This window comes from Mesorhizobium waimense (assembly GCF_003601975.1).
Lineage (GTDB): Bacteria > Pseudomonadota > Alphaproteobacteria > Rhizobiales > Rhizobiaceae > Mesorhizobium > Mesorhizobium waimense.
The window spans coordinates 166,337-223,694 of the sequence record NZ_QZWZ01000006.1; the positions used below are offsets into that span (position 1 = coordinate 166,337).

Consider the following 57,358-nt stretch of genomic DNA (forward strand, 5'->3'; position numbering starts at 1 on the left):
ACCGATGGTGGCACCCGACCGTCGGCGCTATTGGCGCCATCTGCTGACAGTCCGGTCGTCCTGGAAGGTGATCCATGCTGCCGTGGCCCTTGCTCTGTGCAAGCGATTTGTTAGGCGCAGGACAACTCAACCGAGGCAAATTCCATGGCCAGTGCAAAAGCAGCCGGCGTACCTGTCATCGAAACGGCGCGCACCATTCTCAGGGCGCACCGGCTGGATGATTTCGACGCTTACGTCGCCATGTGGGCCGATCCCGGCGTCACCCGTTTCATCGGCGGCAAGCCGCGCACGCGCGAGGAAAGCTGGATGCGCTTCCTTCGCCATGCTGGCCTGTGGTCGTTGCTGGGCTACGGCTTCTGGGCGATCGAGGACAAAGCCACCGGCCGCTTCATCGGCGAGGCCGGCTTCCACGACCTGAAGCGCGATATCGAGCCGTCGATCGAGGGCGTGCCGGAGGCCGGCTGGGCGCTGGCGCCGCAGGCGCACGGCCAAGGGCTGGCCAGCGAAGTCGTGAGACAGGTTCTCGCCTGGGGCGACTATACGTTCCAGGGTGCAAGAACGGTCTGCATCATCGATCCGGAAAACACCGCTTCGCTGAATGTCGCGGCAAAGTGCGGCTACAAGGAAGTGCTCAGGACCACCTATCACGATGGTGCGACAATCCTCCTGGAGCGGCAGGTTTAGGGGAGAGCGGCCGCATCATCCGGCCTTGCGCAGCTTGCGCGCAACGGCGCTCCACGGGTCGTCGTCGGTGCCTGGTGCCGCGCCAGGTCTCAGCAGGGGCGTCGAAGCGTCGAAAGGTTGCGGCCGGGCGATCGCATAGCCTTGCGCGTAGTCGACGCCGATCGCCTTCAAAGCCTCGACGATGCTGTCGTTTTCGACGAACTCGGCGATGGTTCGCTTGCCCATCACCTTGCCGATATGGTGGATCATCTCGACCATGGCACGGTCGATCCGATCCTCCAGCATGTCCTTGACGAAGCTGCCGTCGATTTTGAGATAATCGACGGGCAAGTGCTTGAGATAGGCGAAGGACGACATGCCGGAGCCAAAGTCGTCGAGGGCGAAGCGGCAACCCAGTTCGCGCAAGTCGGCAATGAAACGCATGGCGTTGGTGAGGTCGGCAATCGCGCTAGTCTCGGTGATCTCCAGGCAGATCATGCCGGGCGGAATGCCATGGACATCGAATTGTTCACGCAGGAAGTCGAGGAACGTGTCGTCGCCGAAACTTGCTCCGGATAGATTGATCGCACAGGTGGCGATGGGAGCGGCCTGAGGGTTGGCAAGGCGGACGGCCAGGACGCTGAAAGCGTTGCGCACGACCCAGCGGTCGATCGACGGCATAAGGCCGTAGCGCTCGGCTGCCGGAATGAAACTGGCCGGCGAAACGATGAGGCCATCCTCATCGGTCAGCCGCAGCAATATTTCGACATGAGCGCCGGCCTCGGCCGCGGCGGCGTTGAGCGGCCAGATCTCCTGGGCATGAAGCTTGAAGCGGTCTTCTTCCAGCGCAGCGTGCAGGCGCTGGACCCAGGCCATTTCGCTGAAACGTTCGCGCAAGGCCGTGTCGCTGTCGCTGTGCAGCTGGACGCGGTTGCGGCCTTTCTCCTTGGCGATATAGCAGGCGACGTCGGCTGCCTGCAGGGTATCCTTGAGCGTGATTTCAGCATCGGTGATCTCGACCATGCCGATGCTGACGCTCATGTTGAAAGGCCTGCCGCTCCAGGCAAAATGCAGGTCCTGAACGGCCGCGCGCAGCCGTTCGGCGATCTCGGACGCGAGATCCGGACCGCAATCGAAGAGCAGGAGGCCAAATTCGTCGCCGCCCAGGCGAGCCAGTATGTCGTCGGGCCGCAGCTCATTGCCGAGCAGCATGGAAACCTGGCGCAACAACTGATCGCCCGCCGCATGACCACAGGTGTCGTTGACGAGCTTGAACTGGTCGAGGTCCAGATACATCAACGCGTGTTGGCGTGGCCGGTGGTGCAGGTCCGCGATCGCCTTTTGCAGGCTGCTCTCGAAGGTGCGTCGGTTGGTGAGCCCGGTCAGCCCGTCATGCGATGCCTGCCATGACAGCCGCTCGATGTAATCCTGTTCGCGCGTCATGTCGTGGAAGGCCAGCACGGCGCCGACGATCTGGCCGGAAACCAGCAGCGGCGCGCCTGTCAGCGCGACGGGAACGACGGAGCCATCGGCGCGTCGCAACAATTGCGGTCGTTCATTGGAGTGCAGTGGCACGCCTGCCAGCAGGCGTTCCATCAGCCGGTGCTCCTCGATGCCGCTGTCCCTGTCGACCAGCTTGAACAGCGATGCGATCGGTTGGCCTCTTGCTTCGCTGAACGGCCGCTCCAGCAGACGTTCCGCGACCGCGTTCATGTAATCCAGCCGTCCGTCCGCACCCGTGCTGATGACAGCCTGGCCAATCGAGGCCAACGTGATCTGGGCGCGCTCTCGTTCGGCGTTGAGGGCGACCTGGAAAGCCTGACGCTGCGCCAGGAGTTTGCGGGTGCGCCACACGGCAAGCAGGATGAGCAAGGCCGCGGTGGCCAGGTTCGCCAGCATCAGAGCCATCTTGATGAAGCGGGAGCCCTCGCCGAGGCTGTCGGAGAAGGACTTTGACAGCGGTCCGATCTGATGGTTGAGGCGGTGAATCTCCGCCTTCCAGACGACTATCTGCGCCGTCGTTGGCGGACCTTCCTCATATTTTTGATGTATCTCTGTGCCGAGGCGGTCGAGCGCCAGGATCATGCCGTCGGCCGCGGTCCAGTGCTGGATGGCGATGTCGAGGTAGCTCACCTCGCGAAAGTTCTGGAATAGCCAGATCATCCCCGGCACGTCGTCGGGGTGATTTCTGCCTTGCAGGAAGCCGGCGCGCGCAGCGCCGATGTCGGGTTCGGGCTGCTCGAGGGCAAGCCGTGCCGAATGATCGGCGAGCGGAACCGCGATGGCTGTGCGGTATTCATCGAAGAACTCTTGCCTGCCGGTGTCGGCATAGAGGCTGAGAAAATAGATGGCCTGCTTCTGTCCCTTCGACCAGTGGCTCTCGCCGCCGACATAGGCGCGAACCGCCGACAGAGTGTAGAGGCTGCCGCTGGCCAGCAGGGCCTGGACGAGAACCACCAGGACGAAGGGCCAGACCAGCCCGAGCGGATGGGGGCTGGTATCTGCCGGTGACAGCCTCATCAAGCTTCCATGGGAATAGCCATGGCCCCCCGTTTATTTGCCCTGCCGGCTGATCCAGATGCCGGCCAGGTGTCGCGTTCTCCCCGACGTCGCACTGCAGTCGGCGACAGAAATTCGACTAACACATTGGCCTTAACAGCCAATAAACTCTTCGTATATTTCGTTTCGAGATTTGCATACTGCAGCAGAGACAGATTACGCAGCGTTATACCTATGATTTTCTGCAAAATTTCATTGCATTCGATTGGTTTTGAATGCTCTTCACTGTCTGGCATTTGCAATGCAGGAGAGCAGGCACAGACCAGAAACCGTGGACACGCCGGCGCTTTACGCGTGGGGATCGGCTTTCGATCGGGCATGTTCGAGCATCGATGCATCTTCCCCGAAAGCGCGCGTGGCGCGGGCTGCCGCCTCCAGCAGGGATGGCGTCATGCGCCGCAGGAAGGCCGCATCGACCCGCGTGCTCGGGCCGGCCAGCGTCAGCACGCCGAGCAGGGTGCACCCCGGGCCGAACACCGGCGCGGACACGCCCGCCGTCTCGGGGTCGCGGTCGCCCACCGACAGATAATGATAGGTCGCGCGGATGGTTTCGTAGGGCTCGCCCGGCTCGCCGGAGAACGCCGCAAGCACGCGGCCTCCCGAGCCCAGCAGCAGCGGCAGCACGTCGCCTTCCCTGATGGTGTAGCGGATCGGATGCTTGGATTCGACGCGGTAGAGACAGGTGCGGACATCGCCCGAACGGACGTAGAAGGCGACACTTTCCCAGCTCTGCTCGGCCAGGTCGCGCATGATCGGCAGCAGGATGTCGACCGCCGCCACCGAACGCTGGTAGATGGCGCCGAGCCGGAAGGTGGCAGGGCCGACACGGTAGCGGCCATCGTCGAGACGCTCGAGCAATTGGCCGCGCAGCAGCGAGCCCGCCAGCCTCAGGATCGTGCTCTTGTAGAGACCGGTGCGTGCAGCGATTTCGGCCAGGCTGAGCGACTTGTCAACCGAGGCGAAGGCGTCGAGAATGGCAATGGCGCGATCGAGCGCTGCAACGCCGTCCGCTGGTGCGGATCTGGACCGTATGTCATTCATCTGCTTGACGATTTCGTTTCGGTTCCCGGTTCGGACGAAGACCCAACCGGGCAAACTATGCCGGATGCTATGCATTCTGTCTAGTAGAATACTGTTCCTGTTGACAGAACGCGGTAACATCTGCTTGAACTTGATGGCGGTCTGAATTCAGGCCACGTTTCTGGCAGGCACCGGAGGAGGTGTCGCGATTTGGAGGAATCCCATGCTGAACAGACGCAAATTCCTGACGAGCACCGCCGCGGCAGGCGCCGCCGGTTTCGCCGCACTGCACTTCACACCCGCGTTCGCACAGGACGCACCGCAGATCCAGATCTTCGTGCCGGCGGCGCCCGGCGGCGGCTGGGACCAGACGGCGCGCACCATCGACCAGGTGCTGCGTTCTGAAAAGCTGATCTCCGGCTCGCAGATCACCAATGTCGGTGGCGCCGGCGGCACCGTCGGCCTGCCGCAGTTCGTCAACCAATGGAACGGCAAGGGCAATTCGCTGATGGTGGCCGGCATGGTCATGGTCGGTGCCATCATCGCCAACAAGTCGGCCAACAACCTCACCGAGGTGACGCCGATCGCACGCCTCACCGGTGAATTCGAAGCGCTGGTGGTGCCGGCCGCCTCGCCGTTCAAGACGGCCGCCGATTTCGTCGCCGCGCTGAAGGCGGATCCGACCAAGGTGCCGGTGGCCGGCGGTTCCGCCGGCGGCTCGGACCATATCCTGTTCGGCCTGATCGCCAAGACGGTCGGCGTGCCCGCGACCAACCTTTCCTACGTGCCGTTCGCCGGTGGCGGCGAGGCACTTTCGGCGCTGCTCGGCAACCAGGTCGCGGCTGGTATTTCCGGCTATGGCGAATTCGCCGAACAGGTCAAGGCGGGCGCGCTCCGGCTGCTCGCGGTCTCCGCCGACAAGCGCCAGGAAGGCATCGACGCGCCGACATTGAAGGAGGCCGGCATCGATGTCGAACTGTTCAACTGGCGCGGCGTCTTTGCACCGCCCGGCGTTTCGGATGCCGACAAGGCGGCGATGGTCAAGTTGGTCGAGACAATGGCCAAGAGCGAGGCCTGGGCAACGGAGTGCAAGAACCGCAACTGGACGCAGATCCTGCTCACCGGTGACGACTATGCCAAGTTCCTCACCGAGGACACTGCCCGTATCACTGCGATCCTCAAGGATCTCGGCCTCGCCTGATGCCTTCCAAGGGGGCGGCCCGCGCCGCCCCTTTTTGGAGGCTCCGCAACCGCATGGACATGCGATCCATCGCGGGTAAGACTGCGGTCAGGGCCGGCCGCGGGAGGCTGGCCATCTTGGGAGGACATTCATGAGCACCAGCGACCAGCAGGCGCCGCCGCGACGCCTTGCAATGCCCGAATTGTTAATCGGCATTGGGCTTCTCGCCTGCGCCGCGGCCGTGGCCTGGCAGACGCTGGCGATCCCGGTATCGCCGCTCTATTCCAAGGTCGGCCCGACCGTCTTCCCCTACCTCACCATGACAGGCATGCTGGTGCTTTCCCTGCTCCTCATCGTCGCCGCACTGAGGGGCGGCTGGCAGCCGGAGGAGGAAAAGGAAACGCCGACCGACTGGAAGGCGATGGGCTTCGTGGCTGCCGGACTGGTCGCTAACCTCTTGCTGATCCATCCGCTGGGCTTCACCGCCGCCTCGGTGATCATGTTCGTTCTCATCTGCTACGGGTTCGGCAGCAAGCATCCGTTGCGCGATGCGCTGCTTGGATTGATCCTGGCGCTTGCGGCCTATTTCGGTTTCGCCAGGGCGCTCGGCGTCAACATCGGCGCCGGCTTCATCGAGAACCAGCTGAACTCGGTCATCAACGCGATCATCGGCATGGCGAGGGGCTGAAGCGATGGAAACTCTCAATCAGCTCGCGCATGGATTTTCGATCGCCTTCACGCCAGTCAACCTCATGTGGTGCCTGCTCGGCACGACATTGGGAACGGCAATCGGCGTGCTGCCCGGCCTCGGGCCGGCGCTGACCATCGCTTTGCTTCTGCCGATCACCTACCAGGTGGCGCCGGAAGCGTCCTTCATCCTGTTCGCCGGTATCTACTATGGCGCCATGTATGGCGGCTCGACGACGTCGATCCTGCTCAACACGCCGGGCGAAAGCGCCACCATCGTCACGGCGCTGGAAGGCAACAGGATGGCCCGCTCCGGCCGCGGCGGCGCAGCATTGGCGACGTCGGCGATCGGCTCGTTCGTTGCCGGCACCATCGGCACGCTCGGCGTCGCCTTCCTGGCGCCGATCGTGGTCAAGTTCGCGCTGGCCTTCGGCCCGGCCGAGTATTTCTCGCTGATGGTGCTGGCCTTCATAACCGTGTCGGCGGTGCTCGGCTCGTCGTCGGTGCGGGGGCTCACCAGCCTGTTCGCCGGCTTCGTCATCGGCATGATCGGCGTCGACCTGCAGACGGGCCAGCCGCGCTTCACCTTCGGCATGGGCGAACTGCTCGACGGTGTCGACGTCATCATCGTCGCGGTCGGTCTGTTCGCGGTCGGCGAGACGCTCTACATGGCGTCGCGCCGCTACGCCGGCAAGGACGAGATCGTGCCGCTGAAAGGCTCGCTCTACATGACCGCGGCCGAATGGGGACGCTCGTGGAAGGCGTGGCTGCGCGGTGCCGCGATCGGCTTCCCGATCGGCGCCATGCCGGCCGGCGGTGCCGAAATCCCGACCTTCCTGTCCTATGCCATCGAGAAGAAGCTGTCGAAACACAAGGAGGAGTTCGGCACGGTCGGCGCCATCGAAGGCGTTGCCGGTCCGGAAGCGGCCAACAATGCCTCGGCCGCCGGCGTGCTGGTGCCGATGCTGACGCTCGGTCTGCCGACCTCGGCGACCGCGGCGATCATGCTGTCGGCCTTCCAGAGCTACGGCATCAATCCAGGGCCGCTGCTCTTGACGACGCAGGCCAATCTGGTTTGGGGCCTGATCGCCAGTCTGTTCATCGCCAACGTCATCCTGGTCATTCTCAACCTGCCGCTGATCGGGCTCTGGGTGCGGCTGTTGAAAATCCCGGCGCCGCAGCTCTATGCCGGCATCCTGGTCTTTGCCACCGTCGGCACCTACGGCATCTCGCAATCGCCGATCGATCTGGTGATCCTGTATCTGCTGGGGGCGGCCGGCTTCCTGATGCGGCGCTTCGATTTCCCGACCGCGCCGGTGATCATCGGCATGATCCTCGGGCCACTCGCGGAGACGCAGTTCCGTCGGGCGATGACCATCTCGAACGGCGACTGGTCGGTGTTCTACACGCACAAGCTGTCGCTGACGCTGCTGACGCTGGCCTTCATCGGCCTGGCGGGGCCGCATATCTGGGCCTTCATCGAGCATCGCCGGCGGCGCGGGCCGGAGAATGTGCCCGGCGATGCCTGACCTGTCTGGAGCGTCATGACCGATCTGCTTTCCGGCATCCGTGTCCTCGATCTGACCAATGTGCTGGCCGGCCCTTACTGCGCCTATCAGCTGGCGCTGCTCGGCGCCGATGTGATCAAGGTCGAGGCGCCGCAAGGCGGCGATCTGGCGCGCCAGCTTGGTGCTTCGCCCGCGCTCAACCAGGCTGGCATGGGCGCTTCGTTCCTGGCGCAGAACGCCGGCAAACGATCGGTGGTGCTCGACCTGAAGAAGGAAGCCGATCGCGAGCGCTTCCTCGATCTGGTCGCCTCCGCCGACGCGCTGGTGGAGAATTTCCGGCCGGGGGTCATGGACCGGCTGGACCTCGGCTATGAGAGGCTGAAAGAGGTCCGCCCCTGCCTCGTCTATTGCGCGATATCGGGGTTCGGCCAGACCGGGCCGATGCGCGACAATCCGGCCTATGACCAGATCATCCAGGGTCTCTCCGGTATCATGAGCATTACCGGCACGCCGGAGACGGCGCCGTTGCGCGTCGGCTACCCGGTCGCCGACACGCTGGGCGGGCTGGTCGGAGCCTTTGCCGTGGCGTCGGCGCTGGTCAGGCAGAAAATGACCGGCGAGGGCGCCTTCCTCGACGTGTCGATGCTCGAATGCACGCTCTCGGCATTGGGTTGGCCGGTGTCCAACTATCTGACGGCAGGCGTCGAGCCGCAGCCTATGGGCAATGAGAACATGACGGCGGCTCCTTCCGGCGCGTTTCGCACCGGCGACGGCCTGCTCAACATCGCCGCCAACAAGCAGGAGCAGTTCGTCACGCTTTGCCAGTTGATCGGGCGGTCGGAGTTGGCGTCGGATCAGCGCTTTGCCGAGCGCGAGACGCGCAAGCGAAACCGCGCCGCGCTGAAAGGGCTGATCGAGGAAGCCCTGGCGGGCGTCTCGGCCGCCGTCTGGGAAGAGAAGCTGAACCGCGCCGGCGTGCCGGCGGGGCGGGTGCTGACGATCCCGCAAGTGCTCGACGAAGCACAAGTGATAGAGCGCGATATGACCACGCGCTTCGACGGCCTGCCCGGCATGGACAAGCCGCTGACCGTCGTGCGCGGCGGTTTCATGGTCGATGGCGCGGCCCCCTTGCCGACCAGGGCGCCACCGGTGCTGGGCGAGCACATGGATGAAATTTTCGCCGACCTGCCGCCGCGAGCCATGACAAGGGCGCGGGCATGAGCGGTTCGGAGAAAAAGACCGGCCGCGAGCGCGGTGAAGAGTGGTGGCAGACCGATATCATCGAAATGCGGCCGGGCGTGATCCGGCTGCGCGGCTATGAAATCCAGGACCTGATCGGCCGCGTCAGCTTTCCGGCGATGATCTGGCTGATGCTGCGCGGCGAACTGCCTGGCGAGGAGCAGGCGGCGCTGCTCGGCATTGCGCTCGGTGCCGCCGTCGACCATGGGCCGCAGGCACCATCGATCGCCATTGCCCGCATGGCGGCGACCTGCGGCGTCGGCATCAACAGCGCCATGGCTTCGGCCATCAACGTGTTGGGCGACGTACATGGCGGCGCCGGCGAACAGGCGCTTTCCTTCTACGGCGATATTGCCGCGGCGATGGATCAAGGCACGGCGCTTGCCGATGCCGTGACGGCGCGGCTCGATCGGTTCCTCGCCGAGGAAAAGGGCTATGTGCCGGGTTTCGGCCACCGCTTCCATCCCGTCGATCCACGCGCCCCGCGCCTCATCGAAGTGACCCGCGATTTTGCCGCGCGCGGCGTCGTCGGCGGGCGCTTCGCCGATATCGCCGAAGCGATCGAGGCCGAGCTTGCACGGCGCAAGGGCAAAACCATCCCGCTCAACATCGATGGCGCTACCGCCGTGATCTATGGCGAACTTGGCTTTCCGCCGGCGCTGACGCGCGGCCTGTTCGTGCTGTCGCGCTCGGTCGGCATCTTGGCGCATGCTTGGGAACAGTCGCAGCAAAGCGACCGCAACAAGGGCCCGCTGCCGCGCGAATGGCTGTGGGCCTATACCGGCACGCCATTAAGGCCCTTTCCCGCACGCGAGGACTAACGGCGCCATAGCGTCCTCTGTGGCGTTCTGGAATGGGTGAGGCCTTGCCTCAGGGTGGATTGGACATTTCAGACTGAGGAACCTTCAGGTCCCTCAGCAGCGTGGAAAGATCCGGCTCGTCGATGAGCAGCGCCGCGTCTTCCGGCGCCAGCCATGCCCGCTGTCGGCTCTCGGCCTCCTGCCAGCTGGCCAGTTCCTCGGTCACTTCCAGCAGGTAAACAATGACGTCGACGCGGATGAAGCCGTTCTCCAGCCTTTTCCAGTAGGAATAGGTGCCGGCCGGGTCTTTCAATGTCTTGCCTAGAACGCCGGCTTCTTCCTGTGCCTCGATCATGGCTGCCTTGCGCCCGCTCTTGCCCTTCATCGGCCAGCCCTTGGGCACGATGAAGCGCCGGGTCGTGCGCGACGTCACCAGCATCACCTCGATTTCGCCATCCGCGCCGACCCGAAAGGGAATGGCCGCGACCTGGCGGATGCGTTCGCCTCGCTTTGCCTTGCGTACCACTTTCTTGTTAGTCGTTGCCATGTGCGAAAACCCGGTCGAGACAGCACCTCCCTCGCGGGAGTGCAAACCCAAATCAGCCCTCGATGCAACGTGACATTTCCGGCAGATAAGTCGGCTAAATAAATTGAAAACGATGGCTTGTCAGCGGCAACCCGCCAGAATTGCGTTGCCCAGCACCTGGCAAGGCGGCCTGACCACCGGCACTTGCGGTCGCGGCTGCGGCACGATTTGGCGGTCCTGGGCGCGATACTGCTGCTGCTGCTGCTGGAATTGCCGCCGCTGCAGCCTGTTTTGCAAGGCCTGCAAGTCGTTCTGCTGGATCAGAATATTACGGTTTGTTGGAACAACGGCTTGCGCCAAGGCATACGGGGCTGCAACCGGCAGCATGACTGTTGCCAGCATGGCCGACATGAAGACCGTCGATAGACGAAGCTGCGGCATCGATCCGCTCCCGCGTGAAACACCTCCCGTTCATATAGGGCATTTGACGGGCGGTGCCATGGTCGATGGGCAGCCACGCCAAATTGATGGGATCGGCGGCTGAGCCCTACAACACGGCGCATTGGCGTTCAGCACTTGCCAGGCCGTCGGCTGCCTGGTGCCGGTGGCATTCAACGCCGACATCATGCCACTGCTGCAGAACGGCACCACCTTGAAGATCAATGCGGTCGCGGTGGATTCGGGACAACCGATCAGCTTTGCCATCTCGCTCAACGGCTTCGGCGGCGCGCTGGCCAGGACTGCCGAACTCTCGGCCGACTAGAGCAGCCGCCCGCGCGAACGCTCACAAGGCGTGTTTGATCGCGCTCAGTCGACCTCGCGCAGGCGATATCCAACGCCGGTCTCGGTGGTGATATAGCGCGGCTGGTCGGGCGTCTTCTCGATCTTCTGCCTGAGCTGGCGGACATAGACCCTGAGATATTGCACGTCGGTGGAATCGCCCCAGACCTGCTTCAGCAGGAAATGGTGGGTGAGCACCTTGCCGGCATGCTGCACCAGGATCCGCAATATGTCGTATTCCTTCGGCGAGAGTTTTACCTCCTTGCCTTCGACCTTGACGATGCGCTTGACCAGGTCGACCATGAGGTCGCCGGTGTGGAACACCGGTTTCTCGCCCTGCTGCTGGAACTTGTGTCGCAGCGCCACGCGGATGCGCGCGACGAGCTCGTTCATGCCGAACGGCTTGGTGACATAATCATCGGCGCCGAGTTCGAGCGCCTGGACGATCCCGGTCTCGTCGGTGCGGCTGGACAGGATGACCACCGGAATGTCGAGGCCATCGTCGCGCCACCTGCCGAGCAGCTCGTGGCCGGTCATGCCGGGCAAGCCGAGGTCGAGCAGGATCAGGTCCGGCTTCTCCGTCTCCACGAGCTCTATCGCCACCTTCGCGTTCGGCGCCTCCGAGACCGCATAGCCCTGGCTGCCGAGGCCGACGCGAAGCAGTTTGCGGATCGGCGGTTCGTCATCGACGACCAAGATGGTGACGTTCTGATGTGTCATGCCAAATCACCAACGGTCTGGTCGTCCGCTTTGGGCTCGTTCAGCTCAGGCAGCTCCGTCGGCACCGGCATGCGGATGGTGAAGATCGCGCCCGGGCGATCGGTCCGGTTTGCCGCCGATATGGTGCCGCCCATCGCTTCGATGAAACCACGGCAGATCGACAGGCCAAGGCCAGTGCCGGCGCGCACCTGGTCGCCTTTGCGCACCCGGTAGAAGGTGTCGAAAATCCGCTCCAGATCGTTGGGCGGAATGCCCGGTCCCTCGTCCATGATCTGCAGGATGACGAAGCCATTGTCGACCCAGCCCTGCAGCCGGATCGTCGAGCCGGGCGGCGCATATTTGGCGGCGTTGTCGAGGAGATTGAACAGCGCCTGTTCGAACAGCACAGGGTCGAGCCGCAGCATCGGCAGATCGGACGGGATGTCGACCTCGGTCTTGTGCTCCTCGGTGATCTTGCGCGCCCGCCGCAAGGCCGAACCGACGATGTCGCCGACAAAGTGGAAGGCGTAGTTCGGCTCCATGGCGCCGGATTCTATCTTGGTCATGTCGAGCAGATTGGCGATGAAGCGGTTCAGCCGCTCCGCTTCGTCGAGCACGGTCGACAACAGCTCGGCCCGGTCTTTCTCGGGCAGCGCCGGGGCGAATTCACGGAGCGTGCCGGCCGCACCCATGATGGCGGCGAGCGGGGTCTTCAGATCATGAGAGATGGAGGTCAGCAGCGCCGAGCGCAAGCGGTCGGCCTCGGCCGCGAGCTTGGCGCGGTCGACGTCGGCGACAAGCTGGATGCGCTCGATGGCGACGGCTGCCTGGTCGGCGAGCGCGTCGAGGAGACGCTGCTGCTCCGGCGTCAGCAGCGGCCCCTGCTTGTCGTTGTCGAGGCCGACGACACCGACAGCCGTGCGTCCGGTGCGCAAGGGGAGGTAGAGGCGCTTTGCGCCGGGCAGCGTGTCGGCGCCGCGACCGGCGGCGCGGTCATGCTCCCAGGCCCAACGCGCGGCCGCGATGTCGGCCTCGGCCAGCGTGTCGTCGGGCGGATAGCCGGCCTTGACGGTGATCGTGCCGTTCTCGGGCAGAAGCAGCACCACACGCAGCTTCAGCATCGAAGCGATCTGGAAGGCGGTGGCCCACAGAACGTCGTCGAGCGTGCCGGCGCCGGCGAGCTTCTTGGAAAAGAGATAGATATCTTCCGTGGCCCGTGCGCGTGAGCGGGCGGCGACCGCCTGGCGCTGCACGCGCGCCGTCAGATTGCTGGCGATGACGGCGACAACCAGGAAGACGGCAAGCGCGACGATGCTCTCCGGATCCCTGATCGTCAGTGTGTAGCGCGGCTCGAGGAAAAAGTAGTTGAAGGCAAGGGCACTGACGAGACAGGCATACAGCGCCGGCCAGAGCCCGCCGGTCACCGCCGATGTCAGCACCCCGATGAGAAAGATGATCGCCAGGTTGCGAACGTCGAGAAACTGGTCGAGCAGGACTGCGAAGGCGAGCGAGCCCGCGACATAGGCCGTGGCAAACAGATAGGGCCAGACCTGGAATGGCCTCTGCTCGGTCGCCGCCCTTACATTCCTCGACGTCGCTTCGCTGCCTCGATCGGTTCCCGAAATCACATGGACACTGATGTCGCCGGCGTTGCGGATGAGGTCATAGGTGAGCGAGCCTTCGATCAGCTCGCGCCAGCGCGACCGGGTCGGCCTGCCGATGACGATATGGGTGAAATTGTTCGCCGTTGCGTGGCGCACGATGTCCTGCGCGACGTTCTGACCCGGAATGGTCGTCGCTTCGGCGCCGAGCTGCTCTGCAAGGCGCAGCAGTGTCGCCAGCCTATCCTTGTCCTCCTCGGACATGGCGGCCGAACGAGGGGTGTCGACATGGAGCGCCGCCCAGGGTGCGCGAAGCCGGTCGGCCAGCCTGCGCGCATAGCGGACGCGGGCCGCCCCGCCCGGACGCGCGTCGACGCAGACGAGCACCCTTTCGCCCGCCGCCCACGGCCCCGGAATGGCGTGCGCCTGCATGTGGTTTAGCAACTGCTCGTCGACGCGCTGTGCCGTGCGCCGCAGCGCCAGCTCCCGAAGCGCGGTCAGATTGCCCGGCGAGAAATAGTTCTCGATGGCGCGCTGGGCGGTCTTGGGGAAATAGACCTTACCTTCCTTCAGCCGCTGGATCAGGTCGTCGGGGGTGAGGTCGATGATCTCGATGTCGTCGGCCTGGTCGATGATGGAGTCGGGAACCGTCTCGCGCACCCTGACATGGGTGATCTGCGCCACGACATCGTTCAGGCTTTCGACATGCTGGATGTTGAGCGTCGTGTAGACGTCGATGCCGTTTGCCAGGATTTCCTGGACGTCGAGATAGCGCTTGGGGTGGCGGCTGCCCGGTGCATTGGTGTGGGCGAGCTCGTCGACGAGAGCCAGCTTGGGGCGGCGGGCAAGGATGGCATCGATGTCCATCTCGTCCAGCATGCGGCCCTTGTAGTCGACCTTCTGGCGCGGGATGACTTCGTAGCCTTCCACCAGCGCCAGGGTTTCCTTGCGGCCGTGCGTCTCGACGACGCCGATCACCACGTCCATGCCATCGGTCAGCCTGGCGCGACCCGCCATCAGCATCTCGTAGGTCTTGCCGACGCCGGGTGCGGCGCCGAGGAATATCCTCAGGCGACCGCGCTCCTCGCGCTCCGCATGCTCGAGCAGCGCGTCCGGAGAGGGTCTGTAATCGTTGCTTCTGTCCTCTGGCATTTGACCCTAGAGCGTTCAACGTTTCACGGAAACGCTGAACCGCTCCATTTCTTTGTTTTCACGCAATTCCGGACGGAAAATGGCTGCGCACTTTTCCTGGAATTGCTCTAGATATGGACGGCGCCGGGGAGGCTGTCGACCCCGGCCGCTGCCATTCACTGCTTCGTTGACGCGTCCAGCACCAGGTTGAGGGCCAGCACGTTGACCACGGGCTCGCCCATGAAGCCGAGCTCGCGGGCCTCGACATGGCTGTCGACAAGCGCCTTGATCTTCGCTGCATCGACACCCCTGGCCTTGGCCACCCTGGCAATTTGGAAATAGGCCGCTTCCGGGCTGATATGCGGGTCGAGGCCGCTGCCAGAGGTCGTCACCAGGTCCATGGGAACCGGCTGGTTCGGGTTCTCGGCCCTCAGCTTTTCGGCGTCGCCCTTGATGCGGTCGATCAGCTTCTGGTTGGTCGGGCCGAGATTCGAGCCGCCGGAGGCGGTGGCGTTGTAGCCGTCGCCGGCGGCCGACGGGCGGCCGTGGAAATAATGGTCGCTGGCGAAGGCCTGGCCGATCAACTCGGAACCGACGACCTTGCCGTCCTTCTCGATCAGGCTGCCATTGGCCTGGCGCGGAAACAAGGCCTGGGCGATGCCGGTCATGCCGATCGGATAGATGAGGCCGGTCAGCACAGTGAAGAAGACGATCATGATGATCGCGGGTCTGATTTGCGTGAGCATGGACGTCGTTCCTTAGGCGAGGCCAATGGCGGTGATGATCATGTCGATCGCCTTGATGCCGACGAACGGAACGATGATGCCGCCGAGGCCGTAGACGAGCAGGTTGCGGCTGAGCAGGGCGCCGGCGCCGATGGCGCGGTATCTGACGCCCCTCAGCGACAGCGGGATCAGTGCGATGATGATCAGCGCGTTGAAGATGATGGCCGACAGGATGGCGCTTTGCGGTGTCGCCAGATGCATGATGTTTAGCGCCTGCAGCGGCCCGGTGGTCTGCCCCGGCGCGATGTAGAAGACGGCGAACATCGCCGGGATGATGGCAAAGTATTTGGCAACGTCGTTGGCGATCGAAAAGGTCGTCAGCGAACCACGCGTCATCAGCAGCGCCTTGCCGATCTCGACGATCTCGATCAGCTTGGTCGGGTCGCTGTCGAGGTCGACCATGTTGCCGGCCTCGCGCGCGGCGACCGTGCCGGTGTTCATGGCGACGCCGACATCGGCCTGGGCCAGGGCGGGTGCGTCGTTGGTGCCGTCGCCGCACATGGCGACCAGCTTGCCCTTGGCCTGTTCGTCGCGAATCAGCTTCAGCTTGTCCTCGGGCGTTGCCTGGGCAAGGAAGTCGTCGACGCCGGCTTCCGCCGCGATCGCCGCCGCCGTCATCGGATTGTCGCCGGTGATCATCACGGTGCGGATGCCCATCTTGCGCAGTTCGGCAAAGCGCTCCCTGATGCCGCCCTTGACGATGTCCTTGAGGTGGACGACGCCGAGCAGGCGGCCGTCACGCTCGACCGCCAGCGGCGTGCCGCCGGACTTGGCGATCTCGTCGGCGATCGCCTGCAGGTCGCGCACGGCGTCGCTGCCGGGCCGCGTGCCGCTGCTGGCGAGCGTCGACTGACTGACATGGGCGAGCACCGAATCGACCGCGCCCTTGCGGATCGACGAGCCGTCTATATCGACGCCGCTCATGCGGGTCTGCGCGGTGAAGGGCACGAAGGTGGCGTGCAATGTCGCCATGTCGCGGGCGCGGATGGCGTATTTCTCCTTGGCCAGGACGACGATCGAACGGCCTTCCGGCGTTTCGTCGGCAAGCGAGGCGAGCTGTGCTGCGTCGGCCAGATCCTGCTCGGTGACGCCCTTGATCGGGCGGAACTCGGTCGCCTGGCGGTTGCCGAGCGTGATGGTGCCGGTCTTGTCGAGCAGCAGCGTGTCGACGTCGCCCGCGGCTTCCACGGCGCGGCCCGACATGGCCAGCACATTGAAGCGCACCAGGCGGTCCATGCCGGCGATGCCGATGGCCGACAGCAGCGCGCCGATGGTGGTCGGGATCAGGGTGACGAACAGGGCGACGAGAACGGTCACCGAGATATAGCCGCCCGAATAGGAGGCGAAGCTCGGGATCGTCGCGGTGGCCAGCACAAAGATCAGCGTCATGCCGACGAGCAGGATGTTGAGCGCGATCTCGTTGGGCGTCTTCTGGCGCGCGGCACCCTCGACCAGCGAGATCATGCGATCGAGGAAGGTGTGGCCCGATGCAGCGGTGATGCGCACGCGGATCCAGTCGGACAGCACCTGCGTGCCGCCGGTCACCGCCGAACGGTCGCCGCCGGATTCGCGGATGACCGGCGCCGATTCACCAGTGATCGCCGCCTCGTTGACGGAGGCCACGCCCTCGATCACCTCGCCGTCGGACGGGATGATGTCGCCGGCCTCGACGAGAACGATGTCACCGACCTTCAGGCTGGTGCCGGGCACCAGCTTGAACTTGCTGCGATCCTCGCCGTTCAAAAGCTTGGCCTGAGCCTCGGTGCGCGCCTTGCGCAGCGAGTCGGCCTGCGCCTTGCCGCGGCCTTCAGCGACGGCTTCGGCGAAGTTGGCGAACAGCACGGTGAACCAGAGCCAGATGATGATCTGCAGCGTGAAGCCGAAATCGCCGCCGCCGGTCACAAGATCCCTGAGGAAGAGGACCGACGTCAGCAGCGACACGATGGCGACAACGAACATCACCGGGTTCTTGATCAGGGTACGCGGGTTCAGTTTCCTGAAGGCTCCGCCGATGGCGGGCCACATGATGCCGGCATCCATGATGCTGGCGGATTTGGACTGGCTCATTTGGTGGCTCCAGTGTCGATGTTGTTGGCAGGCACCGATCGATCGGATGCCGAAGGAAGATGCGGCGGCCCGTAGACCAGCACCCAGACGACGATCATGACTGCCGCAATGCCGAAGAAGGTGGACAAGGTCGGGAAGGGAGGGGGAGTTGCCTCCCCCTCATTGTCGGCCCGGGGCCGAGCCTTGCGACGCTTGATGTTGAACCAGGACATGCCGTTTATCCAAGGTGGAGCCGTTTTCAGAATGTCTGCCCATGGATCATCGCCAGATGCTCGACGATCGGTCCGATCGCCAGGGCCGGGAAGAAGGTGAGACCGACAACGATCAGGATGACGCCGACCAGCAGGCCGACGAACAGCGGGCCGTCGGTCGGGAAGGTGCCGGCCGAGGCCGGGACCGACTTTTTCGCCACCAGCGAGCCGGCAATGGCAAGCGCCGGGATGATGACCAGGAAGCGGCCCATCAGCATGCCGATGCCGAGCGTGATGTTGTACCAGGGCGTGTTGCCGCTAAGGCCGCCAAAGGCCGAGCCGTTGTTGGCCGCGGCCGAAGTGTAGGCATAGAGCACCTCGGAGAAGCCATGCGGACCGCCATTGGCCATCGAGGCGACGCCAGTCGGCAGCACAACGGCAATCGCGGTGAAGATCAGCATCGCCAGCGGCAGGCACAGGATGGCCAGCATCGCCATCTTGACCTCCTTGGCCTCGATCTTCTTGCCGAGATATTCGGGCGTGCGTCCGACCATCAGTCCGGCGACGAAAACCGTAATGACGATGAACATCAGGATGCCGTAGAAGCCGGCGCCGACACCTCCGACGATGACCTCGCCAAGCTGCATGTTGAGGATCGGGATCAGGCCGCCGATAGCGGTGAAGCTGTCGTGCATGGCGTTGACGGCGCCGCAGGAGGCGGCGGTGGTGATGACGGCGAACAAGGCCGAGAGAGCGATGCCGAAGCGGGTCTCCTTGCCTTCCATGTTGCCGCCGTCGATGCCCAGCACGTGGACCAGCGGATTGCCTGATGCTTCCGCCCAATAGCAGACGGCGACGCTGGCAATGAACAGCACGCCCATGGCGGCCAGGATCGCCCAGCCCTGGCGCTGGTTGCCGACCATGCGGCCGAAGACGTTGGTGAGTGCGGCGCCGAGCGCGAAGATCGTCACCATCTGGATCAGGTTGGAGATGGCGTCGGGGTTTTCGAATGGATGGGCGGCGTTGGCATTGAAGAAGCCGCCGCCATTGGTGCCGAGCATCTTGATGGCGACTTGTGAGGCGACGGGGCCGAGCGCGATGGTCTGCTTCGCACCTTCGAGCGTGGTGGCGTCGACATAGGGACCAAGCGTCTGCGGCATGCCCAGCCAGACATAGGCGAGGGTCAGCACGATACAGAGCGGCAGAAGGATGTAGAGGGTGCAGCGGGTCATATCGACCCAGAAATTGCCGATCGATTTGACCGAGGCGCGGGCAAAGCCGCGGATCAGCGCCACCGCAATGGCGATGCCGACGGCGGCCGACATGAAGTTCTGCACGGTGAAGCCGGCCATCTGCACGAGATAGGACATCGTGCTTTCGCCACCGTAGTTCTGCCAGTTGGTGTTGGTCGGGAAGCTGACGGCGGTGTTGAAGGCAAGCCCTGGCTCGACCGCGGTCATGCCAGCCGGATTATAGGGCAGGATGCCTTGGGCGCGCTGGAGGACATAGAGCAAGAGGAAGCTGGCCAGGCTGAAGAACATGATACCGGCCGCGTAAGTGGTCCAGTGCTGCTCCTCGTTCTCGCTGGTTCCCGACACACGGTAGAGGCCGCGTTCGATGGGGCCGAGAACAGGCGAGAGAAACGTGCGCTCACCGCTGAAAACGCGGTACATGTAGCGGCCGAGCGGCTTCACCAGCAAAACGACGATCCCGCAATAGACGAGGATCTGTATCCATCCGTTGACGGTCATGAGATTGGCTTTCCGTGCCTGGCGCCAGCAGCGATCAGAAGCGTTCTGGGCGAATGAGGGCATATGTCAGATAGGCGAGCAGGAACAAGGTCACGCCGCCGCCGAGGATATAGTCGAGAAGCATTTTGTGATCCTTCCGCTCAGAGAATGTCGCAGGCCTTGATGTAAGCGAAGGACAGGGCGAAGAACGAAATCCCTATCCCGAGAACGAGGATATCCATTGTATTTTCCTTGCTTGCGCCTTGTGCTTCGTGATTGCAGCCGGCAACGTCGAAATTCCACGGGGAACGGCACGCGTACCTTGATTGGCGACGACGTCCGGAGCTTCAACTCGCACGGAATATGGACCCGATCGCCATAAAGGTTCGAGACGGGGCGGGGAGGAAAGAAATAGGAATCCTATAAAGGTTTTTGTGCCCTGATTTCAGGGCCGGCTTCGAAAGCTTCGCGCTCCGTTTTGGGGCGGCGCCGCATCTGTCAGCCATGAAGTGATCAGAGCTGAGCGTGACAGGTCGGTTCTAACTATCCTACCTTGCGACGAAGCGGCGACCGAGCATCCAGTCGGCGCATTGCGAACAGGCGAAGGAAGACTGATGCTCGATATCGCACCATCGCAACAGGCTGCCACCTGGCTCGGCTCCCTTGGTCGGGCACTCGAAGCGGGCGATGTCGACGCCGCGACCAACCTGTTCGTCGAGGATTGCTACTGGCGCGATCTGCTGACCTTCACCTGGAACATCAAGACCATGGAGGGCCAGGCGGCGATCCGCGAGATGCTGGAGGCGACGCTGGCGACGGCGAAGCCGTCCCACTGGCATTTCGCCGGCGAGGCGAGCACGGACGAGGGCATTATCGAGGCCTGGTTCACATTTGAAACGATCGTGGCACGCGGCGAGGGCATTCTACGCCTGCAGGACGGCCGCTGCCGGACGCTGTTCACCGCGATGAGCGAGTTGAAAGGCTTTGAGGAGCAGAAGGGGCCGGCGCGCCCGCTCGGCATACGCCACAAGGCCGATCCCGATCGCGAGACCTGGGCGGAGGCGCGGGCACGCGAAGCGCGCGACCTCGGCGTCAAGCAGCAGCCCTATTGCCTGGTCATCGGCGGCGGCCAGGCCGGCATCATGCTGGGCGCGCGGCTGAGGCAACTCGGCGTGCCCTCCCTCATCATCGAGAAGAACGCGCGGCCCGGCGATTCCTGGCGCAACCGCTACCGCTCGCTCGTGCTGCACGATCCAGTCTGGTACGACCATCTGCCCTACATTCCGTTTCCGGAGAACTGGCCGGTGTTCACGCCCAAGGACAAGATGGGCGACTGGCTGGAGATGTACACGCGGGTCATGGAGCTCAATTACTGGGTTGCCACCAAATGCGTCAGCGCCAGCTATGACGAGGCCGAGAATGTCTGGACGGTCGTGGTCGATCGTGTCGGCCAGCGCATCACCCTGAAGCCGAAGCATATCGTCTTCGCCACCGGCGCCTACGGTCCGCCCCGGCAGATCGCGCTGCCGGGCGCCGAGACCTTCAAGGGCGAATTGCTGCACTCCAGCCAGTACTCCAGCGGCGAGAAATTCCGGGGCAAGAAGGTTGCGGTCATCGGTGCGGCAAGTTCGGGGCATGATGTCAGCGTCGACCTCTGGGAGAGCGGCGCCGAGGTGACCATGGTCCAGCGCTCGCCGACGACGGTGGTCAAATCCGACACGCTGATGGAGGTTGGGTTCGAGATCTTTTCCGAGAAGGCGCTGGCGCGCGGCATCTCCACCGACAAGGCCGACATGATCGTCGCCTCGACACCGTTCGCTTTGGTGCCCAAGGGCCAGCGGGCGCTCTACGATGTCATCAGGGCACGTGACGCGGCGTTCTACGACCGCCTGCGCGGCGCCGGCTTCGCCATCGATTTCGGCGAGGACGAGACCGGGCTGCTGATGAAGGCCTATCGCACTGGTTCGGGCTTCTACATCGATGTCGGCGCCTGCGAGTTGATCATCAATGGCGAGATCGGCGTGCGCAGCGGTGTCGGGATCAAGTCGCTGACGCCGAGCGGCATTCTCTTCGAAGACGGCACGGAGCTTGCCGCCGACGCGATCATCTCGTGCACCGGCTACCAGTCGATGAACGAGACGGTTGCGGGAATCGTCTCGCGCGAGGTTGCCGACAAGGTCGGCCCGTGCTGGGGGCTGGGTTCCGGCGTGAAGGGCGATCCCGGACCGTGGCAAGGCGAATTGCGCAACATGTGGAAGCCGACCGCGCAGGAAGCACTGTGGTTCCACGGCGGTAACCTGGCGCTGTCGCGCTTTTATTCGAAGTATGTGGCGCTGCAGATCAAGGCGCGGATGGAGGGGATTGCAACGCCGGTTTACGGGGCGCCGGGACGCTGAAGATTTGCGATCTCCCCGACGTGGGGGAGATTGGCTAATCATCGCCCGAAATGCCGAGCAGCAACCTCGACATGGGTGCGGTGGGCGTGCGCTTCGAAACGCTCCGTCTCGCTGATGTCGCCGGCTGTCTCGTTCGGCCACCATTTGCCGCCGAGGACGATGCCATCCGAGACCAGCCGCTGATCGGCGATCAGCGAGGCGCCGACCGCGTCGATGAAGGTGAAGCGCCCCGGTACCTGCCTGAGCACCGCGACGTCGCCGATGCCGCCGACCTTCAGCGTGCCGAGATCGGGCCTGGCGATCGCCTGTGCCGGCCGCTGGGTGGCGGCGCGCAGCACCTCGACCAGCGGCATGCCGAGCGCCAGCAATTTCGACATGCAGACGAGGATGTCGAAGGCGGGACCGTCGACGCAGTAGAGATGCACGTCGCTGCTGATCACATCTGGTGCCAGCCCGTCCCTGAGCATCGCTTTCGCCACCTCGAAGTCGAACGAGCCCATGCCGTGGCCGATGTCGAAGATGACGCCGCGCTCGCGCGCCAGCCGCATGTCGGGGCGTACCGCGCCCGAGGCAAAGACCGGCGCGTTCGGGAACGGCCGGAAGCAGTGGGTGAGGATGTCGCCCTTGCGCAGCCGCGGCAGCACCTCCGAGCGGCCGGGCGGCGGCTCGTCGATATGCGCCATCAGCGGCAGGCCTGATTTGTCGGCGGCCTCGAGCGCCAGATCGACCGGGGCGATGCCGCTGGTGCCGCCGGCATGGCGGCCGGAGCGGACCTTGACGCCGACGACGACGTCGGCGTGCTCGCGCACCGCCGCCACCGTCTCGCGCGGCTCGCAAAGCCCCAGATCGCTGCATTCTCCGACCGAAACTGTCTGCGAGAAGCCGAATATGCCGGCGAAGGAAATGTTGACGTAGGCGAGGATGCGGACCTTCGAGCGCTCGATGACGTGGCGGCGAAAGCCCAGAAAATTGCCGGCGCCGGCGCTGCCGGCGTCGACGAAGGTGGTGGTGCCGCTCTTGGCGGCAAGGCGGTCGGCGTCGACGCCGAGCGAGGTGCCGCCCCAGTAGACATGGCTATGCACGTCGATGAGGCCGGGGGTGACGATACAATCCCTGGCATCGATGACTCGAGTGGCGTGTTCGGCATCGATGGCGGCATCGATCGCCGCGATCCTGCCATCGGCGATGGCAAGATCACGCGGCGCATCGAGGCCGGAGGCCGGATCGATGACGCGGCCACCTTTTACCAGGAGATCGAATTGCATCGGCCAGCCTCCGTTGCGTTGCAGTGTCCGGTCAGACCGGTCGGTAGGCGACGGCTTCGACCTCGATCTTGATGTCGATCATCAGCCTCGATTCGACCGTGGTGCGCGCCGGCGGATCCTTCGGAAAATGCCGGGCATAGACCGCATTGAAAGCGCCGAAATCGCGCGCATCCTCAAGCCAGACAGTGGTCTTGACGACGTCGTCCATGGTGCAGCCGGCCAGCGCCAGTGCCGACCTGATGTTCGAAAGCACCTGCTCGGTCTGTTCGGTGATGCCGCCCGTGACCACCACGCCGTCGCTGCCGACCGGCACTTGCCCCGAGACATAGATAAAGTCGCCGGCCCGCACGGCGGGCGAGAGCGGCACATGGGATGTTCCAAAACACTGCTTGGGCAAGAAAAACTCCTGTTCGGACTGGCAGGTGGTCGCACGCTGCCGACCCTCTACGCCTATCGGCGCGATCCTCATAGAGGCCCGGCTGGAAAGCAACATTCTCGAAATGCATGCCGCTTGTTGCAGACGGCCCAGCATCTTGCGCCCGCCACGGCTGAATGCGATCACCCCTGGTGAAGCGGGGTCGGTGCCTGCAGGCGCGTTTCGAGCCAGGAGAAAAAAATGACTTTCGACAAGAACCCTTTTCCGGCCGGCGACGCCGATCGTCACGCGCTGTGGGAGATGCTGGTGCGGCGCGACATCGATGCTTTCCTTGGCCAGGACTGGTCGATGGTCGAGGACGATTTCGTCGCCGAAAGCTTCTTCGGCATGCATGCGCATTTCCTCAGCGATGCCGACGCCTGGCGCCTGCAGTTCCCGACGCTTGCCGTCTATCGCGACGAATGGCTGCGCCAGGCCAAGGAGACTGCTGCGACAGAATTCGCCGAGCCGCTGCGCGAGGCGTTGTTTCGGGTCACCAACATGCGCGACATCGATGTCGATGGCGACCGCGCGGTGCTGCACAAGAAGTTCAACGGTTCCGTCGCCAAGGCTGATGGCAGTGTCGACCGGCTGAAATGGCAGACGCTCTATTTTTGCACGAAGGTTGGCGGCCGCTGGAAGATAGCGGGCTTTGTCGGCTATCTGCCGCATCCGTTGGGCAGCTAGAGCGGATCACCGTTTCACGGAAACGATGAACTGCTCTAACTCTTTGTTTTGACGCAATTCCGGACGGAAAACCGTTCCTGGAATTGCACTAGCAGCGTCGCCGCCGATCAGCCCTACGTTCCCTTGATGCTCTCGGCCAATTCGTGCAGCACCTTGCGATCGGTGCCATGCCGTTTGATGAGTGTCCGGGCCTGCTCCGGCGTGATGCCCGCCTCCTCGGCGAAATGCCGGACCTCATAGTCCTCGTCACGGGTCATTTGCGAACGGTCGCGGTTGTCGGTCCTGGTCTTGTCATCGGCCATGACTGTGTCCCTCGTTTCAACCGAGAGCATAACGAGCAAGATTTCCAGGAGTTCCCAGGCGTCTATCCACGCAAAGCTAGTGCCGGCCTTCGCCGACGAAAACATGCGCCTCCCTGGCGGCAGCGGTGAATGCGCGCCGCGCGGTGCCAACCGCCCGCCGCTGCTCCATTGCGTCCATCATCGCTTTCAAGGCCGAGCGGTATTTCGGGCCGCGCTTTGCTTGCGGCCATTTGTCGACCAGCAGCGAGGCGGCCTGGACCGTCCCGGTCACGGTCAGGAGCCGTCCTGTTCGTTCAGTTTCGATGATTATGGGAACGTCGAACTGTTCATCACGCATTGACGCCACTCCTCGATTCCAACGAATCGAACGGCGCAACACGCTAATCGTTCCCATCCAGTGAACGGCTTTGCTTTACGCACTTTCCTGGATTTGCTTCGCTTTGCTTTCCGCAATTCCGCCAGGCACTTTTCCTGGAATTGCTCAGTGGGTTCGGTGGTCGAACACCACCCCCATGGTCTTACCAATTGCCGCCATCACAATCAGTTCGACGAGATCGTCGTCGCTGTCTTCGCAGGCCGGGCTGATCCGGCGGATCGCCTCGATTGCCGCCCTGGTCGAAATGGTGTCGCCGGCGCGGAATTTTGAAAGCGCAGAAGAAACAAGTTCTTGCGCCGTCATGTCGATGACAGGCACGTTTAACACGACGTTCATTGGCTTCCTCCTGCCATGAACCCTCCCGAAAAGGATGATACGCCGAACGGCAATTTCCGCCAGCGAAATGGTGGTCCGACCAGTGATCCAGCCCAGGTGCAAACCTTCCGCCAGGAAGGTTCAAGGACCAGAGGCTTCGATCAGCGTCTTGACCACTTCGAGGAAACGCCTGCCGCTGGCCGACAGTGCCGGCTCGCGCCAGGCGGCCGCCATCGGCAAGGACGGTGGCCGCGGGCTAACCGGGCGATACGAGACGCCTGGCCGTGCCACCCGGGCGATGCCGGCAGTGACGAAACCCAGGCCGGCGCCCGCCGCGACCAGGCCGGCCAGGGTCGTCATCGGTGTCACTTCCTGGACGATCCGGGGACTGAGACCTTCCGCCTGGAACAGAGCGATCACGCGGTCATAGATGCTCGGGCCAATGCCGCGGGGTGCCAGCAGGAAAGGCTCGCCGTCTAGGTCGGCCACGCGGATCGTCGCTCGCCCGGCAAGCCGATGCGCCGACGGAAGTGCCAGCACAAGCGGCTCGTCGGGCAGGATGTGGGTAATCAGGTCCGGCGTCGACAGCGGCGGATGCAAGACGCCGAGGTCGATCTCGCCGGCCGCGAGCGCTGCCTCCAGCAGTGGCGAATTCATTTCGATCAGATCCACCTCGACATCGGGATAGCGGGTGCGAAACATGCGCACCGCCTCCGGCAGGACGCCGTAGAAGGCAATGACGGTGAAGCCGAGCCGCAAGCGCCCGACCTCGCCGCGAACGGCCCTGAGCGCCTGCGTCCTGGCGGCATTGGCGTGCTCGACGGCCTTGCGGGCGGGGCCGAGGAAGGCGGCGCCCGCCGGCGTCAGCGCCACACCGCGACGGTCCCGTTCGAACAGCTCGGCGCCGATCTCGATCTCCAGCGCACGGATGCGCTGGCTGAGCGACGGCTGGGTCAGGTTCATCCGATCGGCCGCGCGGCGAAAATGCAGGTCTTCGGCAACAGCGACGAAACAGGCCAGGGTGCGAATGTCCATCATCATTCCTTATGCAGATATCCTATCACAGGCGATGACATTCCGATTGGATGGCAATCAGCGCCAGGGATATTTTCGGGCAACGCAAGGGGTTTCAGCGGGACCAGAAGAAGGAACAGCATCCATGATCAGGTCTATCTTCCCCCGGTTCGCACTCGCCTCCGCGCTAGGCGCCGGCTTGCCGTCGATTGCGGCGGCGCAGTCGCTTGACCTTGCCGGCCGAATTTCGGCGAGCCGGATCGCCGTGATTTCCGACGGCGACTTTGTCGCCCAGAGCTATGCGACGGGACGGCTTTCGCCTCGCGAGGCCGGTTTTCGCGATACGCTGACGGTCCTGTCCATGGCCAACGGCAAAATGGTGACGGGTGCATTGCCGATCTCCAATTCGGTGACGGCGGCGCCGGAAATCCTCGAGATAACCGAGGATGGACAAACCGCCTTCGTCACCGAAAGGCTGGGCGAACGCCCCGAAGAAGGCGACACCGTTCGCGACCTGCCGCCGGGGCGGCGCCTGTTTGCGGTCGACTTGTCGGACGCCGCCGCGCCTCGCCTGGCGGACATGGCCGAGATCGCCGCCTTTCCCGAAGGCCTGTCGGTCAGCCCCGATGGGCGCCGCGTTGCCGTGGTGTCGAACACCCCGGAGGCAAGTTTCGTCCAGATCATCGGCTATGCCGAGGGTCGTTTCGGACCGGTCGCCCGGTTTGATCTCGCCGATCTCGGGGTCTCCGGATCGGCCTCAGCGCCCCGCGGCGGGGTGACCGCGACCAACGTCCATTGGCATCCGAGCGGCCGATTCATTGCCGTCAACGTCAACAGCCAGAACCGCGTCGTCTTCTTCGAGGTCAGCGACGAGAATGGCGCGCCCAGCCTGCGCAGCTGGGGCAACGGCGTGGAGGTCGGCGCCGATCCCTTCGTCGGTCGCTTTACGCCGGACGGGCGCCATTACCTGACCTCCAACTGGGGGCGGAATTTCACGGCTGCCAGTCTCGAGGGTCGTATCCCTAAGACGCCATCGACAGTCAGTGTCGTGCGGCTTTCCGATCCCGAGGTGTCGGCCGAAGCCACTCGCCACGAACTTGTCGCCCGGACCGAGACCGATCTGTCGGCCGAAGGCATCGCCATCAGCCCGGATGGCCGGCTGGTGGCAACCGTCAACATGCGCGGCACCGCTTTCCCACCCGGATCCGCCCGCTTCCAGCGCCACGCCACCGTCAGCCTCTTGAGCTTCGATCCGGCGACCGGCGGCATCGCCAAGATCGCCGATTGTGCGTTCGAGGGTTCGCTGCCGGAGGGCGGCAGTTTCGACCGGACCGGGGACCATTTCCTCGCCACCGTCTTCCAGGGCCATGACGGCACAGGCCCGGAAACCGGTGCCGGGCTTGAAGTCTTTCGTGTCGTCAAGGGCGATGCTGCCAGGGGTGATCGGCCGTCACTGGAACGGATCGGCCGCATTCCACTGCCGCACGGCGCCCACCACGTCGATCTGGCGGGATAGGAGATCAGGGAGACAACTTTCGCACAGCTGTGCGCAACGCGGAGCGGCCGGCTTTGCGCGCTCGACGGGCTGCCATGCGGTTGATAAGCCCGTCTGCGAAGGAGAGCCTTGAGTCGACATGACCGTTGCGATCGAGATGGGACACACGACGGCGGGCGCGCCGGCGGCGCTCGACCTTGAGGAGCTGCTGGCGACCCGCCTGCTGGTGCAGGGCAATTCGGGCTCCGGCAAGTCGCATCTGCTGCGCCGGCTGCTTGAACAGAGCGCGCCCTGGGTGCAGCAGACCATCATCGATCCCGAAGGCGATTTCGTGTCGCTGGGCGAGCGTTTCGGCCATCTGGTGATCGATGCCGAGGAGCATACTGAGCGTGGCCTCCAGGCTGCCGGCGAGCGGGCGCGCATCCATCGCGTCTCCACCGTGCTCAATCTCGAAGGGCTCGACGCCGAGAACCAGATGCGGCGCGCCGCTGCCTTCCTCGGCGGGCTGTTCGAGGTTGCCCGCGACCACTGGTATCCGATGCTGGTGGTGGTCGATGAGGCGCAGCTCTTTGCGCCGGCCGTCGCCGGCGAGGTTTCGGATGAGGCGCGCAAGCTTTCGCTCGGCGCCATGACCAATTTGATGTGCCGCGGCCGCAAGCGCGGCCTGGCCGGCATCATCGCCACTCAGCGGCTGGCAAAGCTTGCCAAGAACGTCGCTGCCGAGGCGTCCAATTTCCTCATGGGCCGGACCTTTCTCGATATCGACATGGCGCGCGCGGCCGATCTTCTCGGCATGGAGCGGCGCCAGGCGGAGGCGTTTCGCGACCTGGAGCGCGGGCAATTCATGGCGCTCGGCCCGGCGCTGTCGCGGCGTCCGCTGGGCTTGCGCATCGGCCCGACCGATACAAGTCCGCGCAACGGCACGCCGCGGCTGATGCCGCTGCCGGAGGCAGCCCTTGAGGACGCGCGCGCGATCATCCTGGCCGCGCCGCCGCCCGAGCCTGTGCGGCCGCAGCGCCGCGCGGCGTCGCCGGACCTGCTTGATCAATTGATGGCGGCGAAGTCGGCGGCGCTGGACATCCGGCCCGAACCGGCGGAGGCGCCGATCAGCGCCGAGGATTTGGCGGAGCGCCGCGAGCGGGTGGACCGTGTCCTGCGCGCCGTTCTGGCCGAGCCCGATGCGGGTTTTCGCGTGATCGGCGTGCTCTATCAGGAGTTCGTCGTCCGCTGCCGCATCGAAGGCCTCGCCTCGGTCGTGCCCGACCTGCCGGCATTCCGCCGCATGCTGACGCGCGCCCGCGCCGGGCTCGGCTCGGATGTGGCGCAGGATGACGCCTGGCAGGACGTCTCGGTCCGCGCCTCGCTGCTTCCCGAGGATATGCAGGGCGTGTTCATGATGATCGCGCGTGCGGCGAAGGAGGGCTGGCCTTGCCCGAGCGACGCCGCGATTGCCCGCGCCTATGGCTCGCACTCGCTGCGCCGTGCCCGGCGCCTGTTGACCTATATCGAGGAGCAGGGCCTCATCGTCTGCCAGCTCGACGGCACCGGCCGGCGCACCGTGACGCTGGTCGAACTTGCCTGGGCAACGGCGCCGGGCGACCCCAACGCCGGGGAGGCGGAGCAGGGGAGTTTGGCGCTGTGATCGATGACGCGGCTAAACCAGAAGTGTTTCGCCGATTGGTGCGCGGCCTTTTATGCTAACGCCGCGATGATTCGAAAAACGGCTTTGGCAGGAGAATTGACCCGGTGCGGTTGAGATCTGTTTCTCTGGGGATCGTCGGCATCCTCGGCCTCCTCATCACTGTCATCGCCTTGACCGCGTCGGCTCGATCTTTCGCCGCACGATCTGATGTCCCTGCCTGGCTGCAGGCCCATGTCGGCGCCGGCGATGGTCAAATCGCGCAGGTGGTGCTGGAGCGGGCCCGCGCGCTCTACCTGAAGAAGGTGGGCCAGGGCGCCGTCAAAAACCCCTGCTACTTCGCCATGGATGCGACGCGCCCTGGCGATATGGGCAATGGCGTGCTGGGGCGCCGGTACTACGTCATCTGCGAAGCCGAGCAGTCGTTTCGTGCGATTTCGTCGGGTCACGGCAGCGGCCGCAATTTGAAAGGCGTCGTGAACTTCGCGAACGGACGACGCTGCGCGAAAAACTTCGGCAATGCGTTGGATTCGTCACTGACTGCGGGCGGCGCCTATATGACCGGCGAGGCGAAAACCTCGTTCAAAGGCTATTACCGCGTCGGCGCGAAGCAGGACGCTGTTCTGCTGCGTACCTTCATACAGTTCGACGGCGAAGGCGAAGCCGCGAACGCCAGGCAGCGGGTGATCGGCGGGCATGCGGCGCAGGTGCTGAGAGGAATGTGCCTTCGCAAAAGCCCGAAAAGCTCCTACGCCGACCATGACGGCTACGTGCCCTTTGGCAAGCTGGTGGACTATGCCGGCGGCCGCAGCAATGGCTGCACCAGCTGGTCGTCGGCGGATGCACGGCAGATGATCGCGATGGTGAAGAACAACCCGACCACGCTCTACATCTATCCGGAATCGCGCGACATCGCCGCCGTCGCGAAAGCAGGCGCCTATTGGAACGCATCCTGCCTGAAGGAAATCGGCACCCCGAAATTCTGGCCGCGAAAAACCCTCGAGCCGATGATCGCCCAATACAAGAAGGATCATCCGGCACCGCCACCACAGCCGGTGCCGATCTGCAAGGGGCCGTGATTTTTTGCCGCTTGCCCGCTGGCAAGGCGGACGGCGCTGTCCTCCTGGTTCGAAAATGCAGGTGATGGCATCGAGTTCCGACGCACTGTCAAATTGCGCGTGCTATGGAGGCGGCAGCGCTAGAGTATTTATTTTTACGCAATTCCGGACGGAAAACCGCTACGCGTTCTTCCTGGAACTGCTCTAAGCGGAGCTTAAAAAACATGACCCTGACCAATCGAGACATTGTCGAGCTGACGGCGTGGCGCCGCAAGCTGCACCAGCATCCGGAAATCTCGAACGAAGAAGAGAAGACCGCGAGCGAGGTTGTCGACTTCCTCGCCGACACAGGGCCGGACAATGTGCTGACCGGATTGGGTGGCCACGGTGTGGCGGCAGTATATGAAAGCGGCAAAGCCGGACCGACGGTCTTGTTCCGGTCGGAACTCGATGCGCTGCCCATTGAAGAGCTTTCAGGCGTTTCTCATTCATCGCTCGTGCCGGGAAAGTCGCATATGTGCGGCCATGACGGGCACACCGCGATCCTCGCCGCGCTTGGCCGCCAGTTCGGGCGCGAAAGACCTGCCCGCGGCCGCGTCGTGCTGATGTTCCAGCCGGCGGAAGAAACCGGCAATGGCGCGGCCGGCGTCGTCGCCGATCCGCGCTTTTCCGAGATCGCGCCGGATTTCGCCTTCTCGCTGCACAATCTGCCCGGTGTGCCGTTCGGTGAGGTGCGTATCAAACCCGGCGTGGTCAACTGTGCTTCACGCGGCATGCGGATCTTGCTGGAGGGCAAGACCGCGCATTCGTCGATGCCCGAAACGGGCGTCTCGCCAATGATGGCGGTGAGCCAGCTGATGCCGGCACTGCCCGCGCTCGGGCACGGAACCTTTGCCGACGACGACTTCAGTATGGTGACCGTCACCCATGCGCTGATGGGCGAAGCCGTGTTCGGCATTGCGCCGGGAAATGCGGAAGTGTGGGCGACGCTGCGCACAAGGCGCGACGAGCGTATGGCGGACCTGTGCGCTGCCGCGCAAGCGCTGGCCACGAGGATCGCGGGAGAGCATCGCCTTTCCGCCCGCTACGACTACCACGAGATCTTCGTTGCCAGCGTCAACGCGCCGGATGCTGTGGAACATCTGCAGCGCGCGCTCGACGAAGAAGGCGTGCCACGCACAGAGGAAGCCCTGCCGATGCGCGCTTCGGAAGATTTCGGCGTGTTCGGCCACAACGCGTCGTCGGCCATGTTCTTCCTCGGCGCCGGCGAGCGCTACCCGGCGCTGCACAATCCCGACTATGACTTTCCAGACGACCTGATCCCGATCGGATCCAGAATATTCATGCGCACGGCGCGCAACCTTCTAGGCTGAACCCGCACGCTGTGCCGCTAGCCGTGCAAGGCGAGGCGCTCGACCGCACCATGCTCGTTTCAGCCGACCTCGCCACAGGCAGGCTGGTGGGCCTTTCGACCACGCTGAAAGCCGTCTCCAGCTTCTACGTGGTCTACGCTCCGGAGGCCATCCGCCAGCGTAAGGTTAGGGTGTTTCGGGATTGGCTACCCGCGAGCGAACTGCGGTATCTGGAACCGTCGCCGATAGGCGCCGGGCGTCATTCCGGTGGTGCGTTTGAACAGACGACGGAAGAATGCGGCGTCCTCGTAGCCTACGCGCCAGCTGATCTCGTCCACGGGCGAACCGGTGCGCTCCAGCCGCCGCTTGGCGTCCTCGATCCGCAGACGTTGTACGTAGGCGAGCGGCGCAAGGCCCGTCGCATCGGCGAAACGTCGCTTGAAGGTACGTTCGGCGAGCTTGGACCGCTTGACCATCTCGTCGACCGGATTGGCGATCGAGAAGTGGGTCGCAAGCCACTCCTGCGCGTTCTGGATTTCGGCGTCACCGTGGTCGTTCCTGCCCTCGAAGATCATGTAGGGGGTAAGTCCGTCCTGATGCCATTGCAGCGCGATGCGAGCGACCTCCTGCGCGACAGTCGCGCCGACGTGGTGGGCGATCAGGTAAAGCACCATGTCGTGCCAGGTGTTCGACGCGCCCGAACTGACCAAATCCTCGCGCGGGCCAGCGATCACCAGCACACGTTCGGGATGGATCGGTACGGCAGGGTAGCAAGCCGCGAATTCCCTCGCGTAGCCGAAATGGACGGTCGCGTCCCGGCCGTCGAATAGCCCCGTCTCGGCCAGCAGGAAGACCCCAGAGCAGGCGGAACACAGCCTCGCACCTTCATCGTGCATGCGCTTGACCCAGTCCACCAGACGTGGGTAGCGGCCCGTTTCCCATCCGCCCGGCTTCAGCAGAACCGACGGCACGATGACGATGGCACACGTCGTGATGTCATCGATCGTGCGCTGCACGTCGATCGGGACGCCGCTGGCCAATCGCAACGGACCTGCCTGTTCGCCGACGATCTCCACCTTGAAGGGATGTTCGGCGCCGGGGCTGGCGATCCCCATCATCGAGACCCCGTTCATGACGTCGTAGATTCCGGCCAGTGTCGAAATGACGGCATCCGGCAGCGCCACGAGGCAGACCTGCAGCGGGACCGATCCGTTCTGGTTCGCCTGTCTGGACATCGCGACCTTTCGCGCCGCGCGACGAGAAAGCGCCCGACATGGCACGAATGGACCGATTGCGGGCGATAGCGGCTCTGTCACGCAGACTCCCCAAGGGCCTACACCACAGCCGCATCCAAACGCAACTCAACGCCCGAAGGGAAAGTACGATGCTGGATACACCAAAGATCGACGAGGCGAGGCTCGAGGCCTTCGCCACACGCGCCATCGGCGACCTGACCGCCGGCTACACCGGGGTGATGGTCAGCATTGGCAGCAAACTCGGGCTTTACAAGGCCATGGCCAACGCTGGCCCGCTGAGCGCACAGGAAATCGCCTCGCGAGCCGACTGCGCCGAGCGCTACGTGAGCGAATGGCTGAACGCGCAGGCTGCTGGCGGCTACATCGCATACCACGGATTGAGCGGTACCTACGAACTCTTGCCCGAACAGGCGATGGTTTTGGCCGACGAGGACAGTCCTGTCTACATTCCGCACGCATGGAACGTGCCGGCGTCGATGTGGTTCGACGAGCCGAAGACGCTCGAAGCCTTCCGTACCGGCAAGGGTATCGCCTGGGGCGAGCATGACGGGCGGCTTTCATGCGGCTCGGCGGCTTTCTACCGCAACGGCTACCGCGCCAGCCTCGTGCCCCAGTGGCTGCCGGCGTTGGACGGCGTTGTGGAACAATTGGAGGCCGGCATAGAGGTCGCCGACGTCGGTTGCGGCTACGGCCACTCGACGCTGCTGATGGCCGAGGCGTTTCCGAACTCACGTTTCCACGGCTTCGACACCCATCCCGCCTCGCTCGACGAGGCCCGGCAAAACGCCGCGGCAGCGGGCCTGTCGGATCGGATTGACTATACGGTTTCCCGGGCCGACGACTATCCGGACGGACCCTACAGCCTGATCTGCTTCTTCGACATTCTTCACGATCTGGGCGATCCGGTTGCGGCCGCCCGCCATGCGGCCAAAACGCTGGCGCCCGGCGGCACGGTGCTGCTGGTCGAGCCTTTCGCGCACGACCACGTCAAGGACAACCTCTCGCCGGTGGCGCAGCTCTACTACTCGGCTTCGACCCTGATCTGTTGCGCGCACGCGATTTCGGAGGGCGGCAGCATGGTGCTGGGAGCGCAGGCAGGCCAGGCGCGCCTGGCCGAAGTGTTCCGCAAGGCGGGCTTCACGCATTTCCGCCGCGCCGCGGAAACGCCCTTCAACCTCATCTTCGAGGTGCGGCGCTGACGCGCCGCCGCATCCCTCGCTCCTAGACCAATGAGTGAAGACAAGGACAACGACAATGAAAAAGACCTTTGCACGCGCGGCAATCGACGCCGCAACGACTATGCTCTCCGAGCGCCGCGCGCGCCGCTACGCCTCGATGCTGCACGCACTTTCGGATGCTCAGCTCAACGATATCGGCCTGACGCGATTCGACATCGGGCGCGGGATCGCTGGCTGACTGAAACGGCATCGCAGGCCTCGCAATCCCAGACCAGGTACCGCCCGGCCCCAAGACCCGGGCGGCTCCCCGCTTCGCAGTGTGAAGGGCGCGCGAAGACGGGCCACCCCCCTTCGATCAAAGAGCGATGACAAGGAAAACGACTATGAGAAAGATGTCTGCAATCGCGACGGTCACCGCCGCAACCCTGCTGGGTGCTTCCTTCGCCGCGGCGCAGGAACTGCCTTCAGTCGAGGACACCTACAAGGACATCGAGGCGACGTTCGGTGTCGTGCCCAACCACATCAAGACCTATCCGAAATCGGCGGTCGCCGGTGCGTGGGCAATGACCAAGGGCCTTCTGACGGACAAGAACAATGCGCTCGAGCCGAAGGTGAAGTCACTGATCAACCTTGCCGTAGCGGCGCAGATCCCGTGCCAATACTGCACCTGGGTCGAGACCAAGTTCGCCAAGGCACAGGGTGCAACGGACGAGGAGGTCGCAGAGGCGGTCGCCCAGGCGGCCTATGTCCGTCACTGGAGCACCGTGCTCAACGGAATGCAGATCGATTTCGAAACCTTCAAGACCGAATTCGGCGGCGACTGACGGAATGCGGCGCCCGGCTACTGCCGGACGCCGCCCTCTCCAGATCGCTTTCAGTGAACCCTCACCCATGGAAATCCTCATAAACACGGCAAACGTCCTCTACGTGACCGCCTATTTCACGATGGACATGCTACGCCTGCGTATCCTGACGGTCACCGCAGCGACCTGCCTTGCCGTCTACTTCTACGGCCAGCCGGTTCCGATGCTGAATGTCGTCGCCTGGAACGTGTTCTTCATCGCGCTGAACCTGATCCAGATCGTCCGGCTCGTCCTGGCCAGATACAGAAACGCACAGGCTGGAGCGTGATCTACCCGGCTGGCCACTCCGAGGCCTCGACAGCCTTCCCCCGACCCGAAGCGCCTATCCGGTGGCGCGAAACGATGACGCGGAGAGGCGATGCGTCGACGCCAGCGGCTCCATCAGACCGGCGCGTCAGACGGGCTGTCAGGTGATCGCAAATGGCGCAACCGCGCCCTCCAGTGGCAACAGTCACCTCAATGGCCGATATGCGGCGCTGCCGTTCGCCTCGTGGAAGCGGCTTTGGGCCGATATTGTTGAAAAAGTCCGCCGCACTGCAATGTCGCCACCGATTATAGAATCCCTTTCCACCCCAGCGTATTGCATGGAATCAGGATTCAATTTTGGGTCTTTGCGGAAACACCATTCTACGCAAATGCCATTTGCAGCCGCGACCCGAACTTTTTCAACGGTATCGGTCAGAAGCACCCATTCGCGACAGCCTCCCTACCTCTCCTCAACAATCCGCAAATAAGCCGCCGTCACAAACAGCACGATCAGCCCAAACAAAATCCGCCTCGCGCCTTCGGGCATCTGCAGGATCGTCAGCAGCGTCGTCAGCACCGTCAGGATCAGCGCGCCGATGATGGTGCCGGTGTAGCCGCCGCGGCCGCCGAAGATGGAGGTGCCGCCGATCACGGCGGCGGCCACCGAAGGCAGCACCAGCGGTTCGGCCAGCGACAGCGACGGCGCCTTGATCAGGCCGATGTAGAGCAGGCCGGTGATGCCGGCGAGCAGACTGGAGATGACGTAGAGCGCGGTGATTACCTGCCAATAGCGGACGCCCGACAAGCGCGCCGCGCGTTCATTGTCGCCGACGGCGTAGAGCAGGCGGCCGAAGCCGGTGCGGCGCAGCGTGAAGACGATGAGCACCGCCAGCGGCACGAACAAAAGCAGCGCGTTGGGGAAGCCGTAGGTCAGGCCGGTGCCCAGCCAGTTCAGGAAATCCGGGATTTTTGCTCCGGAAGCGATCACCGTGCGCTGGTAGACCTGCAGGCAGCCGGTGCCGATCAGGCTGGTGCCGAGCGTCATGATCAGCGGATGGACGCGAAAGACGCCGACGCCGATGCCGTTGATCAGGCCGATCAGCACCGCCGGCATCATCGCCAGCAGGAAGGCCACCGCCGGGTCCTGGTTGACGATCTGGGTGGCCATGATGAAGGCGCTCATCGTCGCCACCGTGCCGACCGACAGATCGATGCCGCCGGTCAGCATGGTCATGGTCTGGCAGCCGGCGAGGATCGCCAGCGGAATGGCGAACTTCACCGTGTTGGCGAGCCAGCGCTCATTGACGATGCCGGGCCGCAGGATCTGCAGGATCACCACCAGGATGACGAGCAGGATGATCAGGGGAACGAGCGGCCGGTCGGCCATGAACCGCTTGACGCGGCGGCCGAAGGATACCGGCTGGGGCATTGTCGCGCTGCTCGTCATGGCATTGCTCCTGCCGGGCGGCCTCTTATCGTGATGAAGGCGCCGAACATCACCACGGCGACCATGATGGCGCCTTCGATGATGGCCGTGACGTTGGGGTCGATGGCGAGCAGCGTGAGATCGGTGCGCACCAGCCGCAGCACGAAGACGGCGACGATCGGGCCGAGCAGGCCGCCCTTGCCGCCGCCAAGTGCCACCCCGCCGAGCACCACCGCGGCGACGCTGGCCAACAGATATGGGCCGGGAATGGGGGCGCCGATGCCAGTGCTCATGGTCAGCGCCAGCCCGCCCATGGCGGCGAACAGGCCCGACAGCGCGTAGGCGATGATGCGGGTGCGCGCGACCGGCACGCCGCTGCGGAACGCAGCCAGCTCGCTCGAGCCGATGGCATAGATCGATAGGCCGAGCTTCGAGCGCCTGAGCGGTATCCAGATGATGCAGAGACAGACGACCAGCAGCACCAGCGCCTTCGGCACCCAAGCGTCGATGTTGTCGGGCAGGCCGGGGATCGGCAGCGTGCCGACGATACTGGCCTTCAGCCAGTCGGCGGCAGCCCCCCCCGGCGCGCCGAGCACAAGCAAGGCCGCGCCCTGCAGGACGAACAGTGTGGCCAAAGTGACGACGATGTCGGGCACGCGGGTGACGACGATCAGGATGCCGTTCAACGCGCCCAGCACCAGCCCCATGGCCAGCACGAAGGGCACCACGAACAGCGCGTATTCCTCGCTGGCGCCGTTCATCATCGAGGCGGCGGTGACGCTGGTCAGCGCCATCATGGCGGCGACCGAAAGGTCGATACCGCCGGCGATGACGACGACGGTCTGGGCGGCGACGGCGAAGGCGTAGGGCAGAACGGCGCGGACCAGCGAGCCGAAATCGCCGCTGCCATAGCCCGGCTGGATCAGCTTGGTGAGCACGAACAGCAGCACGAAGAGGGCGAACAGGCCGGCGACCCAGCCCTGGTTGCGGAGGAAGCGGGTCAAGGTACTGCCTCCGGGGTCGAAGGTTTCGACGTCGGGTCGGCCAGGATGCCGACATCGGCGGTGACGCCGCGCGGCAGGCCATAGGCGGCACGCATCAGTGCCGGCTCGTCGGCCTCCTCGACCGGGAAGATGTCGACGACGTGGCCGCCGAAGATGACGATGACGCGGTCGCAGACACGCTGCACCTCTTCCAGTTCGGAAGTGTAGAACAGCACCGACTTGTCCAGGCCGGCGAGCTCGCGCAGCAATTTGTATATCTCCTGCTTGGTGCCGACATCGATGCCGCGCGTCGCGTCGAAGCACAGGATGGTGCGGGCGTTGGCAGCGATCCAGCGGGCGATCGTCACCTTCTGCTGGTTGCCGCCGGAGAGGCGCTGCACCTCGCCTTGCGCGCGGGTGTCGATCTGCAGCCGGGCGATGGCGCTGGCGACCACAGTACGCTCCTTGTGCACCCGGATCGGTCCCCACTTGCGCAGCGCGGCGCTGAAGGGCAGCGCAATATTTTCGTGCACAGAGCGCTGCATGGCGAGCGCCTCGGTGCGGTCGCCCGGCACGTAGGCGATCCCCGCGCGAATGGCGTCGCTCGGGTGGGTAAACTTCACCGGCTGGCCGTCGACCTCGATCGAGCCGCCGGAGGGCCGGATCGAGCCCGCCAGCGCGGCAAAGAGTTCGTCCTGGCCTTGTCCTTCAAGCGCAACGACGCCCACGACTTCGCCATTGGCGAGGTCGAAGGAGACGTCTTGGAGCTTGGTGCCGACGCACAGATTGCGCACGCCAAGGCGCGGGCGGCTCGTCGCCGTCGATGCGGCCTGACCGGCGGGGCGCGCCGTCATCTGAGTCTTGACGATCCTGGCGCCGAGCATCAGCTCGACGATCTTTTCCTCGACGCCGGGCACGATGTCGACGACGCCGACCGTCTCGCCGTCGCGCAGCACGGTGGCGCGGTCGCACAGCGCCGAGATCTCGACGAAGCGGTGCGAGATGAAGATCACCGAGCGGCCGCTGTCGCCTTGCCGGCGCACGACTTCCAGCACCTTCTCGGCGAGGTTGGCGGGGAGCGCTGCCGTCATCTCGTCGAGCAGCAGCACGTCGGGCTCAACGGCCAGCGCCCGCGCCAGGTCGAGCACGCGCAAAACGGCGAGCGGGATGTCGCGCGCGGTGTCGCGCAAGTCGAGGTCGGGAATGCCAAGCTCGCGCACCCAGGCGCGGAACGGCTCGACCGGCGTGCCGGTCAGGCGCAAATTGGAGAGCACGTCGAGATCCGGGATCAGCGACGGCTCCTGGTAGACGGGCAACAGGCCGGCGCGGCGCGCGGCGGCCGGCGAGCGTATGTCGCGCGTCTCGCCGCGGATCAGGACGCGGCCGGCGTCCGCGTGGATAGCGCCGGTCAGGATCTTCACCAGCGTCGACTTGCCGGCACCATTGGCGCCCATCAGCGCATGCACCTCGCCCGGCAGGACCGAGAGCGAGGCGTTGCGCAGCGCGGCAACCGCGCCGTAATTCTTGGCGACGCCGGTGGCGTCCAGCAATGGGTTTTCTGGCAGAGGGTTCGTCGTCAAACGGGCGTTCCCAATCATTCAGCGAGGACGGCAGACTGTTGTCTGCCGTCCTCGTGGCTTAGTGCAAGCGAAGATTACTCGCCCGGACCCTTGCAGGCGACGATCTGCTCTTTCGTGTAAGTGGTCCAGTCCGGGATCGAGATCGAGACCGGCCATTCCGGGCTGAGCGATGGGTCGGCGGCGGCCTTGAGCTTGGCCTTGCCTTCCTCGGTGGCGTTTTCCCAGAGCTGCGGCTCGACCAGCACAGTCTGCTGCGCCGGCTTCTTGCCGTTGAGGATCTGCAAGGCAAGTGTGACGCCGGCGCCGCCGATCGAGCCGGGGTTGGTGACGGCCGCGCCAACCAGACCCTTGACCGAGCTCAGCTGGCCAACGAAGCCGGCATTGTCGGCGCCGACCACCGGCACCAGCGGCGCCTGCGATTCAACCAGCGCATCGACGATGACATTGTCGATTCCGGACGTCCAGATGCCGTTGAAGGGTGCGCCCGTGGCGAGGAAGGAGAGGATCTGCTGCTTGCCCTGGTCCTGTTGCCAGCCGGTGAACACCTCCTGCGCCACCTTCACGTCGGGGAATTCGGCAAGCGCCTTCTTGAAGCCCTTGTCGCGGTCGCTGTCGGCGGAAGCGCCGGCGGCACCGCGCATATAGACCACCTCGCCCTTGCCGCCCATCTGCTGGAACAGCCATTTGGCGCCGAGATAGGCGTATTGTTCCTGGTTGTTGGAGATGATGTAGGCCGAAGGCTCGGTGACCGCCTGGTCAACGGCGACGACGACGATGCCGGCCTTGGTGGCCTCCTCCAGGCCAGCCTTGATGCCGGCCGGGTCGGCCGGGTTGACGACGATGGCGTTGACCTTGGCGCTGATCAGGTTGCGGATGTCCTCCAGCTGACCGGCGGCGTCGGTGTTGCGGTGGGCGATGTTGAGCTTCGTCACCTCGCCGGAGGCGAGCGCCTGCGCCTTCATCGCGCAGATCATCTCCTCGCGCCAGCCATTGCCCTGCACGGTGTTGGAGATGCCGATCGTGTACTTGCCCTCGGCGGAAGATACGCCCACCGAAGCCAGGAAGGCCGCGCCGGCAAGCAGCGGGACCATGGTCAGGTATTTTTTCATTTCAGTACTCCTCCACATTGATCTTTTATTTTCAGTCTCAAAACCGTCTGCGCCGTCACTTCACGAAGGGGCGCAGCACGTCGTGCGCGAGCAGGAATCCCCGCTTGATGTTGTCGTCGCTCCCCTCGAACCGCCGGTCCTCGTGCTCGATGATGACCGGTCCGTCGTAGCCTGCGCGGTAGAGGCCGGAGAAGACGATGTTCCAGTCGACATCGCCAAGCCCCGCCATGCGCGGCACCTGCCAGCCTATGCCGACTGAGAGGATTCCGCGCTCATACAACCCATCATGATCGATCATCAGATCCTTGGCATGGACATGCAGCATGTAGGGGCCGAATTCGCGAATGAAGCGGGCCTGGTCGATCATCTGCCAGACCAGGTGCGAGGGGTCGAAATTCATGCCGATATCGCCGCCAAAGGCTTCGAGGATGCGGCGCCAGATCTGCGGCGAATAGGCGATGTTGTGGCCGCCCGGCCATTCGTCAGAGCTGAAGATCATCGGGCAGTTCTCGAAGGCCAGCCCGACGCCGTTGTCGCGCGCATGGGCGATGATGGCGGGCCAGACCTTGAGCGCCTCTTCCCAGTTGACGTCGACCGGCTTGGAGGCATCGCCGCCGCAGAAGGTGTTGACCAGCGAGACGCCCATCTGCCCGGCCAGCACGATCACCTTCTTCAGATGATCGATGACCGCCTCGCGGTGCGCAGCATCGGCATGCAGCGGGTTGGGGTAGTAGCCGAGAGCCGAGATAGACAGTTTTTTTTCGGCGAGCGCTGCCGTGATCTCCTTTGCCTGCGAGGCCGAGGTTCCAGCGGCGTCGATATGGCTGGTGCCGGCATAGCGCCGGCTGTCGCCCGAAGATTTCGGCCAGCAGGCGATCTCCAGCGCCTCGAAGCCGGCCGAGCTTGCCCAGTCGGCGACCTCGGCGAGTGGGGTATCCGGAAATGGCGCTGTGAGCAGTCCAAGCTTCATGATGCCTCCCCTGGTCGTGAACTTAACGACCTATCGTACTATGCAGATCGCGTCGGTCGCTTCAACCGCGCATCTATTGGCTCAGTGCAGGCATGTCTGACAAAGGCCAGCGGATTCTCTGAGAGCAGACCATCGAGGCCGGCGATGATATTTGCGCGGAACATAGTGTCGGCGGCCAGTGACGGATCGAAGATCGCGTCTATCGCAAGAATGGCGTCGGTGAGCCCCTTGGTGTCGGCGCCGATGCGGTCGGCGATGGCCGAGATCCTTCCGGCAAAGGGGTCGGACACCTGCCAGCACTTGCCGAAGTGCGGGGCGGCCTTGATCAGACAGGCCATCCAGCCGGCGACAGGCACCGACAGCAGCGTGATGCTCCCACCGTGCCGCAACCGGTCGCGGATCGGGTCGAGCAGACGCTGCACGATCTTCTGCGAGCCGTCGGTGGCGATCTGGTGGTTGCGGTGGCGGATCGCGGTGTTGGCGAGACGTGCGAGGCTTTGCTCGACATAGGCAGGCGCAGAAATGCCAGGCACTGCCTTGAGCGTTGGCAGGGTCTCTTCGGTCAGCATGCGGCGGACTAAGGTGGCGAGCAGCGGATCGGCGACAGCATCCGACGTGTGCTCAAAGCCGCAGAGCACGCCAAGATGGGCAAGCGTCGTCTGGGCGCCGTTCAGCACCCGCATCTTGAGATGCTCGAACGGCGTGACGTCGTCGACGAAACTGGCGCCGACAAGGTCCCAGCGCGGTACGCGGCCGGCGAATTTTCGCTCGATCACCCACTGCCGGAACGGTTCGCCGACCACGACGGCGGCGTCGCGGTAGCCGAAGCGCTGCTCGATGGTTTCGAAGTCGGCCTGTGTGGTCGCCGGCGCGATGCGGTCGACCATGGCCGAAGGGAAGGCGACATTGGCGGCGATCCACTCCGAAAGGCCGTTGCCGCGCCGGCTGGCCATCGTCCGCACGACACTGCCGAGGATCACTCCGTTGCTTGGGATGTTGTCGCAGCTGAGCAGCGACACAGGCCGCCCATGCGAGGTCCTGCGCTGCTCCAGCACTCGCGCCAGGATGCCGGGCACGCTGCGCGGTGCATGCGGGTTGGCGAGATCGTGGACGATATCAGGGTGATCGAGATCGAGCGCGCCGGTCGACGGGATATGGCAATAGCCTTTCTCGGTGACCGTCATGGTGACCAGTTCGATGTCGGCCGAGGCAAGCACCTCAAGCGCCGGCGCGGCGCTTTCCTGGCTGTCGACAACGCGGATAATGCTGCCGATGACGCGCGCCTCGACATGATTGTCCTGCCGGATCAGGCGCGTGTACAGGCCGCCCTGCCGGCCTAGCGTTTCCGACAGGTTTGGCGGACGGATGTTGATGCCGACCACGCCCCAGCGGTCGAAATGGCTGGACAGAAGATCGTCGGTGTATTCGGCCTGGTGGCAGCGATGGAAGGCGCCAACGCCGATATGCGCCATGCCCGGCATGAGGGCAGCACGGTCATAGGACGGCCGCTGGACGGAGGTTGGAAGTCGGCTAAGCAGCTCCGGGCCGAGCATTTCGGGTGCGGCAGCGGCGCTCACCGGTTCGCCCCGATCACCGACTGTTCCTGGTCGATCACCGCGCCGGTCATCGGCCCGGCCGCGTCGGAAAGCAGGAAGACGGCGAGGTTGGCGATATCGTTCGGCGTCAGCAGCCGGCCGAAAGGCTGCGCGGCGTTGGCGGCGTCGAGCCAGCCCGGGCCATGGCCGAGTGTCTCGGCCTGCATGATGCGTTCGGCCGGCGTATCGGTCCAGCCGACATTGATGCCGTTGACGCGGATGCGGTCGAAGCGGTGGGCGTTGGCCGCATTTTTGGTCAGCGTCGCCAGCGCGCCCTTGGTGGCCGAATAGACGGCAAGCTCGGGCGAGCCGCAATGGGCGTTGATCGACAGGATGTTGACGATGGCGCCGCCCTGGCCGCGCATCCTCATGTCGGCGATAGCCGCCTGCATGAGGAAGAAGGGCGCGCGGGCGTTGACGGCAAACAACGCTTCCCAGTCGTCGAGGCCGGCATCAACGAAAGAGGCGCGGTCGGTCAGGCCGGCGGCGTTGACGAGCCCGTCGACGCGTTCGAAGCGGGAAAGGCATGCCGCGACCAGCTGGGCCGGCGCCTCGGGGTCCGCAAGATCGGCGGCGACGAATTCCGTCGGCGTGCCCATTTCGGAGAGCGATGTCGCTGCAACCTTGCCGCGCGCCGGGTCGCGGCCGGTGATCAGCAGGCCTTCGGCGCCGGAGCGCGCAAGCGTCTCTGATATCGCCAGGCCGATGCCTTGCGTGGCGCCGGTGATCAGCACCACCTTGCCGTCGAGTTGAACCTCCATTCCTCCTCCCGGAACAAGGCTTCTATTTTTTCAAATATGGAACTATTGTTCCTTTCAGTCAATCGTTCCGGTCATTCTGTCCGGCAGGCGACGACGCCGTGGACCAAAGCCATGCCGACGGCCAGTGAGGCGGCCAGCGAGCGGAAGCCGGCGAAGTCGGATTCGACGACTTCCAGCCAGGTGTCCGACAGCTTGACCAGCGGCGAGAAAGTGCTGTCGGTGATGGTGACGATGCGCGCCTTGCGCTCATGCGCGACGGCGACGAGATCCGGCGTGATCGAATTGTAGGGGCTGAAACTCACCGCCAGCACCGCGTCGCGCTTGCCTATGCAGCCGACCTGATCGAGCGCAGTGGAACCGACATTGTCGACCAGCACATTGCGTATGCCCTGCTGCGACAGCGTCAGCGAAAGGTAGGTGGTGACCGGAAAGGCGCGTTTGCTGCCTATGACATAGATCAGGTCGGCGGCGGCGAGCAGCGCGACCATCTCTTCGAAGCTCTCGATGTCGAAGCTATTGTCGATGCGGCCGAGCGAGGCCCGCGACGCCCCGACCATGCCGTTGAGAAAATGCAGATTGGCGTTGGGCTCGGCCGCCGTCCGCTCCGGGCCGCGCCCTTCCGGCCATGAGCCTTTCACGTGCTCCTTGAACAGGCCCTGGAAATCGGAAAAGCCGGCATAGCCGAAGATCTGCGCGAAGCGCACCAGCGTCGAAGGCTGCACGCCGGCCTGCTCTGCCACCTGCGCGATGGTGCCCAGCGCCACATCGCTCGGATGCTGCCACAGGAAAATGGCGACCTGGCGCAGGCGCTTGGGGAAATGCACAGTGCCGGAGGAGAGCACCGCGCGCAGCTCCTCGTAGGTCTGCGGTTTGGTGTAGCCGAGCGCGGCAAGCGAGCGTCCGCGTTTCCGGGTCGCGGCCTCGTCGATGCTGGACCGTTCCGATGACTTTTGCGCTCCGCTCATGGATTCACGCTAGCGCGGCACGATCGTTTTACAAAATGGAAATTGGAAATCATATTCGAAAATGCTAGCGGCTTCTCAAGCTGTGATGCCATCGAAATTGGTCTGTCCAGGAGGAGTTTGAAAGTCATGGTCTATGCAACCTCGGACGGATCGACGCGCAAACGCCTGACGGTCGGCATGGTCGGGGGCGGCCGCAATGCCTTCATCGGCGCGGTACACCGGCTGGCCATGCGGCTCGACGACCAGATCTCGCTGGTTGCGGGCGCGCTGTCCTCGGATCCCGAAAACGCCGCAGCCTCGGCCGCCGAGATCGGCATCGCGCCGGAGCGCAGCTATGCCGATTATCATGCGATGGCAAAGGCGGAAGCGGCGCGGCCCGACGGCATCGAGGCCGTGGTCATCGTCACGCCAAACCATCTGCATGCGCCGATCGCCACCGCCTTCCTCGAAGCCGGCATCGACGTCATCTGCGACAAACCGCTGTCGACGACATTGTCCGATGCCGAAGGGCTGGTTGAGCTGGCGCGGGCGAAAAACCGCCGGTTCATGGTCACCCTCAACAACACCGGCTACGCCATGGTCCGCCAGGCGCGCGAAATGGTGGCGGCGGGGGAGCTTGGCCGCATCGTTTCCGTGCATGGCGCCTATATCCAGGACTGGCTGACCCAGCCCATCGACGCGCAGGGCCAGAAGCAGGCGGAATGGCGCACCGATCCGGCACGCGCAGGACAGTCGGCGGTGCTGGCCGACATCGGCGTCCACGCCTTCAACCTGGCGAGTTTTATCTCCGGCTGCGAGGCGGAAGCGGTTTCGGCCGATCTGTTCACCGCCGTGCCGGGGCGGCGTCTCGACGACAACGCGCATGTGCTGATGCGCTGGACGGGCGGGGTGCGCGGCACGATCCTGGCCAGCCAGACCTCGCCAGGCCACTACAACGACCTTTCGGTACGCATTTACGGCGACAAGGCCGGGCTCGAATGGTCGGGCACGCGGCCGGAGGAACTGTGCTTCTCGCGCTATGGCGAGGAAACGCGCATGCTGGTGCGCGGCGGCCATGGCTCGACCGACGAAAGCCGCCGTGTGTCGCGCATGCCGGCAGCCCACCCGGAGGGCTATATCGAAGCCTTCGCCAACTTTTATCGCGATGCAGCCGACATCATCCGCGCCCATCGCTCCGGCGCGGCGGTCGATCCGGCCCGAGCGGCGCAAGTGCCCGATGTCGTAGACGGCGCGCGCGGCGTGAAGTTCGTCGCGGCGGCCGTTGAATCGAACGCCGGCGGCGGGGCGTGGACGCCAGCGCGGTTTGCGTAAATCGAGAGCACCTATCCCTTGATTGCCGTGCTTTGAACGCCTCGAGCTGCACGGTTCTACGGCCTGATACGATGATCCTTTTTGCATCGCGCATACCGGGTCTTGCCGACCTCGCGGAGCGCCATAATTCCATTCTGGGGTTGGGGTGAATCACCTGCTGGTAGGAGGCGGCCGTGAAACACCAAACACTTGACCAACTGCAAAGCGTTGCCGACGTTCAGGCCGAAGCAACACTTCTGATTGCCACTCGGGGCCAGCGCCTCGAGCGCTGGGCGCAACTTCTGGAGCAAAATCCCGACCGGTGCCTTGGGGCGCTTGCGGGCACCGAATACATAAGCGCGGAGGTCCGTGACAGAATGCGTTCCGCGGGCTCACCCATCACCGTGGCTTTCGAGGATCCGATCTTTCGCGCGCAAGGCCTGAAGGAGGATACTTACGGTGAAGCCAAGCGCTTCTTCGAACTGACCGATTGGCAGTTGCACGAAATCGTCTGCCATTGCCATGTCGGCGCGACGATGCCGGCACGATGGGCCGCGACGCGCGTCCGCGCGGCAGTGTCCGGGAAGTTCGGTTTCTTCGCCTGGCTGCGGGGAGTATTCATGCTTTGACGAAACAGGTTCTTGCGCAGCGGCAAGGGTTTATATCCGTGAGGCGGTGGATACAGTTCACCGCCTCACGGGGCAGATAAGCGAAGCGCAATCGTCAAGGAATATCCGGCACCATCAAGTCCGCGTCGGGGTGAATCCCAGCTGTTCGTGCAATGCAGCGGGCGCTGCCCGGCGTGCCGCCGACAGACGCAGGCGATCGAGGCAGAGATAGACGACCGGCGTCGTGTAGAGCGTCAGCATCTGGGCGACGATCAGGCCGCCGACGATGGCGATGCCGAGCGGCTGCCTGATCTCCGCCCCCGTACCGATTTCGAGCGCCAACGGCAGCGCGCCGAGGAGGGCGGCGAAGGTCGTCATCATGATCGGCCGGAAACGCGTGAGGCATGCCCTGTAGATGGCTTCGCGCGGTGCGGCACCCTCCTTGCGCTCGGTCTGCAGCGCAACGTCGATCATCATGATCGCGTTCTTCTTGACGATGCCGATGAGCAGGATGATGCCGATCAGCGACATGACGCTGAAATCCATCCCGGTGAGTTCCAGGGCAAACAGCGCGCCAAGTCCGGCCGAAGGCAGCGTCGACAGGATCGTGATCGGGTGGATGTAGCTCTCGTAGAGCATGCCGAGCACGATATAGATGGTGGCTAAAGCGGCGGCGACAAGCAGCAGCTCGTTGGTCAGCGCCGAACGGAAGGCCAGCGCCGTTCCGGCAAGCGCGCCGTGGATCGACTCCGGCATTTTGAGCGTCGCCATCGCCCGATCGATCGCCGCGGTGGCATCGCCGAGCGAAGCGCCTTCGGCCAGGTTGAACGAAATCGTCGTGGTGACGAAATGGCCCTGGTGGCTGATCGACAGCGGCATGGTGGCGGGTGCGTAGTGGCTGAATGCCGACAGCGGCACCATGTGCTCTTGCGCCGTGCTGACCGCCGCACCGCTCGAGGCGCTGGAATGGCCGATGGCGGCGATGGCGTTGATGGCTTGGTTGCGGACGGATGCGCTGGCGGCAAGTGATGCGGCGGAAGGCGGCGTATTGGCGGCTGCCGTCACCGTGCCGGCCAGCGCGTTGGTACGCTGGGTGCCGCTGGCGGCAGCACCCGAGGTGCTGACATAGATGCGCGACAGCGCCGACGGATCCTGCAAATAGCGCGGCGCCAGCTCCATGACGACTTCGTACTGGTTGAGCGGATTGAAGATCGTCGAAACCTGGCGCTGTCCGAACGCGTCGTAGAGCGTGTTGTCGATGGCCGAGGTGCTGACGCCGAGCCGGGCAGCACTTTCGCGGTCGATGGAGAGGTTGGTCTCTAGGCCTGCCTCGTCGCGGTCGGAATTGACGTCGGCGAGCTCCGGCGCCTGCTTCAGCGCGTCGAGCAGTTTTGGCGCCCATGCGTCGAGTTCGGCGATCGAGTCCGCCTGCAGCGAATACTGGTAGGTGGCGAGGCTCTGGCGCGCGCCGACCCTTATCTCCTGCCGTGGAAACAGGAATAGCTGGGCTCCCGGCACTTTTTGGAGTGCTGCGCGCAGATGTGTCACCACCGCCTGCAGCGACGCCCGCTCGGCTTGCGGCTTCAGGGTGACGTAGACGAAGCCGGAATTGGTCTGCCGGCCGCCGATGAAGCCCACCACATTGGCCACCGCCGGATCGCTCTGGACGATCGACTGCAGCTCGGTCAGCTTCTGCCGCATCAGCTGGAACGAGATGCTCTGGTCGGCGCGGATGCCGCCGACCAGTTCGCCGGTGTCCTCCTGCGGGAAGAAGCCCTTGGGCACCACGACGTAGAGATAGACGTTGAGGGCGATCGCGCAGAAGAGAATGACCAGAACAATCGCGGCATTGTCGAGCGCCCAAGCCAGCGAGCGTCCGTAGCCGCGGCGCAGCCGTTCGAACGCGCTCTCGCCAAGCCGGGCGAGCAGCGACCGGCGCTTCGCTGGCAGGCGCAGGAAATGCGCGCACATCATCGGCGTGGTGGTGAGCGAGAGAACGAGCGATATGAGGATCGCCAGCGACAGCGTCACGGCGAATTCCTGGAACAGGCGGCCGAGGATGCCGCCCATCAACAGGATCGGCAGGAAGACGGCGATCAGCGACACGCTCATCGACAGCACCGTGAAGCTGACCTCGCTTGCGCCGAGAAGTGCGGCCTGCCGCCGTGGCATGCCGTCTTCGATATGCCGCATGATGTTTTCGAGAACGACGATCGCGTCGTCGACGACGAAGCCGGTGGCGATGGTCAGGGCCATCAGCGACAGATTGTCGAGCGTGTAGCCCAGCAAGTACATTGCGCCGAAGGTGCCCAGCAGCGAGAACGGCACCGCGACGGTCGGGATGAGTGCCGCGCGCCAGTCGCGCAGGAAGCAGAACACGACAAGCACGACGAGCACAATCGCCAGCGCCAGGGTCATCCCGGTGTCGGACAGCGAAGCGCGGATGGTCGTGCTGCTGTCGCTGCTCACGGAGAGGTGCGCATCGGCCGGAATGGACGCTTCGAGCTGCGGAATGACGGCGCGCACCCTGTCGACGGTGTCGATGATGTTGGCGTTCGGTTCGCGGTAGAGCACGAGAAGCACGGCGGGCACGCCATTGGCGAGACCGAGATTGCGGACATCCTCCACCGAATCCTCGACATCGGCGAGATCGCGCAGCCGCACGGCGGCGCCGTTGCGCCAGGCGATCACCAGGTCGCGATAGTCGACGGCGTGGCTCGCCTGGTCGTTGGTGTAGAGCTGGTAGCGTTGCGCGCCGTCCTCGATGTCGCCCTTCGGGCTGTGGGCATTGGCCGAAGCGATGGCGGCGCGCACGTCCTCCAGCCCGATGCCGTAGTTGAACAGCGCGCCCGGGTTGAGCTCGATGCGCACGGCCGGCAGCGAACTGCCGCCGAGATCGACATTGCCGACACCTTCGACCTGCGAGAGTTTTTGCTGCAGCACCGTGGCGGCGGTGTCGTAGAGTTGGCCGGGCGTCAGCGTCCGCGAGGTGAGCGCCAGGATCATGATCGGCGCATCGGCCGGATTGTATTTGGGATAACGCGGATTGCTGTGCAGATCCGACGGCAGGTCGGCGCGCGCCGCGTTGATGGCGGCCTGGACGTCGCGGGCGGCGCCGTCGATGTCGCGGTCGAGGCCGAACTGCAGCACGATGTTGGTGGTGCCGGTGCTGCTGCGCGAGGTCATCTCGGTCACGTCGGCGATCTGCCCGAGATGGCGTTCAAGCGGCGAGGCGACGTCGGCGGCCATCGCGTCCGGGCTGGCGCCCGCCATCGAGGCCTGCACCGAGATGGTCGGGAAATCGACCTGCGGCAGCGGCGAGACCGGCAGATGGAAATAAGCCAGCAAACCCGCCGCGGCGAGGCCGAGCGTCAGCAAGGTGGTCGCCACCGGACGGGCGATGAACGGCGCGGAAAAATTCACGATGCCGACCGGCCGGGCTCCAGCGCGGCTTCCCCGGTTGCGCCGGCCCGGCTGACCCGCTGCGCCAGCCGGTCGAAGGCGAGATAGATGACGGGCGTCGTGAACAGCGTCAGCACCTGGCTGACGATCAATCCGCCGACGATGGTGATGCCGAGCGGCTGGTGCAGTTCGGAGCCGGCGACACCGCCCAGCATCAGCGGCAGCGCGCCGAACAGGGCGGCCATGGTGGTCATCAGGATGGGGCGCAGCCGCAGCAGGCTCGCCTCGTAGATCGCCTCGCGCGGACTGCGGCCTTCCCGGCGCTCGGCCTGCAGCGCGAAGTCGATCATCATGATGGCGTTCTTCTTCACGATGCCGACGAGCAGCACGATGCCGACGATGCCGATGATGTCGAGGTCATGTCCGGCGATCATCAGGGCGACAAGGGCGCCGACCGTGGCCGACGGCAGCGTCGACAGGATGGTGATCGGATGGATGAAGCTCTCATAGAGGACGCCAAGCACGATGTAGACGGTCACCACTGCCGCCAGCACCAGCAGCAACTCGTTGCGCAACGAGCTCTGCAAGGCCAGAGCCGCGCCCTGGAAGCCGGTGACCAGGCTGGGCGGCGGGCCTAGCGCGCGCTCGGCCGCGGTGATCGCCTCGGTCGCCTGGCCGAGCGAGACGCCGGGCGCCAGGTTGAACGAGATGGTGGAGGAGGGAAACTGCGCCAGATGGCTGACCAGCAGCGGTGACTGCTTGACAGTGACGCTGACGATCGTAGACAGCGGCACCTGTCCGGAGCCGGCTGACGGCAGGTAGATGGAATTCAGCGAGGCCAGCGTCTCCTTGACCGAAGGATCGGCCTCGAGAATGACCCGGTACTCGTTGGACTGGGTGAAGATGGTCGAGATGATGCGCTGGCCGAAGGCGTCGTAGAGCGCGTTGTCGACGGTCGCCGGCGTGATGCCGAAACGCGCCGCGGTGGCGCGGTCGATGGTGATGTCGGCGGCAAGGCCGTTCTGCTGCATGTCGCTGGCGACGTCGGCCAGTTCGGGCAGGCGGGCGAAGCTGGCGGTGAGCCGCGACGCACAGTCGGCCAGTTCGGCAGGATCGGCATCCTGCAGTACGAACTGGTACTGCGTCGGGCTCACCGCCGTGTCGACCGTGAGATCCTGCACCGGTTGCATGTAGAGCGAGATGCCGGTGACGCCGGCCGTCTCCTGCCGCAGCCGGCGGATGATGGCGCTGGCGTCGAGCGTGCGGGTGTCGCGCGGCTTGAGGTTGATAAGCATGCGGCCGCTGTTCAGCGTCAGGTTCTGGCCGTCGACGCCGATGAAGGACGACAGGCTCGCCACGTCCGGGTCTTTCAGGATCGCCGCCGCCAGAGCCTGCTGGTGGGCCGCCATGTCGGCATAGGAGACCGACCCTGCGGCTTCGGTGACCGCCTCGATGGCGCCGGTATCCTGGACCGGGAAGAAACCCTTGGGGATGACGATATAGAGATAGGCAGTAAGCGCCAGCGTTGCGGCTGCCACGACCAGCATCGACGTCTCGTGGTCCAGCACCCAGCGCAGCGCTGCCGCATAGCCAGCGGTGACGGCGTCGAATGCCACCTGGCTCTTGCGCGCCACCCAGCCTTGCCGCCGCTCCGGCTGGTGCCGCAACAGCCGCGCGCACATCATCGGCACCAGGGTCAGGGAAACGACAGCCGAGATGACGATGGCGATGGCCAGCGTGATGGCGAATTCGTGGAACAGCCGTCCCACCACGTCGCCCATGAACAGCAGCGGGATCAGCACCGCGATCAGCGAAACCGTCAGCGAGATGATGGTGAAGCCGATCTGCGACGAGCCGCGCAAGGCCGCCTCGAGCGGCGGCTCGCCGCCTTCGATGAAACGGGAGATGTTCTCGATCATCACGATGGCGTCGTCGACGACGAAACCGGAGGCGATGGTCAGCGACATCAGCGACAGATTGTCGAGGCTGAACCCCCACAGATACATGACCGCGAAGGTGCCGATCAGCGACAGGGGTACCGACAGGCTGGGGATGATCGTCGCGGCCACATTGCGCAGGAACAGGAAGATCACCAGCACTACCAGAAGCACGGCAAGTCCAAGCTCGAACTCGACGTCGTGGACCGAGGCGCGGATCGTGGCGGTCCGGTCGGTCAGCAGGCTCAATTGAACCGATGGCGGCAGGCCGGCGCGCAGCTGCGGCAGCAGCGCCTTGATGGAGTCGGCAACCTGGATCACGTTGGCGCCGGGCTGGCGCTGCACATTGAGGATGATCGCCGGCGTGCGGTTCATCCAGGCGCCTAGCCTGGAATTCTCAGCGCCCTGCACGATGTCGGCCACCGCGGAGAGCCGCACCGGCGCGCCGTCGCGGTAGGCGATGACGGCGTCGGCATAGGCCTTCGGGTCGCTGATCTGGTCATTGGCATTGACGGTGTAGGAGCGGCTCGGCCCGTCGAAGCTGCCCTTCGGCGTGTTGACGTTGAGATTGCCGATGGTGGTGCGCAGGTCATCCATGTTGAGACCCATCGCCGACAGCGCCTTGAGGTTGACGCGCACCTGCACGGCCGGCCGCTCGCCGCCACTCAGGCTGACGAGGCCGACGCCGGGAACCTGGGAGATTTTTTGTGCCAGGCGGGTTTCGGCGTAGTTCTCGACCTCCGTCAGCGGCAGCGTGCCGGACATCACGGCAAGGGTCAGGATCGGCGCGTCGGCAGGATTGACCTTGGCGTAGATCGGCGGTGCCGGCAGGTCGGCGGGAAGCAGGTTGCCGGCCGCGTTGATCGCCGCCTGCACCTCCTGCTCGGCAATGTCGAGACTGAGATCGAGGCTGAAGCGCAGCGTGATCACCGAGGCGCCGGCCGAGCTTTTCGACGACATCTGGTCGAGCCCAGGCATCTCGCCGAACTGGCGCTCCAGCGGCGCGGTGACCGACGAGGTCATCACGTCGGGGCTGGCGCCGGGATAGAGGGTCTGCACCTGGATTGTCGGGTAGTCCACCTCCGGCAAGGCCGAAAGCGGCAGGAACAGGTAGGCGATCATGCCGTTAAGCAGGATGCTGACCATCAGCAGCGTCGTCGTCACCGGCCGCAGGATGAACGGCCGCGAGGGGCTGAGGCCGCCGTCCGGACCGGCGTCCCGATCCTCATCCATTGTCGCCGCCCGCACGGCTGTCGCCGGAACCGCTGCCGGTGCCGCCGCCTGTTCCGTTTTTCCGGTGGCGGTGGTGGTGCTGCTGGGCGCCCGGGGCATCGGTGGCTGCAGGAGGCGCACCTTGCGCCGGCGGCTGGCCGACAGCCGGTGCTGCCACTGTCGGGGCCGTCGCCGCTGCCGGTGTAGCGGCATCCGGGACCGTGACCTTTGCGCCGTCCTTCAGCCGGTCGACGCCGTCAACAACCACTCTGTCGCCGAGCGAGAGCCCGGAAAGAACCTGCGTCGCGGCCGCATCTCCCGGCCCGGTGGTGATCGGTCGGACGGAAACCGTGTCGTCGGCGCCCACCACATAGACGAAGGTTCCGGGCGCGCCGTGCTGGATCGCCGCGTTCGGCACCACCATTACGTTGCTCAGCGTGCGCACCAGCAGGTGGGCATTGACGAACTGGTTGGGGAACAGCGCCTGGTCTGGGTTGGCGAAGATGGCGCGCATCTTCACCGTGCCCGTCGTCGGATCGATCTGGTTGTCGACCGTCTGCAAGGTGCCTGACGCGACCTGCTGCACATCATCGCGGTCGAACAGCGTCACCGGCAGCGTCGCGCCGTTTCGCATCTCACCCGTCACCGCCGAAAGGTTGTCCTCCGGCAGCGAGAACATGACCGAGATCGGCTGCATCTGCGTGATCACAACAATGCCGTTGGCGTCGCCCGGCGTGACATAGTTGCCGGTATCGACCTGGCGCAGGCCGAGGCGGCCGTCGGCGGGGGCGACGATATGACAATTGGAGATGTTGAGCTGAACGGCCTCGATCTGCGCCTGGTCTGAAGCGACAGTGCCCTCATCGGCCTCGACGGTGGCGCGCTGAAGGTCGACGGCCTGGATGGTGATGGCATTCGTCGTCAGCTTCTCGTCGCGGTTCAAATCCAGTCGCGCATCATCGAGTAGTGCCTGGTCGTGCTTGAGCTGGCCGGTGAGCTGATGCAGCGAGGCGACGAAGTTGCGGTCGTCGATCTGGGCCAGGAAGTCGCCTTTCCTGACCATCTGTCCTTCGGTCAGCGCAATCTGGGTGATCTGGCCGCTGACCTGCGGGCGCACGATCACGGTGGACAGCGAGGTCACCGTGCCAAGCGCGTCGAAAACGATGGGAATGCTGCCCGTCGCAACGGAAGCGACCGCCACCGGCTGGGGCGTAAGTCTGTTACGGCCGGACCGGCCGCCGCGGCCTTCATCGGCCGCCTGCCGCGGTTGCGAAAACGGATGCAGCCAGACGGCAAGCCCACCGGCGGCGACCAGCAGCAGGAGCAGGACGATCCAGCCGCGTCGCCGGCGGGGTTTTACGCGCTGCGTTGCCTGTTCGCTCTGTTGCAGGAGCCGCTTGTCGACCTCATCGTCCACGACGGTTTTGCTCCGTGGCAGGCGCGATGGTTGCGAGCGCGGTGGACAAGGGGGCGCCTCGATTGTCCCGCGAACTGTAGCCGGCCGGGCACGAGGCGATGGCGGCAGACGGGTGCACCCTGTCAGGGACGGCCTCATTGAAGTCCTGCTCGCGATCCTATGGGCTCCGCGCCACCCGAGCGAAACCGTACGCCCTGAAATTTTACTACGCAATTGCGTACTAAATTAAATTCCCGTAAGGTATCGGGCTTCCGACAGCGCCTAAACGGCGGGTTTTTCCGCAGGCTTTTCTGCTGAAATGGTCTGGTGCTGAGTATTTACATGCGCAGGTGCGTAGCTTGTTCGTGGGAGACGCTGACGCACGGGGCGAGACCTGCTGGCCGATGGCGGCAGCCGGCAAGCGCCGACGCGAAAAGGAGCGAGAGGCATCACATGGACGGGCACCACGATCCGACGGGGATGCTGGAGACGGCCGATGCTGTGCGGCGCAGCGTTGTTGGCCTCGGGCGACAATTGCGGTTGATGCGCTCTGCCCATGGCGTCAGCGCGGCCAAGCTCGGCCTGCTGCGGCGGCTCGAGCGGACCGGCGGCTCGATGACGGCCTCCGATCTCGCCTCGCTGGAGCGCCTGCAGCCCCAGTCGCTCACACGCCTCATCGCCGACCTCGACGAGCGCGGACTGATCCGGCGCACGCAGGACCAGATCGACCGTCGCCAGTTCCTGATCGAAATCACCAAGGACGGACACGATCTGCTGGCGCGGGACGCCGATAGGCAGAACGCCTGGCTGTCGCAAAGCATGAGCAAGGCCCTGACCCCATCAGAACGCGAAATCCTGCGCGTTGCGGCCCTGCTGCTTGAGCAGTTGGTCGAAGCCGGGGTCGAACCGCCGGCTGACGATGGGGTGTCACAGGACCTCGGGATAGGGCGGGTCCATCTTCCGAACTGACCCGACACTGTGAGGTGGGCCCGATATGGCGAGACCTAGGAATGTATGCGGTGCCCGCTTACGCTCCCGGCGGGCGGTACCGGATCGACTTCGCCTTGCCGAGGGCTTCAATCGTTTCTTCGACGTCCAGAAGGACGGTAGTCTCATAGGAGCTGAGGGCACCTCCCGCACCGATGGCGAGCACGACAGATGCCATCGAGACATTATCGGGCGCCTCCCACAGATTCCAGCCATCGTGCTCTCCGAAGGCGTACCAGAACCCGTGCAGCTTTCCGCCCACCGACTCGATGTACGAGCGGGCCGCCTCGCGTCGATCCTCGGGGTTTTCGATCAAACGCGCCCACGTCTGGGGCGTATAGCTGAACCGAGAGAGATACATAGGCATGGTCGCCTCCAGGCCCCGCCGTTTCACAGCGGCTCGGCGTCGAGGGGTCGAACGGGGGGCTGGCGCCGAGCCTAGCCGGCTTTCGGGGGTAGTTCGCCAGCTGCATTGAATATGCGCCCACGCTAATGGAAGCGCAATCCCGAAGCGGGTCCTGACGGGACCAGGACCGATTTGACTCGCAGAATTCCCACGAAACAATACGCTTCCTTATCCAATGGCCGGAGATTTCAGTGCTAGCTGTCATCTCGGAATTGTGGCGCTCATCCGAGCGCGAAATCCTCCGCGTTGCGGCGCGGTTGCTCGAGCAACTGGTCAAAGCCGGGGGGCGAACCGCCGGCTGATGCGGCGTCACAAGATACCGGAGGGAGCGGGTCCTTCACGCATCGAACCTCTCGCTATGGGAAAGGGCGTAGCGCACGGAGGTGTAACGGTCGATCTCCGAGCGGCTGATGCCGAGATCCTTGAGCATATAGTCCGGCATTTCATGCAGCGCGGCGCGCTCGCTGCGCATCTTCATGGCATGATAGGCCAGGCCCAGAGCGCGGCCGACAAAGCCGAGGAGGTCGAGCTTCCTCCGGCTGGTCTCGTAACGTCCATGATCCATCGTCGTCATTGTCGTCTCCATATCTGGCGACGCGTCCCTTCGCGCCGTCGATGAGAGGACAATGAAGGACGACCGAGGGAGCGAGCGTTGGAGCCCCCGTCGGAAACGGCGTGGAATTGGTGGTATTTCGTTGATGTGCGGTCACCACATTGCAGGCGTTAGCGTGCACTCAACGCGGCGCGATCAGGTTTGCCGCATCCTAAAGCCGACATCGTTGGCGTTCACGCGGGAGGTCGTGGGTCGCCTGGAGCGGTCGTCGATGCACTTGCAACAAACGGCTGCATTCGCTGGTTTTGCGGAAGTTGGGCGACAGCGTGATTGCTTTCGATCAGCCTTTCCATGTCGGCTGGCGCGGATGGATGTCGTCCTTGAAGGCGTCGAAGCCCTTCCACGCAGGTTCGATCAGATCGCAGCCCGGCATGGGCGTGAAGGGCGACGGCTCGACGAGCTGCATCGTCGGGATGTAGCGCGGACAGTTGGGGAAGATGACGCGCGCCTCAACGCGCACCGTCATCTGTGCGCCGACGGTCCTGCCTGTTAGCGGATCGTCTCGGTCGATTCGGGCGGTGCCGTTAATGCGCAGGCGGCGCGGCGTGCCGTGCATGGCGATGAACAACAACGCCACGTTCGGATTGATGTCGAGGTTGCCGAGGCTCTTGAACATGCCGTTGCCGTCATAATCCGGGAACGCCAGTTCCGACGGCCCAATGACGCGCACGAAGCCGGCCGGGCCGCCCTTGAATGAGCAGTCCGGCCGCCCCTCGGCGTCGACCGTGGCAAGAAAGAAGTAAATCGCGTTCTCGATGAACGCCTTATCGTCGTCGGTGAAGGCGGCCCGCGCCATCTTTGCCAGGCGGTCAGCGATGCGCCGGCTCTCGAAGCGGTCCTGCAGGGAGCGATTGCCTTCGTGGTAGAAAGCGTCGCCGGTCATGGACGTTCCTCCTTCACAACTCGGGTCATGGTCCGATCCTCAGTGATGCGGTAAGTCGTATGTCGGGGCGCGAGGCTCTCGCCGCCGGCAGCATGGGCGGCCTGCGGTGCAATCGCGAGAGAAAGCCAGGCACGAGCACCAGATCGAGCGAGCCCAAGCCCTTCGCCTGGTACGCGATCCTCGCCATCACTTCTCGCATGTCGGAGCTTGGC

At 64.5% G+C, this 57,358-nt stretch carries 52 protein-coding genes; 20 read left to right on the top strand and 32 right to left on the bottom strand.

Translation table 11 applies throughout. From position 1 onward, the window contains the following. The first annotated feature begins 144 nt into the window (after positions 1-144). Positions 145-684 carry a GNAT family N-acetyltransferase gene (locus tag D3227_RS10205; RefSeq protein ID WP_120013988.1) on the top strand — a complete coding sequence of 180 codons (540 nt, stop codon included), beginning with the start codon at positions 145-147 and terminating at the stop codon, positions 682-684. Between the two features lie 15 nt (positions 685-699). On the opposite strand, the gene D3227_RS10210 is transcribed toward D3227_RS10205, so the two are convergent. Further along, the gene (locus D3227_RS10210; protein ID WP_120013989.1) at positions 700-3,183 is read right to left on the bottom strand and encodes an EAL domain-containing protein; all 2,484 of its coding nucleotides are present in this window, start codon (positions 3,181-3,183) and stop codon (positions 700-702) included. Positions 3,184-3,510: 327 nt separating this feature from the next. Further along, positions 3,511-4,263 (bottom strand): IclR family transcriptional regulator, encoded by a 753-nt coding sequence (locus D3227_RS10215; protein ID WP_120014083.1) that lies wholly within the window; start codon positions 4,261-4,263, stop codon positions 3,511-3,513. Between the two features lie 202 nt (positions 4,264-4,465). On the opposite strand from D3227_RS10215, the gene D3227_RS10220 reads away from it, so the two are divergent. From D3227_RS10220 to D3227_RS10240, 5 genes are all read left to right on the top strand, one after another. Continuing rightward, positions 4,466-5,443, top strand: coding sequence for a Bug family tripartite tricarboxylate transporter substrate binding protein (locus tag D3227_RS10220; RefSeq protein WP_120013990.1), 978 nt, complete (start codon positions 4,466-4,468; stop codon positions 5,441-5,443). Between the two features lie 130 nt (positions 5,444-5,573). Beyond that, positions 5,574-6,110, top strand: a complete 537-nt coding sequence (locus D3227_RS10225) for a tripartite tricarboxylate transporter TctB family protein (RefSeq protein WP_120013991.1) — start codon at positions 5,574-5,576, stop codon at positions 6,108-6,110. A gap of 4 nt (positions 6,111-6,114) precedes the next feature. Then, entirely contained in the window at positions 6,115-7,638 is a 1,524-nt protein-coding gene (locus D3227_RS10230) for a tripartite tricarboxylate transporter permease (protein ID WP_120013992.1), read from the top strand. Between the two features lie 15 nt (positions 7,639-7,653). Next, positions 7,654-8,838 (top strand): CaiB/BaiF CoA transferase family protein, encoded by a 1,185-nt coding sequence (locus D3227_RS10235; protein ID WP_120013993.1) that lies wholly within the window; start codon positions 7,654-7,656, stop codon positions 8,836-8,838. Continuing rightward, positions 8,835-9,677 (top strand): citryl-CoA lyase, encoded by an 843-nt coding sequence (locus D3227_RS10240; RefSeq protein WP_120013994.1) that lies wholly within the window; start codon positions 8,835-8,837, stop codon positions 9,675-9,677. Before D3227_RS10235 ends, D3227_RS10240 begins: the two co-directional genes overlap by 4 nt. 49 nt (positions 9,678-9,726) lie before the next feature. Here D3227_RS10240 and D3227_RS10245 read toward each other — a convergent pair whose 3' ends face one another. Then, on the bottom strand, positions 9,727-10,203 hold the full coding sequence (locus tag D3227_RS10245) for an NUDIX hydrolase (protein ID WP_120013995.1): 477 nt from the start codon (positions 10,201-10,203) through the stop codon (positions 9,727-9,729). 120 nt (positions 10,204-10,323) lie between these two features. Next, positions 10,324-10,623, bottom strand: coding sequence for a hypothetical protein (locus D3227_RS10250; protein WP_120013996.1), 300 nt, complete (start codon positions 10,621-10,623; stop codon positions 10,324-10,326). A gap of 121 nt (positions 10,624-10,744) precedes the next feature. On the opposite strand from D3227_RS10250, the gene D3227_RS10255 reads away from it, so the two are divergent. Next, positions 10,745-10,945 (top strand): invasion associated locus B family protein, encoded by a 201-nt coding sequence (locus D3227_RS10255; RefSeq protein ID WP_120013997.1) that lies wholly within the window; start codon positions 10,745-10,747, stop codon positions 10,943-10,945. A gap of 44 nt (positions 10,946-10,989) precedes the next feature. Here the strand turns inward: D3227_RS10255 and D3227_RS10260 are convergent, their stop codons facing one another. The 7 genes from D3227_RS10260 to kdpF form a co-directional block, all read right to left on the bottom strand. Continuing rightward, positions 10,990-11,682, bottom strand: coding sequence for a response regulator transcription factor (locus D3227_RS10260; protein WP_120013998.1), 693 nt, complete (start codon positions 11,680-11,682; stop codon positions 10,990-10,992). Further along, the gene (locus D3227_RS10265; RefSeq protein ID WP_120013999.1) at positions 11,679-14,414 is read right to left on the bottom strand and encodes a sensor histidine kinase; all 2,736 of its coding nucleotides are present in this window, start codon (positions 14,412-14,414) and stop codon (positions 11,679-11,681) included. Before D3227_RS10265 ends, D3227_RS10260 begins: the two co-directional genes overlap by 4 nt. Before the next feature lie 155 nt (positions 14,415-14,569). After that, positions 14,570-15,139 (bottom strand): potassium-transporting ATPase subunit KdpC, encoded by a 570-nt coding sequence (kdpC, locus tag D3227_RS10270; protein ID WP_120014000.1) that lies wholly within the window; start codon positions 15,137-15,139, stop codon positions 14,570-14,572. A 12-nt stretch (positions 15,140-15,151) separates the two neighbouring features. Beyond that, entirely contained in the window at positions 15,152-17,245 is a 2,094-nt protein-coding gene (gene kdpB, locus D3227_RS10275) for a potassium-transporting ATPase subunit KdpB (protein WP_120014001.1), read from the bottom strand. Next, on the bottom strand, positions 17,242-17,457 hold the full coding sequence (locus tag D3227_RS10280) for a hypothetical protein (protein WP_120014002.1): 216 nt from the start codon (positions 17,455-17,457) through the stop codon (positions 17,242-17,244). The genes kdpB and D3227_RS10280 overlap by 4 nt, the downstream gene beginning before the upstream one ends. A gap of 26 nt (positions 17,458-17,483) precedes the next feature. Continuing rightward, on the bottom strand, positions 17,484-19,187 hold the full coding sequence (gene kdpA / locus D3227_RS10285) for a potassium-transporting ATPase subunit KdpA (protein WP_120014003.1): 1,704 nt from the start codon (positions 19,185-19,187) through the stop codon (positions 17,484-17,486). Positions 19,188-19,221: 34 nt separating this feature from the next. Further along, positions 19,222-19,311 (bottom strand): K(+)-transporting ATPase subunit F, encoded by a 90-nt coding sequence (gene kdpF / locus D3227_RS10290; RefSeq protein ID WP_120014004.1) that lies wholly within the window; start codon positions 19,309-19,311, stop codon positions 19,222-19,224. Positions 19,312-19,780: 469 nt separating this feature from the next. Here kdpF and D3227_RS10295 point away from each other — a divergent pair, with 469 nt between their 5' ends. Continuing rightward, on the top strand, positions 19,781-21,562 hold the full coding sequence (locus tag D3227_RS10295) for an NAD(P)/FAD-dependent oxidoreductase (RefSeq protein WP_120014005.1): 1,782 nt from the start codon (positions 19,781-19,783) through the stop codon (positions 21,560-21,562). A 38-nt stretch (positions 21,563-21,600) separates the two neighbouring features. Here the strand turns inward: D3227_RS10295 and D3227_RS10300 are convergent, their stop codons facing one another. Both D3227_RS10300 and D3227_RS10305 read right to left on the bottom strand, forming a co-directional pair. Next, positions 21,601-22,827 (bottom strand): amidohydrolase/deacetylase family metallohydrolase, encoded by a 1,227-nt coding sequence (locus D3227_RS10300; protein ID WP_120014006.1) that lies wholly within the window; start codon positions 22,825-22,827, stop codon positions 21,601-21,603. 31 nt (positions 22,828-22,858) lie between these two features. Next, the gene (locus D3227_RS10305) at positions 22,859-23,224 is read right to left on the bottom strand and encodes a RidA family protein (RefSeq protein ID WP_120014084.1); all 366 of its coding nucleotides are present in this window, start codon (positions 23,222-23,224) and stop codon (positions 22,859-22,861) included. Positions 23,225-23,443: 219 nt separating this feature from the next. Here D3227_RS10305 and D3227_RS10310 point away from each other — a divergent pair, with 219 nt between their 5' ends. Further along, positions 23,444-23,929, top strand: a complete 486-nt coding sequence (locus D3227_RS10310; protein ID WP_120014007.1) for a hypothetical protein — start codon at positions 23,444-23,446, stop codon at positions 23,927-23,929. A gap of 113 nt (positions 23,930-24,042) precedes the next feature. Here the strand turns inward: D3227_RS10310 and D3227_RS10315 are convergent, their stop codons facing one another. The 4 genes from D3227_RS10315 to D3227_RS10330 form a co-directional block, all read right to left on the bottom strand. Then, positions 24,043-24,231 carry a DUF3606 domain-containing protein gene (locus tag D3227_RS10315; RefSeq protein WP_120014085.1) on the bottom strand — a complete coding sequence of 63 codons (189 nt, stop codon included), beginning with the start codon at positions 24,229-24,231 and terminating at the stop codon, positions 24,043-24,045. 76 nt (positions 24,232-24,307) lie between these two features. Continuing rightward, entirely contained in the window at positions 24,308-24,568 is a 261-nt protein-coding gene (locus tag D3227_RS10320) for a DUF982 domain-containing protein (protein WP_167480660.1), read from the bottom strand. A gap of 144 nt (positions 24,569-24,712) precedes the next feature. After that, complete coding sequence (locus tag D3227_RS10325; protein WP_245451721.1) at positions 24,713-25,045, bottom strand: hypothetical protein; 333 nt, start codon at positions 25,043-25,045, stop codon at positions 24,713-24,715. An 18-nt stretch (positions 25,046-25,063) separates the two neighbouring features. Continuing rightward, complete coding sequence (locus tag D3227_RS10330; RefSeq protein WP_120014086.1) at positions 25,064-25,957, bottom strand: LysR family transcriptional regulator; 894 nt, start codon at positions 25,955-25,957, stop codon at positions 25,064-25,066. Between the two features lie 124 nt (positions 25,958-26,081). Here D3227_RS10330 and D3227_RS10335 point away from each other — a divergent pair, with 124 nt between their 5' ends. The 4 genes from D3227_RS10335 (at position 26,082) to D3227_RS10350 (ending at position 31,501) form a co-directional block, all read left to right on the top strand. After that, positions 26,082-27,452, top strand: coding sequence for a lactonase family protein (locus tag D3227_RS10335; RefSeq protein ID WP_120014010.1), 1,371 nt, complete (start codon positions 26,082-26,084; stop codon positions 27,450-27,452). A 118-nt stretch (positions 27,453-27,570) separates the two neighbouring features. Continuing rightward, positions 27,571-29,073: a helicase HerA domain-containing protein gene (locus D3227_RS10340; protein WP_120014011.1), complete on the top strand. Its 1,503-nt coding sequence runs from the start codon at positions 27,571-27,573 to the stop codon at positions 29,071-29,073. 104 nt (positions 29,074-29,177) lie between these two features. Further along, positions 29,178-30,149, top strand: a complete 972-nt coding sequence (locus tag D3227_RS10345; protein ID WP_120014012.1) for a hypothetical protein — start codon at positions 29,178-29,180, stop codon at positions 30,147-30,149. Between the two features lie 203 nt (positions 30,150-30,352). Then, positions 30,353-31,501, top strand: coding sequence for an amidohydrolase (locus D3227_RS10350; protein ID WP_120014013.1), 1,149 nt, complete (start codon positions 30,353-30,355; stop codon positions 31,499-31,501). A gap of 185 nt (positions 31,502-31,686) precedes the next feature. Here D3227_RS10350 and D3227_RS10360 read toward each other — a convergent pair whose 3' ends face one another. After that, positions 31,687-32,715 carry a GlxA family transcriptional regulator gene (locus D3227_RS10360; protein WP_120014014.1) on the bottom strand — a complete coding sequence of 343 codons (1,029 nt, stop codon included), beginning with the start codon at positions 32,713-32,715 and terminating at the stop codon, positions 31,687-31,689. 149 nt (positions 32,716-32,864) lie between these two features. Here D3227_RS10360 and D3227_RS10365 point away from each other — a divergent pair, with 149 nt between their 5' ends. The 4 genes from D3227_RS10365 (at position 32,865) to D3227_RS10380 (ending at position 35,045) form a co-directional block, all read left to right on the top strand. Further along, positions 32,865-33,935 (top strand): class I SAM-dependent methyltransferase, encoded by a 1,071-nt coding sequence (locus tag D3227_RS10365; protein WP_120014015.1) that lies wholly within the window; start codon positions 32,865-32,867, stop codon positions 33,933-33,935. A 55-nt stretch (positions 33,936-33,990) separates the two neighbouring features. Next, positions 33,991-34,152, top strand: coding sequence for a YjiS-like domain-containing protein (locus D3227_RS10370; RefSeq protein ID WP_120014016.1), 162 nt, complete (start codon positions 33,991-33,993; stop codon positions 34,150-34,152). A 145-nt stretch (positions 34,153-34,297) separates the two neighbouring features. Continuing rightward, complete coding sequence (locus D3227_RS10375) at positions 34,298-34,738, top strand: carboxymuconolactone decarboxylase family protein (RefSeq protein ID WP_120014017.1); 441 nt, start codon at positions 34,298-34,300, stop codon at positions 34,736-34,738. A 67-nt stretch (positions 34,739-34,805) separates the two neighbouring features. Continuing rightward, positions 34,806-35,045: a hypothetical protein gene (locus D3227_RS10380; RefSeq protein WP_120014018.1), complete on the top strand. Its 240-nt coding sequence runs from the start codon at positions 34,806-34,808 to the stop codon at positions 35,043-35,045. A 438-nt stretch (positions 35,046-35,483) separates the two neighbouring features. On the opposite strand, the gene D3227_RS10385 is transcribed toward D3227_RS10380, so the two are convergent. The 8 genes from D3227_RS10385 to D3227_RS10420 form a co-directional block, all read right to left on the bottom strand. Further along, a complete protein-coding gene (locus D3227_RS10385) occupies positions 35,484-36,470 on the bottom strand; it encodes an ABC transporter permease (RefSeq protein WP_120014019.1) in 987 nt (328 codons plus the stop codon). Beyond that, complete coding sequence (locus tag D3227_RS10390) at positions 36,467-37,453, bottom strand: ABC transporter permease (RefSeq protein ID WP_120014020.1); 987 nt, start codon at positions 37,451-37,453, stop codon at positions 36,467-36,469. Before D3227_RS10390 ends, D3227_RS10385 begins: the two co-directional genes overlap by 4 nt. Continuing rightward, the gene (locus D3227_RS10395) at positions 37,450-38,997 is read right to left on the bottom strand and encodes a sugar ABC transporter ATP-binding protein (protein ID WP_120014087.1); all 1,548 of its coding nucleotides are present in this window, start codon (positions 38,995-38,997) and stop codon (positions 37,450-37,452) included. Before D3227_RS10395 ends, D3227_RS10390 begins: the two co-directional genes overlap by 4 nt. Before the next feature lie 89 nt (positions 38,998-39,086). Further along, positions 39,087-40,121, bottom strand: coding sequence for an ABC transporter substrate-binding protein (locus tag D3227_RS10400; RefSeq protein ID WP_120014021.1), 1,035 nt, complete (start codon positions 40,119-40,121; stop codon positions 39,087-39,089). A gap of 55 nt (positions 40,122-40,176) precedes the next feature. After that, entirely contained in the window at positions 40,177-41,091 is a 915-nt protein-coding gene (locus tag D3227_RS10405) for a sugar phosphate isomerase/epimerase family protein (RefSeq protein WP_120014022.1), read from the bottom strand. 38 nt (positions 41,092-41,129) lie between these two features. After that, positions 41,130-42,668 carry a mannitol dehydrogenase family protein gene (locus tag D3227_RS10410; protein ID WP_120014023.1) on the bottom strand — a complete coding sequence of 513 codons (1,539 nt, stop codon included), beginning with the start codon at positions 42,666-42,668 and terminating at the stop codon, positions 41,130-41,132. After that, positions 42,665-43,447 carry an SDR family oxidoreductase gene (locus D3227_RS10415; protein WP_120014024.1) on the bottom strand — a complete coding sequence of 261 codons (783 nt, stop codon included), beginning with the start codon at positions 43,445-43,447 and terminating at the stop codon, positions 42,665-42,667. Before D3227_RS10415 ends, D3227_RS10410 begins: the two co-directional genes overlap by 4 nt. A 71-nt stretch (positions 43,448-43,518) precedes the next feature. After that, complete coding sequence (locus D3227_RS10420) at positions 43,519-44,412, bottom strand: MurR/RpiR family transcriptional regulator (protein ID WP_120014025.1); 894 nt, start codon at positions 44,410-44,412, stop codon at positions 43,519-43,521. 126 nt (positions 44,413-44,538) lie between these two features. On the opposite strand from D3227_RS10420, the gene D3227_RS10425 reads away from it, so the two are divergent. Both D3227_RS10425 and D3227_RS10430 read left to right on the top strand, forming a co-directional pair. Beyond that, complete coding sequence (locus D3227_RS10425) at positions 44,539-45,723, top strand: Gfo/Idh/MocA family protein (protein ID WP_120014026.1); 1,185 nt, start codon at positions 44,539-44,541, stop codon at positions 45,721-45,723. Positions 45,724-45,896: 173 nt separating this feature from the next. Beyond that, on the top strand, positions 45,897-46,331 hold the full coding sequence (locus D3227_RS10430; RefSeq protein ID WP_120014027.1) for a hypothetical protein: 435 nt from the start codon (positions 45,897-45,899) through the stop codon (positions 46,329-46,331). A 114-nt stretch (positions 46,332-46,445) separates the two neighbouring features. Here D3227_RS10430 and D3227_RS10435 read toward each other — a convergent pair whose 3' ends face one another. From D3227_RS10435 to D3227_RS10445, 3 genes are read right to left on the bottom strand one after another with little or no spacing between them, the layout of a single operon-like run. Further along, positions 46,446-49,733 carry an efflux RND transporter permease subunit gene (locus tag D3227_RS10435; protein WP_120014028.1) on the bottom strand — a complete coding sequence of 1,096 codons (3,288 nt, stop codon included), beginning with the start codon at positions 49,731-49,733 and terminating at the stop codon, positions 46,446-46,448. Continuing rightward, entirely contained in the window at positions 49,730-52,882 is a 3,153-nt protein-coding gene (locus D3227_RS10440; protein ID WP_120014029.1) for a multidrug efflux RND transporter permease subunit, read from the bottom strand. The genes D3227_RS10435 and D3227_RS10440 overlap by 4 nt, the downstream gene beginning before the upstream one ends. Further along, a complete protein-coding gene (locus D3227_RS10445) occupies positions 52,875-54,278 on the bottom strand; it encodes an efflux RND transporter periplasmic adaptor subunit (RefSeq protein WP_208646356.1) in 1,404 nt (467 codons plus the stop codon). Before D3227_RS10445 ends, D3227_RS10440 begins: the two co-directional genes overlap by 8 nt. Before the next feature lie 432 nt (positions 54,279-54,710). On the opposite strand from D3227_RS10445, the gene D3227_RS10450 reads away from it, so the two are divergent. Further along, on the top strand, positions 54,711-55,226 hold the full coding sequence (locus D3227_RS10450; protein ID WP_167480661.1) for a MarR family winged helix-turn-helix transcriptional regulator: 516 nt from the start codon (positions 54,711-54,713) through the stop codon (positions 55,224-55,226). A gap of 58 nt (positions 55,227-55,284) precedes the next feature. Here the strand turns inward: D3227_RS10450 and D3227_RS10455 are convergent, their stop codons facing one another. The 3 genes from D3227_RS10455 to D3227_RS10465 form a co-directional block, all read right to left on the bottom strand. After that, positions 55,285-55,611, bottom strand: a complete 327-nt coding sequence (locus tag D3227_RS10455) for a GYD domain-containing protein (RefSeq protein ID WP_120014089.1) — start codon at positions 55,609-55,611, stop codon at positions 55,285-55,287. Between the two features lie 376 nt (positions 55,612-55,987). Next, on the bottom strand, positions 55,988-56,224 hold the full coding sequence (locus D3227_RS10460) for a DUF1127 domain-containing protein (protein WP_167480662.1): 237 nt from the start codon (positions 56,222-56,224) through the stop codon (positions 55,988-55,990). A gap of 319 nt (positions 56,225-56,543) precedes the next feature. Beyond that, entirely contained in the window at positions 56,544-57,146 is a 603-nt protein-coding gene (locus D3227_RS10465) for a pyridoxamine 5'-phosphate oxidase family protein (protein ID WP_120014032.1), read from the bottom strand. Positions 57,147-57,358: the final 212 nt, after the last annotated feature.

Coding starts and splice junctions, on each gene's coding strand:
- D3227_RS10205 (WP_120013988.1), top strand. CDS start 145: ATGGCCAGTGCAAAAGCAGCCGGCGTACCTGTCATCGAAACGGCGCGC.
- D3227_RS10210 (WP_120013989.1), bottom strand. CDS start 3,183: ATGAGGCTGTCACCGGCAGATACCAGCCCCCATCCGCTCGGGCTGGTC.
- D3227_RS10215 (WP_120014083.1), bottom strand. CDS start 4,263: ATGAATGACATACGGTCCAGATCCGCACCAGCGGACGGCGTTGCAGCG.
- D3227_RS10220 (WP_120013990.1), top strand. CDS start 4,466: ATGCTGAACAGACGCAAATTCCTGACGAGCACCGCCGCGGCAGGCGCC.
- D3227_RS10225 (WP_120013991.1), top strand. CDS start 5,574: ATGAGCACCAGCGACCAGCAGGCGCCGCCGCGACGCCTTGCAATGCCC.
- D3227_RS10230 (WP_120013992.1), top strand. CDS start 6,115: ATGGAAACTCTCAATCAGCTCGCGCATGGATTTTCGATCGCCTTCACG.
- D3227_RS10235 (WP_120013993.1), top strand. CDS start 7,654: ATGACCGATCTGCTTTCCGGCATCCGTGTCCTCGATCTGACCAATGTG.
- D3227_RS10240 (WP_120013994.1), top strand. CDS start 8,835: ATGAGCGGTTCGGAGAAAAAGACCGGCCGCGAGCGCGGTGAAGAGTGG.
- D3227_RS10245 (WP_120013995.1), bottom strand. CDS start 10,203: ATGGCAACGACTAACAAGAAAGTGGTACGCAAGGCAAAGCGAGGCGAA.
- D3227_RS10250 (WP_120013996.1), bottom strand. CDS start 10,623: ATGCCGCAGCTTCGTCTATCGACGGTCTTCATGTCGGCCATGCTGGCA.
- D3227_RS10260 (WP_120013998.1), bottom strand. CDS start 11,682: ATGACACATCAGAACGTCACCATCTTGGTCGTCGATGACGAACCGCCG.
- D3227_RS10265 (WP_120013999.1), bottom strand. CDS start 14,414: ATGCCAGAGGACAGAAGCAACGATTACAGACCCTCTCCGGACGCGCTG.
- kdpC (WP_120014000.1), bottom strand. CDS start 15,139: ATGCTCACGCAAATCAGACCCGCGATCATCATGATCGTCTTCTTCACT.
- kdpB (WP_120014001.1), bottom strand. CDS start 17,245: ATGAGCCAGTCCAAATCCGCCAGCATCATGGATGCCGGCATCATGTGG.
- D3227_RS10280 (WP_120014002.1), bottom strand. CDS start 17,457: ATGTCCTGGTTCAACATCAAGCGTCGCAAGGCTCGGCCCCGGGCCGAC.
- kdpA (WP_120014003.1), bottom strand. CDS start 19,187: ATGACCGTCAACGGATGGATACAGATCCTCGTCTATTGCGGGATCGTC.
- kdpF (WP_120014004.1), bottom strand. CDS start 19,311: ATGCTTCTCGACTATATCCTCGGCGGCGGCGTGACCTTGTTCCTGCTC.
- D3227_RS10295 (WP_120014005.1), top strand. CDS start 19,781: ATGCTCGATATCGCACCATCGCAACAGGCTGCCACCTGGCTCGGCTCC.
- D3227_RS10300 (WP_120014006.1), bottom strand. CDS start 22,827: ATGCAATTCGATCTCCTGGTAAAAGGTGGCCGCGTCATCGATCCGGCC.
- D3227_RS10310 (WP_120014007.1), top strand. CDS start 23,444: ATGACTTTCGACAAGAACCCTTTTCCGGCCGGCGACGCCGATCGTCAC.
- D3227_RS10315 (WP_120014085.1), bottom strand. CDS start 24,231: ATGGCCGATGACAAGACCAGGACCGACAACCGCGACCGTTCGCAAATG.
- D3227_RS10320 (WP_167480660.1), bottom strand. CDS start 24,568: ATGCGTGATGAACAGTTCGACGTTCCCATAATCATCGAAACTGAACGA.
- D3227_RS10330 (WP_120014086.1), bottom strand. CDS start 25,957: ATGGACATTCGCACCCTGGCCTGTTTCGTCGCTGTTGCCGAAGACCTG.
- D3227_RS10335 (WP_120014010.1), top strand. CDS start 26,082: ATGATCAGGTCTATCTTCCCCCGGTTCGCACTCGCCTCCGCGCTAGGC.
- D3227_RS10340 (WP_120014011.1), top strand. CDS start 27,571: ATGACCGTTGCGATCGAGATGGGACACACGACGGCGGGCGCGCCGGCG.
- D3227_RS10350 (WP_120014013.1), top strand. CDS start 30,353: ATGACCCTGACCAATCGAGACATTGTCGAGCTGACGGCGTGGCGCCGC.
- D3227_RS10360 (WP_120014014.1), bottom strand. CDS start 32,715: ATGTCCAGACAGGCGAACCAGAACGGATCGGTCCCGCTGCAGGTCTGC.
- D3227_RS10365 (WP_120014015.1), top strand. CDS start 32,865: ATGCTGGATACACCAAAGATCGACGAGGCGAGGCTCGAGGCCTTCGCC.
- D3227_RS10370 (WP_120014016.1), top strand. CDS start 33,991: ATGAAAAAGACCTTTGCACGCGCGGCAATCGACGCCGCAACGACTATG.
- D3227_RS10375 (WP_120014017.1), top strand. CDS start 34,298: ATGAGAAAGATGTCTGCAATCGCGACGGTCACCGCCGCAACCCTGCTG.
- D3227_RS10380 (WP_120014018.1), top strand. CDS start 34,806: ATGGAAATCCTCATAAACACGGCAAACGTCCTCTACGTGACCGCCTAT.
- D3227_RS10385 (WP_120014019.1), bottom strand. CDS start 36,470: ATGACGAGCAGCGCGACAATGCCCCAGCCGGTATCCTTCGGCCGCCGC.
- D3227_RS10400 (WP_120014021.1), bottom strand. CDS start 40,121: ATGAAAAAATACCTGACCATGGTCCCGCTGCTTGCCGGCGCGGCCTTC.
- D3227_RS10405 (WP_120014022.1), bottom strand. CDS start 41,091: ATGAAGCTTGGACTGCTCACAGCGCCATTTCCGGATACCCCACTCGCC.
- D3227_RS10415 (WP_120014024.1), bottom strand. CDS start 43,447: ATGGAGGTTCAACTCGACGGCAAGGTGGTGCTGATCACCGGCGCCACG.
- D3227_RS10420 (WP_120014025.1), bottom strand. CDS start 44,412: ATGAGCGGAGCGCAAAAGTCATCGGAACGGTCCAGCATCGACGAGGCC.
- D3227_RS10425 (WP_120014026.1), top strand. CDS start 44,539: ATGGTCTATGCAACCTCGGACGGATCGACGCGCAAACGCCTGACGGTC.
- D3227_RS10440 (WP_120014029.1), bottom strand. CDS start 52,882: ATGGATGAGGATCGGGACGCCGGTCCGGACGGCGGCCTCAGCCCCTCG.
- D3227_RS10450 (WP_167480661.1), top strand. CDS start 54,711: ATGGACGGGCACCACGATCCGACGGGGATGCTGGAGACGGCCGATGCT.
- D3227_RS10455 (WP_120014089.1), bottom strand. CDS start 55,611: ATGCCTATGTATCTCTCTCGGTTCAGCTATACGCCCCAGACGTGGGCG.
- D3227_RS10460 (WP_167480662.1), bottom strand. CDS start 56,224: ATGACGACGATGGATCATGGACGTTACGAGACCAGCCGGAGGAAGCTC.
- D3227_RS10465 (WP_120014032.1), bottom strand. CDS start 57,146: ATGACCGGCGACGCTTTCTACCACGAAGGCAATCGCTCCCTGCAGGAC.